This is a genomic window from Flavobacterium sp. LHD-85 (assembly GCF_030929595.1).
Lineage (GTDB): Bacteria > Bacteroidota > Bacteroidia > Flavobacteriales > Flavobacteriaceae > Flavobacterium.
On record NZ_JAVFVR010000023.1, the window covers coordinates 1 to 41,121 of the forward strand.

At 33.5% G+C, this 41,121-nt stretch carries 40 protein-coding genes, 1 tRNA gene and 1 rRNA gene; 23 read left to right on the forward strand and 19 right to left on the reverse strand.

The features are described from left to right. Positions 1-101 (forward strand): 5S ribosomal RNA (rrf, locus tag RB618_RS22810); the annotation flags it as partial. 349 nt (positions 102-450) lie between these two features. Further along, entirely contained in the window at positions 451-2,070 is a 1,620-nt protein-coding gene (gene pafA / locus RB618_RS22815) for an alkaline phosphatase PafA (protein ID WP_308070935.1), read from the forward strand. 127 nt (positions 2,071-2,197) lie between these two features. Here the strand turns inward: pafA and ald are convergent, their stop codons facing one another. After that, positions 2,198-3,316 carry an alanine dehydrogenase gene (ald, locus tag RB618_RS22820; protein WP_306156242.1) on the reverse strand — a complete coding sequence of 373 codons (1,119 nt, stop codon included), beginning with the start codon at positions 3,314-3,316 and terminating at the stop codon, positions 2,198-2,200. Positions 3,317-3,517: 201 nt separating this feature from the next. Here ald and RB618_RS22825 point away from each other — a divergent pair, with 201 nt between their 5' ends. Continuing rightward, on the forward strand, positions 3,518-3,976 hold the full coding sequence (locus tag RB618_RS22825) for an Lrp/AsnC family transcriptional regulator (protein WP_008467950.1): 459 nt from the start codon (positions 3,518-3,520) through the stop codon (positions 3,974-3,976). A gap of 64 nt (positions 3,977-4,040) precedes the next feature. Here RB618_RS22825 and RB618_RS22830 read toward each other — a convergent pair whose 3' ends face one another. Both RB618_RS22830 and RB618_RS22835 read right to left on the reverse strand, forming a co-directional pair. Next, positions 4,041-5,489 carry a glyceraldehyde-3-phosphate dehydrogenase gene (locus RB618_RS22830; RefSeq protein ID WP_308070937.1) on the reverse strand — a complete coding sequence of 483 codons (1,449 nt, stop codon included), beginning with the start codon at positions 5,487-5,489 and terminating at the stop codon, positions 4,041-4,043. A gap of 201 nt (positions 5,490-5,690) precedes the next feature. Next, complete coding sequence (locus RB618_RS22835) at positions 5,691-7,091, reverse strand: trypsin-like peptidase domain-containing protein (RefSeq protein WP_111426735.1); 1,401 nt, start codon at positions 7,089-7,091, stop codon at positions 5,691-5,693. A 160-nt stretch (positions 7,092-7,251) separates the two neighbouring features. Between RB618_RS22835 and dapF the strand changes: the two genes are divergently transcribed. From dapF to RB618_RS22855, 4 genes are all read left to right on the forward strand, one after another. Then, entirely contained in the window at positions 7,252-8,034 is a 783-nt protein-coding gene (gene dapF, locus RB618_RS22840; RefSeq protein WP_111378442.1) for a diaminopimelate epimerase, read from the forward strand. A gap of 62 nt (positions 8,035-8,096) precedes the next feature. Then, the gene (locus tag RB618_RS22845) at positions 8,097-8,630 is read left to right on the forward strand and encodes a GNAT family N-acetyltransferase (protein ID WP_111426733.1); all 534 of its coding nucleotides are present in this window, start codon (positions 8,097-8,099) and stop codon (positions 8,628-8,630) included. A 10-nt stretch (positions 8,631-8,640) separates the two neighbouring features. Further along, positions 8,641-9,681 (forward strand): endolytic transglycosylase MltG, encoded by a 1,041-nt coding sequence (gene mltG / locus RB618_RS22850; protein ID WP_308070938.1) that lies wholly within the window; start codon positions 8,641-8,643, stop codon positions 9,679-9,681. Between the two features lie 483 nt (positions 9,682-10,164). Continuing rightward, positions 10,165-10,806: a peptidoglycan-binding protein LysM gene (locus RB618_RS22855; RefSeq protein WP_274254124.1), complete on the forward strand. Its 642-nt coding sequence runs from the start codon at positions 10,165-10,167 to the stop codon at positions 10,804-10,806. A 123-nt stretch (positions 10,807-10,929) separates the two neighbouring features. Here the strand turns inward: RB618_RS22855 and scpA are convergent, their stop codons facing one another. From scpA to dnaA, 11 genes are all read right to left on the reverse strand, one after another. Further along, positions 10,930-13,053, reverse strand: coding sequence for a methylmalonyl-CoA mutase (scpA, locus tag RB618_RS22860; RefSeq protein WP_308070939.1), 2,124 nt, complete (start codon positions 13,051-13,053; stop codon positions 10,930-10,932). Positions 13,054-13,064: 11 nt separating this feature from the next. After that, positions 13,065-13,253, reverse strand: coding sequence for a hypothetical protein (locus tag RB618_RS22865; protein ID WP_308070940.1), 189 nt, complete (start codon positions 13,251-13,253; stop codon positions 13,065-13,067). A gap of 38 nt (positions 13,254-13,291) precedes the next feature. Next, entirely contained in the window at positions 13,292-14,656 is a 1,365-nt protein-coding gene (locus RB618_RS22870) for a methylmalonyl-CoA mutase subunit beta (RefSeq protein ID WP_308070941.1), read from the reverse strand. 14 nt (positions 14,657-14,670) lie between these two features. After that, complete coding sequence (locus RB618_RS22875) at positions 14,671-15,003, reverse strand: septum formation initiator family protein (protein ID WP_202006373.1); 333 nt, start codon at positions 15,001-15,003, stop codon at positions 14,671-14,673. A 194-nt stretch (positions 15,004-15,197) separates the two neighbouring features. Continuing rightward, positions 15,198-15,806: a uridine kinase gene (gene udk / locus RB618_RS22880; RefSeq protein WP_008467967.1), complete on the reverse strand. Its 609-nt coding sequence runs from the start codon at positions 15,804-15,806 to the stop codon at positions 15,198-15,200. A gap of 378 nt (positions 15,807-16,184) precedes the next feature. Continuing rightward, the gene (locus tag RB618_RS22885; RefSeq protein ID WP_172426967.1) at positions 16,185-17,066 is read right to left on the reverse strand and encodes an SDR family oxidoreductase; all 882 of its coding nucleotides are present in this window, start codon (positions 17,064-17,066) and stop codon (positions 16,185-16,187) included. Positions 17,067-17,143: 77 nt separating this feature from the next. Beyond that, positions 17,144-18,271 carry a methionine aminotransferase gene (locus RB618_RS22890; RefSeq protein WP_308070945.1) on the reverse strand — a complete coding sequence of 376 codons (1,128 nt, stop codon included), beginning with the start codon at positions 18,269-18,271 and terminating at the stop codon, positions 17,144-17,146. A 33-nt stretch (positions 18,272-18,304) separates the two neighbouring features. After that, positions 18,305-18,739, reverse strand: coding sequence for an energy transducer TonB (locus RB618_RS22895; RefSeq protein WP_308070946.1), 435 nt, complete (start codon positions 18,737-18,739; stop codon positions 18,305-18,307). Between the two features lie 23 nt (positions 18,740-18,762). After that, complete coding sequence (locus RB618_RS22900; protein WP_308070947.1) at positions 18,763-19,476, reverse strand: SAM-dependent methyltransferase; 714 nt, start codon at positions 19,474-19,476, stop codon at positions 18,763-18,765. A 60-nt stretch (positions 19,477-19,536) separates the two neighbouring features. Continuing rightward, positions 19,537-20,004, reverse strand: a complete 468-nt coding sequence (locus RB618_RS22905) for a low molecular weight protein-tyrosine-phosphatase (RefSeq protein WP_308070948.1) — start codon at positions 20,002-20,004, stop codon at positions 19,537-19,539. Positions 20,005-20,012: 8 nt separating this feature from the next. Further along, the gene (gene dnaA, locus RB618_RS22910; protein ID WP_095931847.1) at positions 20,013-21,440 is read right to left on the reverse strand and encodes a chromosomal replication initiator protein DnaA; all 1,428 of its coding nucleotides are present in this window, start codon (positions 21,438-21,440) and stop codon (positions 20,013-20,015) included. Positions 21,441-21,627: 187 nt separating this feature from the next. Here dnaA and RB618_RS22915 point away from each other — a divergent pair, with 187 nt between their 5' ends. Next, positions 21,628-22,041 (forward strand): thioesterase family protein, encoded by a 414-nt coding sequence (locus tag RB618_RS22915; RefSeq protein ID WP_308070949.1) that lies wholly within the window; start codon positions 21,628-21,630, stop codon positions 22,039-22,041. 24 nt (positions 22,042-22,065) lie between these two features. Here RB618_RS22915 and RB618_RS22920 read toward each other — a convergent pair whose 3' ends face one another. The 3 genes from RB618_RS22920 to ribD all read right to left on the reverse strand — a co-directional run bounded on the left by RB618_RS22920 (position 22,066) and on the right by ribD (position 24,470). Next, positions 22,066-22,698, reverse strand: a complete 633-nt coding sequence (locus RB618_RS22920; RefSeq protein WP_308070950.1) for a YigZ family protein — start codon at positions 22,696-22,698, stop codon at positions 22,066-22,068. Positions 22,699-22,828: 130 nt separating this feature from the next. Then, positions 22,829-23,431 carry an HAD family phosphatase gene (locus RB618_RS22925; RefSeq protein WP_308070951.1) on the reverse strand — a complete coding sequence of 201 codons (603 nt, stop codon included), beginning with the start codon at positions 23,429-23,431 and terminating at the stop codon, positions 22,829-22,831. Continuing rightward, on the reverse strand, positions 23,424-24,470 hold the full coding sequence (gene ribD, locus RB618_RS22930; RefSeq protein WP_308070952.1) for a bifunctional diaminohydroxyphosphoribosylaminopyrimidine deaminase/5-amino-6-(5-phosphoribosylamino)uracil reductase RibD: 1,047 nt from the start codon (positions 24,468-24,470) through the stop codon (positions 23,424-23,426). Before ribD ends, RB618_RS22925 begins: the two co-directional genes overlap by 8 nt. Before the next feature lie 130 nt (positions 24,471-24,600). Between ribD and RB618_RS22935 the strand changes: the two genes are divergently transcribed. Together RB618_RS22935 and prmC are read left to right on the forward strand one after the other, a co-directional pair. Further along, positions 24,601-25,086 carry a GNAT family N-acetyltransferase gene (locus tag RB618_RS22935; RefSeq protein ID WP_308070953.1) on the forward strand — a complete coding sequence of 162 codons (486 nt, stop codon included), beginning with the start codon at positions 24,601-24,603 and terminating at the stop codon, positions 25,084-25,086. 87 nt (positions 25,087-25,173) lie between these two features. Further along, complete coding sequence (gene prmC, locus RB618_RS22940) at positions 25,174-26,040, forward strand: peptide chain release factor N(5)-glutamine methyltransferase (RefSeq protein WP_308070954.1); 867 nt, start codon at positions 25,174-25,176, stop codon at positions 26,038-26,040. Positions 26,041-26,112: 72 nt separating this feature from the next. On the opposite strand, the gene RB618_RS22945 is transcribed toward prmC, so the two are convergent. Further along, entirely contained in the window at positions 26,113-27,357 is a 1,245-nt protein-coding gene (locus RB618_RS22945; protein WP_308070957.1) for an ABC transporter permease, read from the reverse strand. A gap of 223 nt (positions 27,358-27,580) precedes the next feature. Here RB618_RS22945 and hisS point away from each other — a divergent pair, with 223 nt between their 5' ends. The 12 genes from hisS to RB618_RS23005 all read left to right on the forward strand — a co-directional run bounded on the left by hisS (position 27,581) and on the right by RB618_RS23005 (position 38,559). Beyond that, positions 27,581-29,008 (forward strand): histidine--tRNA ligase, encoded by a 1,428-nt coding sequence (hisS, locus tag RB618_RS22950; RefSeq protein ID WP_308070958.1) that lies wholly within the window; start codon positions 27,581-27,583, stop codon positions 29,006-29,008. Between the two features lie 253 nt (positions 29,009-29,261). Continuing rightward, a tRNA-Trp gene (locus RB618_RS22955) sits at positions 29,262-29,332 on the forward strand. Between the two features lie 328 nt (positions 29,333-29,660). Then, positions 29,661-30,239 (forward strand): nucleotide exchange factor GrpE, encoded by a 579-nt coding sequence (locus RB618_RS22960; RefSeq protein WP_308070959.1) that lies wholly within the window; start codon positions 29,661-29,663, stop codon positions 30,237-30,239. Positions 30,240-30,307: 68 nt separating this feature from the next. Continuing rightward, the gene (gene dnaJ / locus RB618_RS22965) at positions 30,308-31,417 is read left to right on the forward strand and encodes a molecular chaperone DnaJ (RefSeq protein WP_308070960.1); all 1,110 of its coding nucleotides are present in this window, start codon (positions 30,308-30,310) and stop codon (positions 31,415-31,417) included. Between the two features lie 160 nt (positions 31,418-31,577). After that, on the forward strand, positions 31,578-32,507 hold the full coding sequence (locus RB618_RS22970; RefSeq protein WP_308070961.1) for an ATP-binding cassette domain-containing protein: 930 nt from the start codon (positions 31,578-31,580) through the stop codon (positions 32,505-32,507). Between the two features lie 77 nt (positions 32,508-32,584). Next, positions 32,585-33,901: an ABC transporter permease gene (locus tag RB618_RS22975; protein WP_308070962.1), complete on the forward strand. Its 1,317-nt coding sequence runs from the start codon at positions 32,585-32,587 to the stop codon at positions 33,899-33,901. Between the two features lie 194 nt (positions 33,902-34,095). Beyond that, positions 34,096-35,259, forward strand: a complete 1,164-nt coding sequence (locus RB618_RS22980) for a sigma-54 dependent transcriptional regulator (RefSeq protein ID WP_308070963.1) — start codon at positions 34,096-34,098, stop codon at positions 35,257-35,259. A gap of 88 nt (positions 35,260-35,347) precedes the next feature. Next, positions 35,348-36,007 carry a DEAD/DEAH box helicase gene (locus RB618_RS22985; RefSeq protein ID WP_308070964.1) on the forward strand — a complete coding sequence of 220 codons (660 nt, stop codon included), beginning with the start codon at positions 35,348-35,350 and terminating at the stop codon, positions 36,005-36,007. An 86-nt stretch (positions 36,008-36,093) separates the two neighbouring features. Further along, entirely contained in the window at positions 36,094-36,909 is an 816-nt protein-coding gene (locus RB618_RS22990; RefSeq protein ID WP_308070965.1) for an alpha/beta fold hydrolase, read from the forward strand. A 14-nt stretch (positions 36,910-36,923) separates the two neighbouring features. Continuing rightward, the gene (locus RB618_RS22995; protein WP_111363916.1) at positions 36,924-37,142 is read left to right on the forward strand and encodes a putative signal transducing protein; all 219 of its coding nucleotides are present in this window, start codon (positions 36,924-36,926) and stop codon (positions 37,140-37,142) included. A gap of 76 nt (positions 37,143-37,218) precedes the next feature. Beyond that, on the forward strand, positions 37,219-38,022 hold the full coding sequence (locus tag RB618_RS23000; protein WP_308070967.1) for a Cof-type HAD-IIB family hydrolase: 804 nt from the start codon (positions 37,219-37,221) through the stop codon (positions 38,020-38,022). A 6-nt stretch (positions 38,023-38,028) separates the two neighbouring features. Then, positions 38,029-38,559 (forward strand): GNAT family N-acetyltransferase, encoded by a 531-nt coding sequence (locus tag RB618_RS23005; RefSeq protein ID WP_308070968.1) that lies wholly within the window; start codon positions 38,029-38,031, stop codon positions 38,557-38,559. 77 nt (positions 38,560-38,636) lie between these two features. On the opposite strand, the gene RB618_RS23010 is transcribed toward RB618_RS23005, so the two are convergent. Further along, positions 38,637-39,161, reverse strand: coding sequence for a hypothetical protein (locus RB618_RS23010; protein ID WP_281633656.1), 525 nt, complete (start codon positions 39,159-39,161; stop codon positions 38,637-38,639). A 488-nt stretch (positions 39,162-39,649) separates the two neighbouring features. Between RB618_RS23010 and mtaB the strand changes: the two genes are divergently transcribed. After that, the gene (gene mtaB, locus RB618_RS23015; RefSeq protein WP_308070969.1) at positions 39,650-40,984 is read left to right on the forward strand and encodes a tRNA (N(6)-L-threonylcarbamoyladenosine(37)-C(2))-methylthiotransferase MtaB; all 1,335 of its coding nucleotides are present in this window, start codon (positions 39,650-39,652) and stop codon (positions 40,982-40,984) included. The last annotated feature ends 137 nt before the right edge of the window (positions 40,985-41,121 follow it).

The window sequence follows — 41,121 nt, forward strand, 5'->3', positions numbered from 1 at the left end:
TATTGCGGCGGGGCTCACCTCTTCCCATCCCGAACAGAGAAGTTAAGCCCGCCTGCGCAGATGGTACTGCATTATTGTGGGAGAGTATGTCGTCGCCTTTCTTTTGAAAACCCCGTTTCGTTAGAAACGGGGTTTTTTGTTTTTGGGAATTTTGAATATCCGGATGGCTTTTGCGATGCTATAGCCCTGATGCCTTCATATTGGCTGATGCGTTAGTGATGGGAGCGGCATCCTTTTGCGGGATATGCAGAACTTCTTTTTTTTCCTATCGCCCCGCCCGCAAAAGATACAGCGGACAGCACGGCCCGCCGTGGCGGGAAACGTCATAATTGTCATCATCTTAGTTTAATAAGTGTTAAATTATAGTCAATTGTTGGCGGTTAAATATTGATACTTTAGACTTTTTGGATTTGAATGAGTATTTTTGTGTTTCAATTATTTTATTTAAACATGAAGAAAAATATTTTATTGTTAGCACTTATTGCTGTAACAGGTTTAAGTGCGCAACAACGTCCAAAGTTAGTTGTGGGTATAGTTGTCGATCAAATGAAAATGGAATATTTATATCGTTTTTCAGATGATTTTTCTCCAAATGGCTTTAAAAGACTAATGAATGATGGATTTACTTTCCAGAATATGCATTACAATTATATGCCAACTTATACTGCTCCTGGACACGCTTCAATCTACACAGGTACAACTCCAGCAACTCACGGAATTGTAGGTAACGAATGGTTTAGCAGAACGCTTGGTAAAGAAATGTATTGTACTGATGACGCTGGTGTTAAAACAGTAGGTGACGGTACAGCAGAAGAAGGTGCTATGTCTCCAAAAAACCTTCAAAGTACTACAATTACTGACGAAGTTAGAATGGCTACCAATTTTACTGGAAAAGTTATTGGAATGAGTTTAAAGGATCGTGGTGCTATATTGCCAGCAGGACATTTTGCAAACTGGGCATTTTGGTACAGTAAAACGGGTTCTTTTATTTCTAGTACTTTTTATGGTGAGAAATTACCTGACTGGGTTACTGAATTCAATAATGAAAAAAACTACTTAAAATATATTAATAAAGGTTGGGATTTATACAAACCAGCTTCGGTTTACAATGAAAGTCTTCCAGATAACAATCCATACGAAGGAAAATTATATGGAAGTGCCGCACCTGTTTTTCCATATGATTTGAAATCAATGTATGAGAAAAATGATGCAGGAGTTATCAGGGCAACTCCTTTTGGGAATGACTTGTTAGCTGAATTTGCTAAAAAAGCTATTGAGAAAGAAGGATTAGGTAAAGATAATAGTACTGACTTCTTAACCGTTAGTTTTTCTTCTACAGACTATGTAGGTCACTTACTAGGTCCTAGATCTATGGAACTTCAAGATACTTACTTGAGGTTAGATGAAACAATTGCTGATTTTTTAGCTTATCTTGATAAAACAGTTGGTAAAGGAAATTATTTGCTTTTCTTAACGGCTGACCATGCTGGCGCTGAGAATGTAATTTACCTGAAAGACCGTAAGTATAATGTAGATAATTATCCTTCAAAAGAGGTTAAGAAAAGCCTACAAGATTTTTCAGTTAAAACCTTTGGTGTAGATTTAGTTCAAAATTATTCAAACTTTAATGTTTTCTTTAATAAGCAAATTATTAAGGATAAGAAATTGGATCTTGATAAAGTTAAAGATACTTTTAAGAAGTTTTTAATCACTCAGCCACAGGTTAAAAAAGTTTATACTGAGGAAGAAGTTTTAGCTAATGCCGGAAATGATTACGCTCTTAATTTTGTAGCAAAAGGCTATGATGTTACACAAAATGGCGATTTAGTCATTGTAGATAAACCTGGAATGATTGAATATACACCAACAGGAACATCACATGGTACAATTTATAGCTACGATACGCACGTTCCTGCTATTTTTTATGGCTGGCATATCAAAAAAGGAGAATCTTACGATAAGAAAGCTATTACAGAGATTGCTCCAACAATAGCGCAGAAAATTAAAGTTACGTTTCCGAATGGAACCGAAGCGAAGGTCATGACTGAAGTTCTAGATAGTAAGAAATAACAAAAAAGATAATATTTTGAAAACCTGTCTTCATGACAGGTTTTTTTTATGGCATAAAAAAAGGCTTTTCAATTAAGAAAAGCCTTTTGTAATAGTGATTTAGTAAGCACTTGTATAAGTATTAGCACTATGCGTTTGCTAATACTATTTCTTCGTTAAAAGGAAGATTCCAAGCTTCTGCAACTCCTTTGTAAAGGATTTTTCCATTAGCTACATTCAATCCTTTTTTCAATTCTTCATTTTCTGCGCAAGCTTTTTCCCATCCTTTGTTAGCTAATTGTACAGCATATGGTAAAGTTGCGTTTGTTAAAGCTAAAGTAGAAGTGTAAGGAACAGCTCCTGGCATATTAGCTACACAGTAGTGAACGATATCGTCAATAATGAATGTTGGATTTTCGTGAGTTGTAGGAGTACAAGTTTCAATACATCCTCCTTGGTCTACAGCTACGTCAACAACAACAGTTCCTGGGCGCATTAATTTAAGCATATCACGAGTAATCAAGTGAGGCGCTTTTGCTCCTGGAATTAAAACTGCACCAACAATTAAGTCAGCATCTTTAATTGCTCTTGTAATATTGTAGTGGTTAGACATTTCTGTATTTACGTTTGCTGGCATGATATCATCCAATTGACGTAAACGTGGTAAGCTTAAGTCCATGATAGTAACTTGAGCACCTAATCCAGCAGCCATTTTAGCAGCTTGAGTTCCTACGATTCCTCCACCTAAAACTAATACTTTTGCTGGTGGAACACCTGGAACACCACCTAAAAGGATTCCTCTTCCTTTTAATGGTTTTTCAAGATATTTTGCTCCTTGTTGAATTGCCATACGACCAGCAACTTCTGACATTGGAACTAATAACGGTAAGCTTCTGTCTGTTTTTTCAACAGTTTCGTAAGCTAAACAAACAGCTCCTTTTTCTAACATTGCATGCGTTAATTCTTCTGAAGAAGCAAAGTGGAAGTAAGTAAATAATAATTGATCTTTTTTGATCAATGGATATTCGGAAGCAATTGGCTCTTTTACTTTAATGATCATTTCTGCAATAGCATAAACTTCTTCAATAGTTGGTAAAACAACTGCACCAGCTTCTGCATATTCTGCGTCAGCGAAACCACTTCCTAAACCAGCAGTAGCTTGAACATAAACTGTATGTCCATGTTTTTTCATTTCCGAAACACCTGCAGGAGTTAAAGCAACTCTGTTTTCGTTATTTTTTATTTCTTTAGGAACACCTATTATCATTTTGTTATATTTTTTTGTTTTTATTGAATTTGCTTTACAAATCTACAGATAGAGAATAAATTATGGTTTAATGCTTAATAAATAAGAAAATATTATTTTATTTTTTATTTTTACAGAAAAATATTCTGTTTTGAGGCGAAATTTATTCTTCAAAAAGAAAAAATGACTAATTCGGACTAATTTTAATAAAACGTTTTCGTTATGGCTTTAGATGAAATTGACAAAAAAATCCTACGCCTTTTACAGGAAGATGCGCATTACACTTTAAAAGACATCGCAAACAAAATAAATTTGTCTTTGACACCTGTTCATGATCGTGTGAAACGCCTTGAAAAAGATGGTATTATCGAAAAATATGTGACACTTCTTGACAAGAAAAAACTTGGGAATAATTTGACTGTTTACTGTCAAGTTACGCTGACAAAACAGACTTATGATACTTCGGAAGGATTTAATCAGTCGATTTTGAATTTGCCTGAGGTTGTAGAATGTAATTACGTTTCTGGAAACTTCGATTATATGCTGAAAATTATTATTCCAGACATGGAAAGTTATCATCATTTTCATCAGAAAAAATTATCGGTTCTACCTGAAGTTTCTCTAATAAATACCGTTTTTGTGATTTCGGAGGTAAAGAGTACTACCGTTCTTCCTATTTAAACTAAAACAAAAAACCATCAAGAAAGCCCTGATGGTTTTAAGAAAAAAAGTTAGTTTGGTTGAATTAATAATATGTATAACGTCTTACTTTGGCAATATATTTTGCTAAACGAATAACTTGATGGCTGTAACCATATTCGTTATCGTACCAAATGTATAATACTATATTTTTTCCGTCTTTAGAAACGATTGTAGCATTGCTGTCATAAATAGATGGGGCCGAAGTTCCAACTATGTCAGACGAAACCAATTCGTTATTCAAAGAATATTTTATTTGCTCTACCAGTTCTCCTTCAAGAGCATATTTCTTCATAATTTTATTGATAGCTGTAATGGATGTTGCTTTTTTAACTTCTAAATTTAAAACAACAAGAGATCCATTAGGAACAGGAACACGAATTGCATTTGAAGTTAATTTGCCTTCTAATGTTGGCAAAGCTTTCGCTACAGCACTTCCTGCGCCAGTTTCGGTGATAACCATATTCAAAGCTGCGGCTCTACCGCGGCGGTATTTTCTATGCATATTATCAACCAGATTTTGGTCGTTGGTGTAGGCATGAATTGTTTCTAAATGTCCTTTTACAACACCAAGCGTTTCTTCAATTACTTTTAAAATTGGAGTAATTGCATTTGTTGTGCAAGATGCGGCAGAGAAAATATTTACTTCTTCAGGATTAAATTCATTGTGATTCACACCATGCACAATATTTGGAACACCTTTGCCAGGAGCGGTTAACAAAACTTTACTCACTCCATTTGATGTTAAATGTCTTTTTAATGCTTCTTCAGTTGTAAACGCTCCAGTGTTGTCAATTACTAAAGCATCATTTATTCCATAAGCAGTATAGTCAATTTCTTCTGGTGAATTTGCTGTAATGATATGAACGGTTGTTCCGTTTATAATTAAGGCGTTGTTTTTAGCATCGGCAATTACAGAGCCTTGAAAATCTCCGTGAATTGAGTCATATCGCAATAGAGAAGCTCGTTTCTCTAAACTTGTTGCATCATTTTTATCACGGGTTACAATTGCTCTCAGACGCAATTGATCTCCTTTTCCAGTTTTAGACATTAGCTCTCTCGCCAATAAACGTCCAATTCTTCCGAAGCCATACAAAACAATATCTTTTGGTTTGATTTCTTTTGAAGATTTTGCTTTTTTCAATTTTTCGATAACAAAATATCTTGCATCAGGATATTTTTCATCTTCTAAACGATATTCATAAGTTAGTTTTCCGAGATCTATTTTTGCTGGCGGAAGATCTAAAGATAAAACTACTTTTGCGATTTCAACCGAATCAAAAATACTTATCGGTTTGCCCACGAATTCACCGGCATATTGATGAAGATTTATAATATCACTAACGTTTTTATCCAATAACTGATTTTTGAATAAAACCATTTCGATAGACTTGTCATACCATAAATCGCTTATGATTTTAATTAATTCTACACCGGCTTTTCTTCGGTCGACTTGTAAGGATACCTCTTTTTGGTACAATGATTTGTTACTCATAATTGAAAAAATAAAATGCTCACTATTTTAAAATTTTGCGCAAAAGTATCTATTTCAATCGATTTCGTAAACTATTTTAGCATTTATTTTTGAAAATAAAAAAGCCACCTTAATTTTCTTAAGATGGCTTTTTTGAAGTTTTCAGTCGCAGTCACAGTTTTCAGTTTTTAGTAACTGAAAACTGTGACTGAAAACGGCGACTTAAATAATTATTCTGAAAATCTCTCCATTTCTGTTGATCATTTCAATTCTTACGCTTTGTCCTTCGTCTTTTTTACTTAAAAGTTTAGAAACTGTTTCAACGTTTGTTGCTTTTACATTATCAATGCTTAGGATAATATTTCCTAGTAGTTCGTTTTGATATTGCATTAAATTCTCGTTTGTGATGTTTTTAATTTTAACCCCGTAATCAATTCTGAATTTTTTCTTGTCTGCAGCATCAATGTTTTCTAATTCAATTCCTTTAAATTCGGCGCTGTAAAACTCATTTTTACTTAAAGTTACAGGAACGGTTTTCGTTTTTCCTTCTTTAATATAAGTTACTTTTACAACATCGTTCGGGCGTTTTGTATTGATGTAACCTGATAAATCTGCATAGGTTGCAATATTCTGATCATCCAATTTTACGATGATATCACCTTTCGTTAAACCAGCTTTTTCTGCACCAGAATTTTTAGAAACTCTATTAATATAGAATCCTTGTGTTTCTGTTACTCCTAATTCTTTAGAAGCCGTTGCATTCAATTCGCCTCCTTCAACACCAAGAATACCTCTTTGAACATTTCCATACTCCATAATATCCTCGATAATTTTGCGAGCAATATTAGAAGGAACGGCAAAAGAATATCCAACATAAGAACCTGTCATTGAAGAAATCATGGTATTAATTCCAATCAATTCGCCTCTCGCATTCACTAACGCTCCACCGCTATTACCTGGGTTTACGGCAGCGTCAGTTTGGATAAAAGATTGGATTCCGCTTTGATCCAAATTTCTAGCTTTCGCAGAAACTATTCCAGCAGTTACAGTAGAAGTTAAGTTGTAAGGATTTCCAACTGCCAATACCCATTCTCCAACTTTTACATTGTCAGAATTGGCAAAAGCAGTGTAAGGAAGTTTCTCATCGGCATTGATTTTTAAAAGAGCAATGTCCATTTTAGAATCGGTACCAATTAACTTCGCTTTGTATGATTTTTTATTGTTTAAAGTAATTTCGATTTCTGTAGCGTCTTTAATTACGTGATTATTAGTAACAATATATCCGTCTTCAGAAATAATTACGCCAGAACCAGTTCCTACTTGTTCTTGCTGTTGCTGTCCGCCGTACCCGTAGAAAAACTCAAGCATTGGATTGCTTACAGTTCTTCTCGAAACATTTTTTACGTGAACAACAGTGTGAACGGTTTTGTCTGCGGCTTCGGTAAAATCTAGTATTTCGGCACCTAAACCAACATTTTTTCCATAAGAGTTAGGGGCAAGAGTTACAACAGAATTTCCTTTTCCAAAAAAAGAATTGTTGCTTTCAAATAATAACTTGTAAGCACCAAGAGTTATAGCACCACTTAGCAATGACACTAAAAATAAGGCTGAAAATCTTTTCATGTTAGAATTTATAATTTAAGTTATTAGAAATTTATGTTTTTAATATTTAACGTAAAAATACTTCAAAAAATTATTTGTAAAAATGGTTTAACTCTCTTTAACAATGATTAACATTTCATTAATTAATAGTTCGTACTTTTGTATTTCTAACAACTAAAAAATGCAAATAGAATTTTATAAATATCAAGGTACAGGAAATGATTTTGTAATGATTGATAACCGTTCCAATTTCTTTCCAAAAGATGATGTAAAACTTATTGAACGTTTGTGCGACAGACGTTTCGGAATTGGAGCAGACGGATTAATTCTTTTAGAAAATGATTCTGAAACCGATTTCAGAATGGTGTATTATAACTCTGATGGAAATCAAAGTTCGATGTGCGGAAACGGCGGTCGTTGTCTTGTTGCTTTTGCTAATCAATTGGGTGTAATTGATGACAAAACGACTTTTATCGCAACAGATGGTTTGCATCATGCTTCGGTTAATGCCGATTCAATTGTTTCTTTGCAGATGATTGATGTTAATGAAATCCAGAAAAAAGATTCTTATACTTTCCTAAATACAGGTTCACCGCATCATGTACAAATTGTAGATGATTTGGAGCATTATAATGTAAAAGAAAACGGAGCTGCAATTCGTTATGGAGAATTGTACGGGGAAAAAGGAAGCAATGTCAATTTTGTAAAAAAAGTAGATAATGATACTTTTTCTTTAAGAACCTACGAAAGAGGTGTTGAAGACGAAACTCTTGCCTGTGGAACTGGCGCAACAGCAGTTGCAATTGCAATGAACGCAATTGGCGAAACAGATAAAACCTCGATAAACTTAAATGTTGAAGGCGGAAAACTTGTCGTTTCTTTTGATAAAGATAATGATGGCTATACCAATGTTTTCTTGACAGGTCCTGCGAAATTCGTTTTTAAAGGAACAATTGAGATTTAATGTTAAATCCCAAAAAATTAAAATCCAAATACCAATCGAGATCTAAAATCTGAAATATCGAGATGATAACATTAAAAGGAGATTCAATTTATTTGCGGGCACTCGAACCTCAAGATTTAGAGTTTATTTATTCTATAGAAAATGATGAGAATATCTGGGAAGTTAGCAATACGCAAACTCCTTATAGCCGTTTTTTGATTAAACAATATTTAGAGAATGCCCATCAGGATATTTATGAGGCAAAACAGCTTCGTTTGGCGATCTGTCAGGATGAAGATTTTCCTGCTATCGGATTGATTGATTTGTTTGAATTTGATCCTAGAAATAATAGGGCAGGGATTGGTATTGTCATTCAGAAAGAAGAAAATCAAGGGAAAAATATTGGTTCTGAGGCTTTAGAACTTTTAATAAAATATTCTTTTACTAATTTAAATCTCCATCAATTGTATGCAAATATTGGAGTACAAAATGTAGCGAGTATTGCACTTTTTACTAAATTTGGTTTCAAGAAAATCGGAATAAAAAAAGACTGGATTTTGTATCATAACCACTATCACGATGAAGCAATTTTTCAGCTAATTAATAAACAAATTTAAATTTTAAGCTTTGAGTCTAAAAAAAATAATCACAATAAGTGCCGTAGCCATTATTTCAGTTTTATTGATTTATGGTTTTATATTAATCAGTAAAATATTTAGTTCTAATACTAAATTTGAGGAAAAAGAAGTGTACGTTTATGTGCCCACAGATGCAAATTATGCTGATGTAAAAAAGATTTTGGCACCCTATATAAAGAATTTTGACAACTTTGAAATGGTTGCCGAAAAAAGAGATTATCCAGAAAATGTAAAATCGGGTCGTTTTCTTTTAAAGAAAGACATGAACAATATCGACTTAGTTCGTGCAATGCGTTCTAATATTCCAGTTAAATTGGTTTTTAATAACCAAGAACGTTTAGAGAATTTTGCAGGAAGAATCGGAAAAGAAATCGAAGCTGACAGTTTATCATTATTGAAAGCTATAAAAGATTCAACATTTTTAGCAGCAAACGGATTTAACGAAGAAAACGTTTTTGCAATGTTTATTCCAAATACTTATGAGATTTATTGGAATACATCGGCAGAGAAGTTCCGTGATAAAATGATTAAAGAATATCATAATTTTTGGACAGCTGATAGAATCGCCAAAGCAAAAGCACAAGGATTAACACCTGTACAGGCAACAATTTTAGCATCAATTGTTCATAAAGAATCGGTTAAAAAAGACGAAAGACCTCGTATTGCAGGAGTTTATTTAAACCGTTTGCGTTTAGAAATGCCATTGCAAGCAGATCCAACGGTTATTTATGCTTTAAAATTGAGAGATAACGATTTTGATCAAGTTATAAAAAGAGTTTTTTATAATGATTTAGTTATGAGATCTCCGTATAATACTTACATAAACAAAGGGCTTCCTCCTGGACCAATTGCAATGCCTGATATTACGGCTCTTGAAGCGGTTTTAAATCCAGAGAAGAACGATTATATTTATTTCTGTGCAAGTGTTGATCGTTTCGGATATCATGAGTTTGCAGCAACATTGGCAGAACATAATGTAAATGCAAAAAAATATTCTGATTGGATCGCAAGTCAGGGTGTAACAAGATAAATTTAAATCTGAAAAGATTAGAAACCGAAGTAAAATTTACTTCGGTTTTTTTTTTGTTTTTTTCGAATGTAAAAGTAGGATCGAAATCGAAAATTTATGAAATTATTATTATGACTATTTTTTATGATGAAGTAATAAAAAAATAAACATTTTTTAATGTTGAATTTTATAAAATTCTAAAAGTGACTTTCAAGATTTGTATAAAAATCCATGATTTTATTATAAGAAAAAACTTTCTTTTCAATGAAATTTGCTTAAAATTTATATAAAATGCGATTTTTTTTGACCCTAATTTTCAATTTTTGCGGGTGAAACGAGAGAGTGAAAATCTCGTGGAATCCATTATGATAACTGGGATGATAGCGATTTACGTTTTTACGTAAAAAACGCTAAACTATTGATTTTAAGCATATTTTTGAAATAGCTTATCTTTGCAGCGTAGAAATTTCAAGAGGGTGACAGCGTCTTGAAGAAAAACAATTTATGATAAAGAAATGGTATTTTTATGCGAGTTTAGTCGTTATTATTACATTTTTAAGTTTGGGATTTATTCCCTCTAACCATGAAACCAAACCTTGGTTTTTAATTGAAAAAACAGATGGATCAGAATACATTTTTCCATCAAAAGAAAAAGATGATTATCCTAAAATCGCAAATGTCCCATTTACAGGAAATCGTCTTATAGGATTTAAAGAAGCAGTCGCTTTTAAAGAATCACAAGGGCAATACAGATTAGTAAACACTCTTGGTTATATGGGTAAATATCAATTTGGTTCTAAAGCTTTGAGAGCAATTGGAATTAATGATAATAAAGCCTTTTTAAAAGACCCTGCTCTACAAGAAAAAGCTTTTATGGCTTTACTAGCCAAAAACAAATGGATTTTACGTTATGAAATCGAAAAGTATCAAGGTAAAATCATCAGTGGTATCGAAATTACCGAATCTGGAATTTTAGCTGCAGCACATTTAGGTGGTGCAGGTTCTGTAAAGAATTTTTTCAAAAACAAAGGAAGCAGACATTTTAGAGACGCTTTCGGAACTTCTTTGAAAAGCTACATGAGAGATTTTGCAGGTTACGATCTTTCTTTTATAGAAGCAGATAGTAACGCAACAGTAAACGACTAAATTAAAAGAGGTTGTTTCGCAACAGTGAAACAACCTCTTTTTTATCCTCTTTCATGAGTAATCTCAATCTACAACTTTTTTCTCATCATTGATAACTGAAAACCGAGACTGAGACTGTAAACTCTAATCTATTAGAGCTTCTAAGATTTTTATAGCCGCTTCGCTTATTTTTGTTCCAGGGCCAAAAACGGCTGATGCACCCGCATCAAACAAGAATTGATAGTCCTGAGACGGAATAACACCACCTACAATTACCATTATATCTTCTCGTCCGTGTTTTTTAAGTTCTTCGATTACTTGCGGAACCAAAGTTTTATGTCCAGCAGCAAGTGATGAAACTCCCAAGATATGAACATCATTTTCCACAGCTTGTTTTGCAGCTTCTGCAGGAGTTTGAAATAACGGACCTATATCAACATCAAAACCAACATCGGCATAACCTGTAGCGACTACTTTTGCGCCTCTGTCGTGACCGTCTTGTCCCATTTTTGCAATCATAATTCTAGGACGTCTTCCTTCTTGTTTGGCAAAAACATCTGCTAGTTGTTTTGCTCGCTCAAAATTTTCGTCATTTTTTATTGCTGCACTATACACTCCGCTAAAAGATTTGATTTGTGCTTTAAAACGGCCAAAAACAGTTTCCAATGCATTACTGATTTCGCCTAATGTTGCTCTGTTTCTAGCGGCTTCAACTGCATTTTCTAATAAGTTTCCTTGTCCTGTCTGCGCACAATGGATTAATTTTTCTAGTGACTTATTTACTTTTTCAGAATCTCTGGTTCGTTTTATTTCTTCAAGGCGTTCGACTTGCTGTTTACGAACCAATTGATTGTCTACATCTAGAATATCCAACGGATCTTCTTTTTCTAAACGATATTTATTTACGCCAACAATAATATCTTGCCCGCTGTCTATTCTTGCTTGTTTTCTTGCGGCAGCCTCTTCAATTCGAAGTTTCGGAATTCCAGCTTCAATTGCTTTGGTCATTCCGCCAAGTTCTTCTACTTCTTCAATTAATTTCCAAGTTTTCTCAACAATGTCATTGGTCAAACTTTCAATATAATAACTTCCAGCCCAAGGATCTACCGTTTTAGTAATTTTGGTTTCCTCTTGAAGAAATATTTGAGTATTTCTAGCAATTCTTGCAGAGAAATCTGTTGGAAGCGCGATTGCTTCGTCTAGAGCATTGGTGTGCAAAGATTGTGTTCCGCCAAAAACCGCTGCAGAAGCTTCTATACAAGTTCTCGCTACATTATTAAAAGGGTCTTGTTCTGTCAAACTCCATCCGCTAGTTTGGCAATGTGTTCTTAAAGCCAGAGATTTATCACTTTTTGGATTAAACTGTTGTAATAGTTTTGCCCAAATCATACGGCCAGCTCTCATTTTAGCAATTTCCATAAAATGATTCATCCCGATTGCCCAAAAGAAAGATAATCTTGGAGCAAACTCATCAATGGTCATTCCTGTAGATAATCCAGTTCTAATGTATTCTAAACCGTCGGCCAAAGTATAAGCTAATTCAATATCGGCCGTTGCTCCAGCTTCCTGCATGTGATAACCAGAAATAGAGATAGAATTGAATTTTGGCATTTTCTTGCTAGTAAACTCAAAAATATCGGCAATGATTTTCATTGAAGGAGTTGGAGGATAGATATAAGTATTTCGCACCATAAACTCCTTTAAAATATCGTTTTGGATTGTTCCTGCTAATTTTTCTGGACTAACGCCTTGTTCTTCTGCAGCAACAATGTAAAAAGCCATAATAGGTAAAACGGCTCCATTCATGGTCATAGAGACAGACATTTCGTCTAACGGAATCTGATCGAAGAGTACTTTCATATCTTCAACAGAATCAATTGCAACTCCTGCTTTTCCAACATCACCAACAACTCTTTCGTGGTCTGAATCGTAACCGCGATGCGTTGGTAAATCAAAAGCGATTGAAAGTCCCTTTTGGCCCGCAGCTAAATTTTTTCTGTAAAAAGCATTGCTTTCTTCTGCAGTAGAAAATCCTGCATACTGGCGAATCGTCCACGGACGGCGTACATACATCGTTGCATACGGTCCACGTAAATTTGGTGCAAAGCCGGCTCCGAAATCAAGAAATTCTAAATCTTCGATATCTTTCTCCGAATAGTTTTTTTTGATTTCAATTCCTTCGGCAGTAGTAAAGTTGTCAGAACTAGAATTAATTTCTGGTTCCTGATTTTTAACTTCTAGCTTTATATTTTTAAGGTCTTTTCTCAATTTAAATATGGTTATTTAAGTGCGATTAAATCTCTTTTGATTTCTTCTAAAAAGTCATCGATGTTAGAGACATCATTTGGATTTTTTAAATAATCTTTTGTTCTTTTTCTAACTTGATCAATTTGCCACTCAGGAATTTTGTATTGAAATTCAGTTATTGAATCGTTTTCAACTGATATTATTTCATTAGGTCTTTTCATAATACTTTAGTTTAAATTCAAAAACTTATCTCTTAATTTTATTCAAGCTCCAATCGTTCCTGCTCCATTTTCTCAGCCAATCTTTTTTCAATAATTGGCGTAATTAATGTTTTTCTTGGTTTGATTTTTACAAAAGGAAACAATTCTAAATCCTGTTTCATTCGGTCTTCTTTGTTTGGATATTTGTTCGTTCCTAAAAGAATTTCTTTTTTAGAATCGAATAATTCCTGTTCTTTATTGGCGCTTTCTTGAATTTTCTTTTTGATTGTACCATCGTTTAAAAGTTTCAAGAAACCACCGCTAGCTTCAATTTCTTTAAATAAATTCAAACTTTTTTCTGCCAATTGCATCGTTAAACTTTCAATATAATAACTTCCATCAGCAGGGTTGTTCACTTTGTCAAAATAGCTTTCGTGTTTTAAAATCAAAAGCTGATTTCTTGAAATACGATCGCCAAATTCATTGTCTTTATGATATAGTGCGTCGTAAGGCAAATTAGCAATTGCATCTGCGCCACCCAAAATAGCCGACATACATTCGGTTGTCGTGCGAAGCATATTCACGTTGTAATCGTAAATGGTTTTATTTCGCTTTGTTGGCGTTGCCAATATATGACATTCGATTTTGGAATCGTACTCTTTGACAATCAAATCAAAAAGCATTCGAAGCGCACGAAGTTTAGCTATTTCGAAAAAATAATTAGTTCCAACAGAAACTTGAAAAACGATAGATTTTGCTGTACCAGAGAAACGATTTAAATATTCATTCGCATGTGCTAAACTGTAGGCAATCTGTTGCGTAATATTGGCGCCTGAATTTTGATACAAACCCAAATCTACACTCAACAGATTTAAATTGGTTGTATTCTTAAAAAGTATATCTAAGGTTTCAAAATTATTTTTCTCCGAAGTTGTAAACCAATTTCCTTCTCTTGCCAATTGTCCAATCGGATCAAAGTTGCAATAGAAATTGGCTTTTTTCTGGATTGAAAGAGTATCTAATTTTTTAACGAAATCGATTGAGATAAAATTGAAATTAAAGTAAACGGTTTTGTTTTCTAAAGGAAGATTTTCCAATAGTTTTTGAACATCAATTTTATCATTTTCTATTGTAAAACGAAGGCTTTCTGCACCTCTTTCTAAAGTGTTTAAAGCGCGTTCGATTGATTTCTCTACATCGAAAACAAAGATATTTTGGCAGATTTTAAAATCTGAGGCTTGAGTATTTACATTTGCTGCTTTTGTAAACTCATCACTGTGATAAAAAGGTTTTACCTGAATATCTTCTGGCGAATTCCAAATAACAGTTTGATTGTAATCGGCTCCATCTAATTCAAACTGAATTTTTTGTTTCCATTGTTTGGATGAAATCGGATTAAAATCGTCGAATAGGTTAGTGGCCATTGTAGTTTTTTTGATTATTCTTTTTCTTGAATCGTGTCTCCTTCAAATTGTATGATGTAAATATCCTCGCTGTCTTTTTTCATAAAATATTTTTCGCGGGCGTATTTCTCAATTTGCTCTGGATTTTTGAGAAGCTTAATCTGCTCCTGATCTTTTTTGATCTCGTCCTGATAATATTTTTTATTATCCTCAAGTTCATGTATTTGCTCATCTAAAAAGCGATGATCAAAATACGAGTAATTGTCTAAAAACAGCATCCAAACTATAAAAAACAGCAAAACCCAAACGTATTTGTTTCCTAGGTATTTAAACCATTTTTTGTCTTTGTATGGATTTTTAAATTTCATTTTTAAACGAATATTTCTTTTGAATTTGAGTGTTGTCTTTAGCCCCGATAGTAGTGAAAATCCTTTTGTGCCGGGGTTCGGCACAAAAGATTACTTCACTTAATTTTTATTTTCATTGGAGTTCAGTGAACTCCGTTTGTAACGAATAGCGGGAATCAGCTCCTAATTATTATGGTTTAAATTTACGATAAAAATTATGAAATTCTCTGATTAATTACAGCGCGAACTACATCTATTGCTACCGTATTGTATTTGTCATTCGGGATAATAATGTCTGCAAAAGCTTTAGAAGGTTCTATAAATTGCTCATGCATAGGTTTTAAAGTTGTTTGGTAACGGTTTAAAACTTCATCAATATCGCGGCCTCGTTCTGAAATATCTCTTTTTAAACGACGAATTAATCTTTCGTCAGAATCTGCATGAACAAAGATTTTAATGTCAAACATATCGCGTAATTCAGGATTTGTAAGAATTAAGATTCCTTCAACAATCATTACTTTTCTAGGATGTGTCGATACAGTATCGTCTGTTCTGTTATGTTGAATAAAAGAATAAACTGGCTGATCAATTGTTTCACCAGCTTTAAGAGCTTTTAAATGTTTTACCAACAACTCAAAATCAATCGCTCTAGGGTGATCGAAATTGATTAAAGCTCTTTCATCAAACGATAAATTATCGGTTTGTTTGTAGTATGAATCCTGAGAAATTACGCCAACTTCTGTGTCTGGTAATTCATTCATAATTTGGTGTACTACTGTAGTTTTTCCACTTCCTGTTCCTCCTGCAAGTCCGATAATGAGCATAAAATTTTTGTTTGATATTTGTTTAGCAAAAATAATAATTTAACTGAATTGCTAAACATTTAAAATAATTTAACCATATAAGTAATGTAAGTAAATTTAAGCTAGAAAATATTTAAGCAAAATGTTACTTAACTGAAATTACTACCGTTATATTGATAAAAGACCGAATTATTTGTTTTAAATCATTTAAGCAACATAAGTAAATATAAATAGTTCTTTTTTTTTGACTTAAAGAACTTTAAAAATTCCCGCTAAACTTATAATCTCTTATATGAACTTATATGGTGAAAAATAAAAAAATCCCGAAAGTAAACCTTCGGGATTTCGTGCAATCAGTATAGTTTAAAAAAATATTCTGAATTTAGTAAGCACTTGTAATTATTTATTCTTTTTTGCTTTAATCATCATTTCAAGCTGATCCCATAGTTCTTCTGGAATTGCTTCTAATAAATTAAATTGTCCAGCGCCTTTTAACCATTCTCCTCCGTCAATTGTGATTACATCTCCATTAATGTATGAAGAGAAATCAGAAACCAGATAAGCTGCTAGATTGGCTAACTCTTGGTGATCTCCAACTCTTTTTAATGGGACTTTTTTAGCCATATCAAATTTCTCTGAAAGATCACCTGGCAATAATCTGTCCCAAGCTCCTTTTGTAGGGAATGGTCCCGGAGCAATTGCATTTGAGCGAATTCCGTATTTTGCCCATTCTACAGCAAGGCTTCTTGTCATTGCCAAAACTCCCGCTTTTGCCGTAGCACTAGGAACCACATAAGCAGATCCTGTCCAAGCGTAAGTAGTAACTATATTTAAGATCGTAGCAGAAGTTTGTTTCGTGTCGATCCAGTGTTTTCCAAAAGCAAGCGTACAGTTTTTAGAACCTTTAAGTACAATATCTATAACAGTATCAAATGCATTTGCCGATAATCTTTCTGTAGGAGATATAAAATTTCCTGCCGCATTATTTAAAAGAACATCTACTTTTCCGAAAGCTTTTAAAGTCTCTTGAAGCATGTTTTCTACTTCTTCGTAATGGCGAACGTCACATTGAAGAGGAAGACATTTGCCTCCAGTTTGGCTTTCCAGTTCGGCAGCTGTAGTTTTTAACTTTTCTAAATCTCTAGAAGTTATGGCTACTTGAGCTCCTAATTCGAGAAAATATTTGGTCATAGCTTTGCCTAAACCGCTTCCGCCGCCTGTAACGACAATGACTTTGCCTTGTAAAGCATCATCACGTAACATTTTGTCTGTGTAGCTCATATTTTTTCTTTTTTTTACAATATTAGTTAAATAAAATAGGATGCACGCATAATAATGTTATGAAATTTCAATAAATTTTATATTTCACATAATTTTTTTGCTGCGGACTCAAGTGTGAAATTGTCTTTGGCGAAACAAAAACGAATTAATTTCTGGTCTTTATGATCTGAGTAGAAGGTTGAAATTGGAATTGCAGCCACGCCATGATCTATAATCAGATTTTTGCAGAAAGTAACATCATCTTCATCTGAAATATTAGCGTAAGAAGCAACTTGAAAATAAGTTCCTTCGCAAGGTTTTAATTCGAAACGGCTGTTTTGAAGCAGTTTCTGAAAGTAATCTCTTTTTTCTTGATAGAATTTTCCAAGAAGATTAACGTCAACAACATCAAGATATTCGCTGATGGCAAACTGAGAAATGCTGTTTACACTGAAGACCAAAAACTGATGCACTTTTTTGATTTCTTTCATTAAATATTCTGGTGCAATGGTATAACCAATTTTCCATCCTGTAATGTGAAAAGATTTTCCAAAAGAAGAAACCATCACACAGCGGTCTAAAAGAAAATCTTTTGTATGTGCCGAAATATGTTTTTCTTCGAAAGTAATGTATTCGTAAACTTCATCGGATAAAATAATAATATCTGGATATTTTTCGAGAAGATTTTTTAACTGTACAAAATCATTTTCGGTTAAAATTTTTCCCGTCGGATTATGAGGATTATTGATAATCATCATTCTGGTTTTAGCAGAACATGCTTTTTCAATTCGTTCCCAGTTTGGTGTATAATCGTCATTCAATGCTACTCGAACAGGTTTTGCTTTGCATAATAAAACTGGAGATTCATAAGAATCGTAACTCGGATCCAGAATAATTACTTCGTCATTTTCTTTTACTAAAGCTAAAATTGTGGTAAAAATTCCCTGAGTTGCTCCAGCGGTAACCAAAAGTTCTGTATCTGGATTTATTATTCTGTTATAAGAATCCTGTGTTAGTTTTGCAATTTTGTTCATCAACGGAGGATAACCTGCCATTGGTGTATATTGGTGAACGTTTTCTTTTGCTAATCGGGAAACAATATCAGTTAATCTTTCATCAACCGGAAAATTTGGAAATCCCTGAGAAAGATTGATAGCATTATATTCGGCTGCCATTTTTGACATTACCGTGAATATGCTTGTGGTTACGTTTGGAAGTTTGCTCATAATTAGATAAGTAAGAAAAGCTGTAATTGTATTTTATAATTGTACTGGAAATACAAGCGAATATAAAGTTCTAACTTCTTTGTTGTTCAGTTTTCCGGGTTTCCATCTAGGAGACAATTTTAAAACTCTTATTAGTTCTTCTCCTGTCCCATGTCCAATATCACGTAAAACATTTATATTACTTAATGAACCATCTCTCTCAATAATAAAAGTAGCAAATAACTTGCCTTGAATGGTTGGTCTTTTATTTGACTTTTTATAGTTGTCATCTAAAAAATGATTAAACTTAACTCTGCCACCTGGGAATTCGGGTTTAATTTCTATATCTATAGGAATATAAATTGCATTTTCATCTTGAAGAATTACCTTTCCGTTTTTATCTTTTTGAAGATCAGTAATTCTTGTGATTTTTTGAGAAAATATGGTTTGAGTTAAACTAATTAAAATCAAAATTAAAACCTTTTTCATAGGTAATGGATTTTTAATATTAATTACATTTTATGAATAATAAAAATTGCAGGACGTTTGTCTAAATCAACTTTTAACTTTTTCCAATCAGAAATTTTCATTGTTTTTATGAATTCTGTTGGAAGCGTAATATCTGCAGCAATACAAAGATGAGTTGCAGGACTTAAAATCTGTAGAAGATCTTCAATCAGTTTATTATTTCTGTATGGAGTTTCAATGAATAATTGCGATTGATTTTTGTCATAAGATAATCTCTCAAAATGTCTCAAAGCAGATTTTTTCTCGTCTTTATCAATTGGCAAGTATCCGTTGAAAGTAAAGCTCTGACCATTCATTCCAGAAGCCATCATCGCCAGTAGGATTGAAGAAGGGCCAACTAAAGGCACAACTTGAATTCCTTTTTCGTGAGCCAATTTTACAATTGCTGCGCCTGGATCCGCAACTCCTGGACAGCCAGCTTCGCTCATTAATCCCATGTTTTTTCCTTCTAATAAAGGTTTAATGAAATCATTATGCTCGCTGGTTTCTGTTCTTTTGTTTAAAGTAAAAAGAACCAATTCAGATTGTTTTTTTTCTGGATAGACCGCTTTTATAGATTTTCTCGCAGTTTTATCATTTTCAACAATATAATGGTCGATAACTTCTATCGTTCTTCTAACAGTTTGAGGTAAAACATCCATCGGATCGCTTTCGCCCATTGTGGTTGGAATAAGATATAATTTTCCGAAAGATTTCATGTGCTTTTGTTTAAAATTAAAAAATTCAATTATCTCTTTTTTAGAAACAATTGAATCGAATTAGGAGTGTTTTTTAAGTAATTGATCTGCAATAAGATCTGTTACTTCGTCCAGCATTTGGTAAACGTTATCAAAACCGTTTGCTGAGCCATAATATGGGTCTGGAACGTCTACATTTTCGTTTGGAAATAAATCGTTTAAAATCAAACGGACTTTATTTTTATGTTCAGGAGTTTTAGCTAAATGAAGTACATCGCGAAAATTAGAATTATCCATAACATAGATATAATCAAATTCATCAAAATCAGAGACTTTTATCTGTCGCCCTTTTTGCGCGCCAATGTTGATTCCGTTTTTTCTTGCAACCTCAATAGAACGTTTATCTGGGCAATGGCCAACATGCCAAGAACCTGTGCCAGCAGAATCAACAAAGAATTTATCTTCGGGTAGTTTAGAAGCTAGGATTCCTTCGGCCAAAGGAGATCTGCAAATATTCCCTAAACATACCATTAAGATTTTTACAGGCATGATGCGTCTTAAAGCGTTAGTTTTTTATTAATGTCTTCAACAAATTTTTTAAATTGTTTGTCTGTAGAAACTAAGTTGTCGACGGTTTTACAAGCATGAAGAACAGTTGCGTGATCGCGATCTCCAATTTGTGAACCAATATTTGCCAAAGAAGCTTTTGTGAATTTTTTAGCAAAGAACATCGCTAGTTGTCTTGCTTGCACAACGTGCCTCTTTCTTGTTTTAGATTGAAGTGTCTCAATATCCAATTGGAAATAGTCTGAAACAATTTTTTGGATATAATCGATAGAGATTTCTCTCTTTACGTTTTTAACAAATTTCTCTACAACGCTTTTAGCCAATTCGATCGTAACTTCTTTTTTGTTGAAAGAAGATTGAGCAATTAACGAAATAATAGCGCCTTCAAGTTCTCTAACATTAGATTTGATGTTTCGAGCAACATATTCTAAAATATCTTCTGGCATTTCTACACCATCACGGTATAAAATGTTTTTTAAGATTGAGATACGAGTTTCGTAATCAGGCTGGTGTAACTCAGCAGATAATCCCCATTTGAAACGAGACAATAATCTTTGCTCGATATCCTGCATATCAACAGGAGCTTTATCAGAAGTTAAGATTACTTGTTTTCCGTTTTGGTGCAAATAGTTGAAAATATGGAAGAATACGTCTTGCGTTCCTGATTTTCCAGATAAGAATTGAACGTCATCAATAATCAAAACATCGATTAATTGATAAAAGTGAATAAAATCATTACGATTATTCTTTTTAACAGAATCAATGTATTGCTGTGTAAAAATCTCAGCAGAAATATATAAAACGGTCTTTTCTGGATATTTGTCTTTTACTTCTACACCTATAGCATGCGCTAAGTGCGTTTTTCCTAAACCAACTCCTCCAAAAATCAACAACGGATTAAATGAAGTTCCCCCTGGTTTGTTAGCAACTGCCATACCAGCAGAACGAGCCAATCTATTTGAATCTCCTTCTAAGAAATTATCAAAACTGTAGTTTGGGTTTAACTGAGACTCAATTTTTAAATTTCTAATTCCAGGAATTACAAACGGATTTTTTAGTTCAGGATTTAAGTTTTTAAACGGAGCGTCAACCTCTTGCGGTTTCATTGGCACTCTGTTGGCACTTGGCAGCTGCTCGGTAAACGGCTGTTTATTGCCATAAGTGTTCTCCATTTTAATTTTATAGAGTAACTTTGCGTTTTTTCCCAGTTCTTTGGTAAGCGCAACTTTCAATAATTTTACGTAATGCTCTTCGAGCCATTCGTAGAAAAATTTACTCGGAACCTGAATGTATAATGCGTTATCGGTTAGCTCAACTGATTTGATTGGTTCGAACCAAGTTTTATATGCTTGGTCTTGAATATTATCCTTTATAAAGGACAAACAGTTTTCCCATACCGATTGAGCAGTTTTAGTCATAGATTCAGATAAATTTTTATTATTGTTATAAAGATTCTCCTAATAAAAGTGGAGCAATTTTATTCCGTATTTCGGGATAACAAATATGTGAACAAATTTCTGTAAAAAAAAATATTTCGGCATCTAATTTTATAAAAAAAAGTTGTAATGAGGCTTTTTAAATTCGAATTTTTTTAATATTTTATAAATGAAAAATCACCAGACTCAAGTGCGAGTTCGTTACTCAGAAACTGACCAAATGGGAGTTGTTTATCACGGAAATTATGTGCCTTATTTTGAGATTGGACGCGTGGAATGGCTTAGAAATAAAGGGGTTTCGTATAAAAGCATGGAAGAAAGCGGAATTGGTCTTCCAATTGTCAACATGAATATCAGCTACAAAAAATCGGCACGATACGATGAACTTTTGACAATTCATACCACATTCAAAAGTCACTCATCTGTTAAGATCGAATTTGACTGCGCAATTTACAATGAGACAAATGAGTTATTAACAACTGCGACGTTTATTTTAGTATTTGTTGCGTTAAAAACGGGTCGTCCAACAGCTCCTCCAGAATACATTTTAGAGATATTCAAAGCACTTGATGAAAAGTGTTAAAACAACCTGCTTTTTGATGTTAAATTATATAATTTTAATATCAATTTCAAACATTAAATCAAAAATGCTGAATACCGTTTCGGCATTTTTTTTTCGCGTTTTTGTCACAATTTTGCCAATTGGCAATCCAGAAACTTCATCCATTTCCATTTCTTGAGACACGATTTCTAACTTTTTTTCTTTGATCACACGCATTACTTTGTTCATGTTTTTGTAATCAAAAGAAATTAAAAATTCGACATCAATTGTTTTTTCAACAATCTCACAAACTTCTAAAGTTTGTTGAGCAGTGGTTCTGTAAGCTGCAATTAAACCGCCAACGCCTAATTTTACCCCTCCAAAAATACGAACCACTACAACTAGAACGTTCGTTACGCCAAAAGATTGTATCTGTCCGTAGATTGGTGCGCCGGCCGTATTGCTAGGTTCGCCATCATCATTGGCGCGGTACGAAATTTTATTTCCCACGCCCAATTGGTAAGCATAACAATAATGCACCGCATGAGGATGCTGTTTTTTGAGTTCCTCGATAATGGGTTTTACTTCATCTTCATGATCTATCGGAAAAGCATAGCCAAAGAATTTACTGCCTTTTTCTTTAAACAGTATTTCTTCAGATGCAGATGCAATAGTTTGATAAGTATCGTTAATTTCCAAAAGTTAAGCTTTAATTTTTTTTTTTAGCCACAGATTAAAAGGATTAAAAGGATTTTTCTTTTGCTTGCATAAAAAATCTGTGAAAATCCTTTTAATCTGTGGCAAAATATTTTCGACGAGAATTATTTTTTTATAATAATCCTTTGCTAAATAAATCTACCACATCTTCTTTTCCAACTTGAAGATTCCAAACTTTAATTCCTAAAGTTGCGGCACTGTCTGTGTTTTCTGTTTTATCATCCACAAACAAAGTATTTTCTGCAACGAGATTATTCTGGTCCAATACAAATTGATAAATTTTCGGATCTGGTTTTCTCATTCCGATATCAAATGAAAAATAAACTTTTTCAAAACAATCATAAAAATCTTTGTAAAAAGAAATACCACTTTTTTCTTCAAATGTATTAATGTGAATAGAATCGGTATTGCTCAATAAAAACAAGCGGTATTTTTTTGATAATTCCTGAAGAAACTCCAAACGATAAAAAGGAAAGTCTGCCAAAACAGCATTCCAGGCTCTCAAAATATCTTCTTTAGAAGCATTTGGAAGTTGTTTTTGGAAGCCTCCGATAAAATCTTCCGGAGAAATAGACCCCGTTTCAAAAGAAAGATTTAATTGATTCAATTCATTATTCCACTCTTTCATTCCAAGTTTTTGCAAACCAGAAATCGTGGCAGGTTTATCTAAATTGATGAAAATATCTCCAAAGTCAAAAATTATCGCATTAATCATAATTTCTAATCTGTATTAATTCGTCGCTTAAAATGTTGGTTTTAATAGTGTTTTTTCTTGAAATTTCTGGCACTTTCGTGCCTTTTTCAAAACTTGTTTTTCCAATAAAAATTCGTGCTTCGTCCCAAAGATTTTCATCGATAAAAGATTGAAGCGTTTGTCTTCCACCTTCAATAATTGCCGATTGAATTTGATTTTGATATAAAACATCCAATATCTGAGAAATAATATTTTTGCTAAAATCAATTACTTCAAATTGAGTGTTTTCTTTTGATGGTTTTGAATCTTTAGAAAAAATAAAGGTTTTCACAGAATCATCAAAAACAAAACTGTTTTCATCAATTCTATTATTTTGATCGATAACAACTCGAACAGGATTGTTACCATTCCAATCTCGGGCATTTAATTTTGGATTATCATCAACAACAGTCTGTGTTCCGACCAAAATAGCTTGCTCTTCAGTTCTCCATTTATGGACTAATTGTCTCGAATATTGATTGGTAATCCAAATTGGCTTGCGTTCTTGATCAATTTCTTTTTCAGGAGCTAAAAATCCATCTTGGCTTTCGGCCCATTTTAAAATTATATAAGGTCTTTTTTTCTGATGAAAAGTAAAAAAGCGTTTGTTTAACTCATTGCATTCGTCTTCTAAAACTCCAACTGTAACATTTGCTCCAGCTTCGATTAACTTCAAAATTCCTTTTCCAGCTACTTTTTCGTTAGGATCAACCGTGCCGACGACTACATTCGGAATTTCATTTGCAATTATCAAATCACAGCAAGGTGGAGTTTTGCCAAAATGGCTGCAAGGCTCTAGGCTTACATAAATTGTAGCCTTTTTCAACAGCGATTTATCTTTTACAGAATTTACCGCATTTACCTCTGCGTGCGGTTCGCCTGCCTTCTTATGCCAGCCTTCACCGATAATTTGGCCTTCGTAAACAATTACACTGCCAACCATCGGATTTGGATATGTTGTTCCAAGTCCATTTTGTGCTAGTTCGATGCAGCGTTTTATATATTTTTCATGTATATTCACAGTGCAAAAGTAATTAATTTTAAGATTATCATTAACTGAAAAAGGTTAAGTTGTGAAACAATCGAGATAGTGATAAGAGTATTCAAAACTATCTTTACTTTTGTAGTTATAATGAACTAGAATAGAAAAAATGGTAAATTGGCTTATACGAGCAATTGAAAAAGAAGATAATCAGGAAGTTGCAAGTTTGATACGTTCTGTTTTTGATGAAATGGAAATTCCAAAAGTCGGAACTGCATACGAAGATCCTTATTTAGATTTGATGTTTGAGGAATATAGTAAAGCAAATTCGGCTTATTTTGTGGTTGAAAGTGAAGGTGAAATTGTAGGCTGTGCAGGAATTGAGCCTTTGGAAAATGGAGACCCGGAAATTTGTGAATTGCAGAAAATGTATTTCCTTCCGAAAACTAGAGGTTTAGGAATTGGAATGCAAATGATGGAAAAGTGTTTAGAGCAAGCTAGAGCTTTTGGTTTCAAAAAATGTTACATCGAAACCATGCCATTTATGCATGCGGCACAAAAACTATATAAAAAATCTGGTTTTGAATATTTAGATGCTCCGTTGGGATGTACCGGACACAATTCTTGCCCTGTTTGGATGCTGAAGGTTTTATGATTTTGGATGTAACAAATTTAAGCCAGTAAGACTTATTTAAAGTTAAAATATCAGTTTTTGACTGATGAAAATGCTCAAAAATTAAAAATGAAAATTAAACAATATCGTACTCAGTTTATTAAAGAATTATCTCCTTTTTACGATGCGTACGAAGCGGAGAGCTTTTTTTATTTGATTCTTGAAGATAAACATCAGCTTCGTCAGATTGATTTAGCCTTAAATCATGAATTGGTTTTTGATGAGAGTGACTTTATAATATGGGACGAATTGCTGAAACATCTTAAAAAAGAAGTTCCGATTCAGTATTTACTTGGAAAAACAAACTTTTACGGTTTGGATTTTGAAGTAAATGAAGATGTTTTAATTCCGAGACCAGAAACTGAGGAGTTGGTTGAGTGGATTATTAATGAAAATGCAAGTCCAGAGAAATCAAAAAAAATAAGAATTCTTGATGTCGGGACTGGAAGTGGCTGTATTGCAATTTCGTTGGCAAAAAACCTTCCAAATGCAGAAGTTGTTGCTATTGACGTTTCTAAAAAAGCAATTGAAACGGCTAAAAGAAATGCTGTAAGAAATAATGTCGAAGTGACTTTTGTTTTATTGGATATTTTAAAAGAAGAAGAACTAAGATGTCAGTTTGATATTATTGTTTCTAATCCGCCTTATGTGCGAAATCTGGAAAAAGTAGAAATCAAGAAAAATGTTTTGGATTACGAACCGCATTTAGCTCTTTTTGTTGAAGATCATGATGCTTTGATTTTTTATAGAAAAATTGCCTCACTAGCAAAAAATGCACTTCTAGGAAAAGGGAAATTATATTTTGAAATCAATCAGTATCTCGGAAAAGAAATGATTGATTTGCTTGAGAGTATGAGTTTTCAAAACATTGAGCTTCGAAAAGATATTTACGACAATGATCGTATGATTTCGGGCAAGGTTTCAAAAACCTTGTAGGTCTTTTTTTTAGAATATTTATAGTTTAAACCTACAAGGTTTTTGAAACCTTGCAGGGAAGTGGGGATGAAGTTATTCGTAACGCAATGCCTCAATAGGATCAAGTTTTGATGCTTTAATAGCTGGATATAAACCAGAAACCAATGCAACACAAAAACTAGTTGCAAAAGCGGCGAAAATCGCCATCCACGGAATTACGAAAGCAAAACTCATTGCGGTTGCTATAGCAAAGCCAAGCAGAATTCCTAAAACAATTCCAACCAAACCTCCAATTTGACCAATCAATAAAGTTTCTATAAAAAACTGAAAAGCAACCGTTGATCTTTTGGCGCCTAAAGCTTTGCGAACACCAATTTCGCGCGTGCGTTCTGTAACAGAAACAATCATAATATTCATTAAAGCGATCGAAGACCCTAAAATAGTGATAACAGAAATAGTCCACGCTGCTATTCCTAGATATTGCGTTATGCTTAGAATACGGTTAATTAAATCATCGCTTCGAACTACGCCAAAATTATTGTCGCGAACAGGACTTAACTTGCGAACTCTTCGCATGGTGCTTGTAGCATTATCTATGGCTTCATCTAAAACTTCTTTTTTTGAAACCATCACACTAATGGTGTAATTGATGTTTGGAGCTGTAAATAAAGATCTTGCAACTTGAATGGGAATTAAAACTCGTAAATCCTGACTGTTTCCAAACGTAGAACCTTTTTCTTTTAGAACGCCAATGACTTTAAATCGAGCGCCTCTAATAGAAATCACTTTGTCAATAGGGTTTACATCTTTCAAAAGTCCTTTTTCAAAATCAGAACCCACGATGCAAGAATAGGTATTGTTGTCAATATCAAACTGATTAAAACTTCTTCCTAAACTGGTTTCGAGTCCAGAATTGGTAATAAAATGTTCATCAACTCCAACAATTGTAATTTCTGGATCAGTTTTTTCACTTAAATATTTTACTTCAGCCGTTGTTGTTGCGGTAAAAGATAAAGAGGTTTCTGTAAATGGGTATTTGTATTTGTTCTTGAAAGCTACGGCTTCTGGATATGAAATAATTGGGTTGATTACTTCGCGTTCTCTCCCGCCGCGGTTTCGAACTTTATTTTCGTATTGATTGATGTTAAAAGTATTGGCTCCCATAGAAGCAAAATCATTGGAAATGGTGTTCTCTAAAGCAGAAACTACAGTCAAGATTCCTACTAAAGCGGTAATTCCGATAGCAATAATTAAAACAGTAAGAATGGTTCGCAGAATTTGAGTTTTGATAGAACCAAAAGCAATTCGGATATTTTCTTTAAGTAATTTTAGCATCATGACCAATTTGTCACGAAAATACGGTTTTTGTTACAAGTTTGTTTTCGAAGTGTTATTATTTATTTTAAAAAGTAAGATATTTGCAGACTTAAATTAAGTCGAAAGTTGGAAAGTCAAAAGAACCAGCAATCAAGAAAATAGAAATAAATTAATTTTAAAGATTTTTGAATTTAAGTTTCAAAAGAAATCTAAAATCTAAAATCGACAATCTAAAATAAAAAAGATGGCTTCAAAACCAAGTATACCAAAAGGAACAAGAGATTTTTCACCAGCAGAGGTGTCAAAACGTCAATATATTATTCAGACTATAAAAGCTAATTTCGAGAAATTTGGTTTTCAGCCAATCGAAACGCCTTCGTTTGAAAATTCAGATACCTTAATGGGGAAATATGGAGAAGAAGGAGATCGTCTGATTTTTAAAATTTTAAATTCAGGTAATTTTTTCTACAATAAAAGTAAAATTGAATTGCCAGAATCAATCGAAGAATTACAGCTGAATTCTGCTGAAAAAATAACTTTAGAACAAAGAATCGAATTAAATAAATTCACAGGAAAAATTTCTGAGAAAGCTTTGCGTTATGATTTGACTGTTCCATTTGCAAGATACGTGGTGCAACACCAAAGCGAAATTGAATTCCCTTTTAAAAGATACCAAATTCAACCAGTTTGGAGAGCAGATAATCCGCAAAAAGGTCGTTTTAGAGAATTCTTTCAGTGTGATGCCGATGTTGTTGGTTCGAAATCTCTTTGGCAGGAAGTAGAATTGGTTCAATTATACGATACTGTTTTTACTTCTTTAGGTTTAGAAGGTGTTACAATTAAAATCAACAATAGAAAAATTTTATCTGGAATTGCTGAGGTTATCGGTGCTTCTGATAAATTAATCGACTTTACAGTTGCACTTGATAAATTAGACAAAATTGGAGAAGACGGCGTGAAGAAAGAAATGATCGAAAAAGGAATTTCTGAAGAAGCGCTGGTAAAAGTACAGCCGCTTTTTAGTTTCTCCGGAACTTTTGCAGATAAAATTGCACAGCTTTCGGACTTATTGTCTTCTTCTGAAGAAGGAATGAAGGGAGTTGAAGAATTAAAATTTATTTGTGACAATGTTGCAGATTTAGGATTGTCAACTGCAATTTTAGATCTTGATGTGACTTTGGCACGTGGTTTAAATTATTACACGGGAGCTATTTTTGAAGTTGCAGCGCCAAAAACGGTTGCAATGGGTTCTATTGGCGGTGGCGGAAGATACGACGATTTGACTGGTATTTTCGGATTAAAAAATATGAGCGGTGTTGGAATCTCTTTTGGGTTAGATAGAATATATCTTGTTTTAGAAGAATTGCAATTATTCCCTGAAACCGTTGCAGCGACTTCTAAAGCATTATTCTTGAATTTTGGAGATAAAGAAGCGCTTTATGCTTCAAAAGCGATTCAGAAATTGAGACAAGAAAATATAAAAGTAGAATTATATCCTGATAGTGTAAAAGTTGGAAAACAATTTCAATATGCAGACAAACGTTTGATTCCGTTTGCGGTATTGGTTGGTGATCAGGAAATTAATTCAAATTCATATACGCTTAAAAATTTAGTGACAGGAGAGCAGGTTCCTGTAGATTTTGACGGATTAAAGAAAGCTTTACAGGCGTAATTAAGTTTTTGTTTCACGCTCCCGGGATTGCAGATTAGAGCAGATTTAATTTGATTTAAAAAGTAAATTTATTTTAATCTGCATAAATCTTTTTAAATCTGCGTGAAATATTAAAAAATACTTTGAGATGCTAACTGTCTGGAACAAAAGTTTTTGCTTTGCATTCCGCAGATTTAAAGGGTTTTCTTTTAAAATCTCTTCGTGAAATAGTTGCCAGAGAAGAAAAAAAACTTTTAATTTGCGACCTCAAGTTACGGGCGTAGTTCAAGGGTAGAATAGCGGTCTCCAAAACCGTTGATGGGGGTTCGAATCCCTCCGCCCGTGCAAAAATAGAAAATGACAACTTTGTCATGTTAAGCTCAAACATAAAAAAAAGCTTCGTCTCTATAGGCGAAGCTTTTTTTAATATAAGGTAAATTTGAATTAATAATTATTTAGAGGCCGAAGCCAACCCTTAAATTCAATTTTTGGTGGTAATAATTTATGTTTATTGGTCTCAAAGATAGCATAAACTAAAACGTAATAGTCTTAAAATTATAATAAATTTTTTCTGGGCAAATGCGTTTTTTAAATGTCTCATAATTAATAAAGTGACAATTTGACATTTTATAAGATTTGGCAGTACTTTTGCAATCCAACAGAAAGAAATAAAATGAAGTTTAAGAATATTTTTAAAAATAAAAGTAATATGACTACGGAAAATACAGAATTCGATCAGGAATTAGACGATGTAACGTTAGAGAACAATGCCAACGGAGAGCAGTTAATTGTTGAAGAATTAAGTGTTGAGGAGCAATTAGCTAAAGACTTGGCTCACGAAAAGGATAAGTTTTTGAGATTATTTGCTGAATTTGAAAATTACAAAAAAAGAACTTCAAAAGAGCGTCTTGAATTGTTTAAAACAGCAAACCAAGAAGTTTTATTGGCAATGCTTCCAGTTTTAGATGATTTTGACAGAGCGACAGTAGAGATCAACAAATCAGAGGATGAGAATTTGAAAAAAGGTGTTGAGTTGATTCACGAAAAATTGAAAAGCACTTTAGTTTCTAAAGGCTTAGAGCAAGTTGAAATTCAGGCAGGAGATGCTTTCAACGCTGATATTGCAGAAGCAATTACCCAAATTCCAGCACCATCTGATAAATTAAAAGGGAAAGTTGTAGATGTTATTGAAAAAGGATACAAATTAGGAGAGAAAATTATTCGTTATCCTAAAGTTGTAGTTGGAAACTAAAAAGCAAATAAAAATTCCAGCTCCATTTTGGATTTTGGAATTTTAGAATTTGGAATTTAAACCTAATTATGAAAAAAGATTTTTACGAAATACTAGGCATTTCAAAAAATGCTGATGCTGCCGAAATTAAAAAAGCTTACAGAAAAAGTGCGCTTAAATATCACCCTGATAAAAACCCAGGCGACAAAGAGGCAGAAGAAAACTTCAAATTAGCGGCAGAAGCTTATGAAGTTTTGAGTGATCCGCAGAAAAAAGCGAAATACGATCAATACGGTCATCAAGCATTTGATGGTTCTGGCGGATTTGGCGGTGGTCACGGCGGTATGAACATGGATGACATTTTCAGCCAGTTTGGTGATATTTTTGGTGGTGGATTTGGCGGTTTCGGAGGCGGAGGCGGAGGCCCACGCCGTGCAAAAGGAAGCAATCTTCGAATTAAAGTAAAATTGACTTTAGAAGAAATTGCAAATGGAGTTGAGAAAAAAGTAAAAGTAAAACGTAAAGTTCAGGCAAAAGGTGTAACGTATAAAACTTGTACAACTTGTAATGGTCAAGGACAAGTAATGCGTGTAACCAATACCATTTTAGGAAGAATGCAATCTGCTTCTACATGTCCTACTTGTGGAGGTTCTGGTCAGATCTTAGATAAAAAACCATCTGAGGCAGATGCTCAAGGAATGGTTCAAGAGGACGAAACAGTATCAATCAAAATTCCTGCGGGAGTTGTTGACGGAATGCAGTTGAAAGTTGCTAATAAGGGTAACGATGCTCCAGGAAACAGTATTCCAGGTGATTTAATTGTTGCAATTGAAGAAGTTGAGCACGAATTCTTGAAGCGTGAAGGTGAAAACATTCATTTTGATTTATATATCAGTTTCCCTGAAGCAGTTTTGGGAGCTTCTAAAGATATTGAAGCAATCAACGGAAAAGTACGCATTAAACTGGAAGAAGGAATCCAATCTGGAAAAATCTTAAGATTAAAAGGAAAAGGTATTCCAAGTTTAAATGGTTACGGAAGCGGAGATTTATTAGTTCACGTAAATGTTTGGACTCCAAAAACATTAAATAAAGAACAAAAACAATTCTTTGAAAATGCTTTAACAGACGAGCACTTTGCTCCAAGTCCAGAGAAATCAGAGAAGTCATTTTTTGAAAAAGTAAAAGATATGTTCTCATAATTTGCAGTTTTTTTAAAGACTATAAAATTTAAAAACCCATTCTAGTATAAATTAGAATGGGTTTTTTGCGTATTATGGCACAGATTCGCTAGTAATTATTTACTTTTACAGTCGCTGAACCGCAATAGGAGAGGCAACGCAGTAAATCCTTAAAAATAGCATGAGTAACTTACTTGAAGTACATAAAGTCATAAAAAAATATGGCGACTATGTAGCACTTAACGAAGTTTCATTAAATGTGCCAAAAGGCAGTATATATGGGCTTTTAGGTCCCAATGGAGCAGGAAAAACTTCCCTTATCAGAATCATAAACCAGATTACAATGCCTGACAGTGGTCAAGTAATTTTGGACGGAGAAAAGTTACAGCCAAAACATGTGCAAACTATTGGTTACCTTCCAGAAGAACGTGGTTTGTACAGTTCAATGAAAGTAGGTGAGCAATGTTTGTATTTGGCACAAATGAAAGGTCTTTCTAAAGCCGAAGCAAAAAAACAATTGGATTATTGGTTTGACCGATTAGGAATTCAAGGCTGGTGGAATAAAAAGATTCAGGAACTTTCTAAAGGAATGGCACAAAAAATTCAGTTTGTGGTTTGTGTGTTGCATAAACCAAAATTGCTGATTTTAGACGAACCTTTTTCAGGATTTGACCCTGTAAATGCAAATATCATCAAAGATGAAATTTTGGCTTTAAAAGAACAAGGCTCAACAATTATTTTTTCGACTCATAGAATGGAAAGTGTTGAGGAGCTTTGTGAAAATATTGCTTTAATTCATAAATCGAATAAACTGATAGAAGGAAAAGTGGTCGATGTAAAACGCCAGTTTAGAACAAATAGTTTTGAAGTTGGAATTTTGACCAATAATGTTGAAGGATTAATGTATGATATCACTCAGAAGTTTACCGTGTCTCCTGCGAGTTTTAAATCTTTAAATGATGATTTAAAATTAAATATCCAGATTGGAAACGCGAATCCAAACGAATTATTGAATGTTTTGACACAACGCGGACAAGTAACACATTTCGTTGAAAAAATTCCGAGCATAAACGATATTTTTATCCAAACGGTTACTGAAAACAAAATTTAAAAATTCCAATATAGAAATTCCAAATTCCAAGTTTATAAATTGGAATTTGGGATTTAAAATTTGAAAATTAGTTATTTATGAGTATTATCTCGTTGATTATAAAAAGAGAATTTATTGCCAAAGTCCGCAATAAATCTTTTGTTGTCATGACTTTCTTGAGTCCGCTTTTGTTTGTGGCTATTGCTGTTTTTATTGGGTATTTGAGTACCATGAAAGCAGAAACGAAAAGAATTGCGATTCATGACGAAACTGGACTTTTTGCTTCAGATTTTTTAAAGGAAAATAAAAAAGGGAGTGAATTTAAATATTTAAATCTTTCGGAAATTGATGTAAATGCTTTAAAAGACAGTATAACAAAAGAAAATTTCAGCGGATTAATCGTTATTCCGAAAACAAAAAGCATTAAGGAATTAGAAAGTAAAATTGAATTTATTTCTAATAACAGTCCAAGTATTTCTTTTATTGAAAACACTCAGGATATCATCGGAAATAAAATTACAAAACTAAATCTGGAAGAGGCAAAACTAGACACTTTGGCTATTCAGAAAGCGCAGTCAGATGTAAATATTCATTTGGTTAAAGCTTCTGGAGAAGAGAGTTTAAAAGGTTTAAACGAAATTAAAATTGCAATTGGTGGTGCATTCGGTTACTTAATTATGATGTTTATTATCATTTACGGAAATATGGTAATGCGAAGCGTAATCGAAGAAAAAACAAACCGTATTATCGAAATCATTATTTCATCTGTAAAACCATTTCAATTAATGATTGGAAAAATTGTGGGAACTTCTTTAGCAGGAATTCTACAATTTATAATCTGGGCAATTATTGGTTTAGGATTAATGTTTGCCGCTTCGGCATTCTTTGGCGTAAATGTTGGTCCGACAGCCAGAATTTCTCCAGAAATGATGCAAACGGCTCAGCACGAATTTTCAGGTTCAGCGCAAATGTATATTGCCGAATTATGGAATTTGCCAATTGCCAGTATTTTAATCGGGTTTGTAATTTATTTTATTGGAGGATATTTTTTATATAGCTCATTTTATGCCGCAATTGGTGCCGCAGTTGACAATCAAACTGATTCTCAGCAGTTTTTGCTTCCAATTTTGATGCCTCTGATTTTGAGTGTTTATATCGGATTTTTTACTGTAGTAAACGATCCTCACGGAAGTGTTGCGGTTATCTTTTCTATGATTCCGCTAACTTCGCCAATTGTAATGTTAATGCGTATTCCGTTTGGCGTTCCGTGGTGGCAAGTCGCAATTTCGGTATCATTATTGTTTGCAACATTTTTCCTTGTTGTCTGGTTCGCTGCAAAAATCTACCGAATTGGTATTTTGATGTACGGCAAAAAGCCGACTTGGAAGGAATTGTATAAGTGGCTGAAGTATTAGTTTTTTGAGGTTGCAAAGGTTCAGAGGGACAAAGGTTCAAAGGTTTTTTGAATTTTTGTAACTTAGAAAAGCGACTTTAAGAAATGTACTAGAGCCAGAAGAAATATTATATAACAGGTTAAAAGGTATAATTGTAGACAAAGATTTTAAACTTTGCACCTATGAACCTTTGCAACTTTGAACCTTAGAAAAAAATGAGTAAAATACTAATTGTAGAAGACGAAGCAGCAATCAGAAGAGTTTTGGTGAAAATTTTATCAGAAGAAAATGATTCGTATCAGGTTGATGAAGCAGAAGATGGCGTTGCTGGACTTGAGAAAATAAAAAACAACGATTACGATTTGGTTTTGTGCGATATCAAAATGCCAAAAATGGATGGTGTTGAGGTTTTGGAAGAAGTAAAAAAGATAAAACCAGAAATTCCGATGGTGATGATTTCGGGTCATGGCGACATGGAAACGGCTATTCAGACCATGCGTTTAGGTGCTTTTGATTATATCTCGAAACCGCCAGATTTGAATCGTTTGCTGAATACAGTTCGTAATGCTTTAGACAAAAAACAATTAGTAGTTGAGAATAAAATTCTAAAGAAAAAAGTCAGTAAAAACTACGAAATGATTGGTGACAGCGAATCGATTAATCATATTAAAGTGATGATTGATAAAGTGGCTCCAACCGAAGCTAGAGTTTTGATTACGGGACCAAACGGAACTGGAAAAGAATTGGTAGCGCATCAATTGCATGAAAAAAGTGAGCGTTCTAGTTTTCCGTTAATCGAAGTAAACTGTGCTGCGATTCCAAGTGAATTAATCGAAAGTGAATTGTTTGGGCATGTAAAAGGTGCTTTTACATCGGCTGTGAAAGATCGTGCAGGAAAATTTGAAGCGGCCGACAAAGGAACTATTTTTCTAGATGAAATTGGAGATATGAGTCTTTCGGCTCAAGCCAAAGTTTTAAGAGCACTTCAAGAAAGTATGATTACGAGAGTCGGTGCTGATAAAGATATTAAAGTTGATGTTCGTGTTGTTGCTGCAACCAATAAAGATTTAAAAACGGAAATTGCAGAAGGTCGTTTCCGCGAAGATTTATACCATCGTCTGGCTGTAATTTTAATTAAAGTGCCGCCGTTGAACGAAAGACGCGATGATATTCCAGCATTGATTTCTCATTTTGCCGAAAAAATTGCTTCAGAACAAGGAAATGCGGTAAAATCATTTTCGGTGCAAGCAATAAATTTATTGCAGGAATATGATTGGACAGGAAATATTCGTGAACTGCGAAATGTGGTGGAGAGATTAATCATTTTAGGAGGAAGCGAAATCTCCGAAACAGATGTAAAAATGTTCGCAAGCAAATAAGTGCTTTGTGCAATAAGCTATAAGCTAAAAAATACACAATAATTTTGGCCTAAAGCTTATTGCCTAAAGCCTAAAGCTCAAAAAAAAAATGAAACTAAAAAAGATAAACGAAAAATTGCAAGACGGTCTAATTGAGAATGGTCTGACAGAAGCGAATGCTTTGCAGATGGAAACATTTTCAACTATAAAAAGTGGGGCTGACTGTGTTATTATTTCTCCAAAAGGAAGCGGAAAAACGACTACAATTGTATTGAATGTAATTCAGCAATTGGCAGGAAAGAATGAAGAATCACCACGAGCTTTGATTGTTGTGGAAGACAAAGAAAAGGTTTTGGCAATGGAAGAGCTTTTTGAGAAATACGGAAGGTATACAAATCTAGAAGTTTATGGAGTTCATGACAAAGGTGATATGGATTACGATAAAAACTATGTTTCTACTGGAATTGACGTTTTAATTGGTACGCCAACCAAACTAAACGACATGTTTAGTACGGCGGGTTACAATGTTAATCGTCTAAAAATGTTTATTATAGATGATGCAGAGCCGATTTTGAAATTACGTCATGATGCTAAAATCACTCGTATTTCAAATAGTATAGCCAAAGTGCAACGAATCATTTTTGCTGAAACTTTGACAGAACGCATCGAAATTTTGGCAGACAAAATCATGATCGAACCTTATTTGTTTGATATGGACGAAGATGGAGAAGAGCTTGATGAAGAGGAAGACGATATTGAAGAAGAATAATATTTAGTAACAGTTTGCAGTGGCAGTTTACAGTAAAAGTATTGTGAACTGCCACTTTTACTTAAAATTTAATCGCAAATTAATCAATGGAAATTTTTAAAACACTTAAATTCTTGTCAATTGTACTTTTGTGCTTTTTTCTTGTTCTTTATGTTTTAATACTTTCCTATGTTTATTTTAATCAGGTAGGATTGGTTTTTCATGCTTCTCAACTGCCTAAAGATTATAAATTTGATTATCAGCAGAAGTTTGAAGAAATAAATATAAAATCTTTTGACGGAGCAATTTTGAACGGATTATTATTCAAAGCAGAGCAATCAAAAGGTCTTGTTTTTTATCTTCACGGAAACGCTGGAACACTTGAAACTTGGGGTAAAATTGCAAAAATATATACCTCATTAGGGTATGATATTTTTATTTTGGATTATAGAAGTTTCGGAAAAAGTGAAGGTGAGATTGAAAACGAGGAGCAATTAACTGAAGATATATCAATTGTTTATAAAAATATTTCAAAAAGATATTCCGAAGGTAAAATTATAATTGCGGGATATTCTATTGGTTCTGGTTTTGCGGCAAAATTGGCTTTAGAAAATAAAGTGAAAGCATTGATTCTTCAAGCACCGTATTATAACTTTTTAGAGTTATCAAGTTCCAGAGTTCCTTTTTTTCCTGATTTTATGAAGAAGTTTAGTTTGGAAACAAATGTTTATCTTCCAAAAATAAAAAGTCCAATTTATATTTTTCATGGAACTAAGGATCAGTTGATTCCAGTTGATAATTCGATTCGATTAAAGAAGTTATTAAAATCAAATGTCTACTTTTATCCGCTGAAAAATCAAGAACATATTGGAGTAAATGAAAATGGAGATTTTCAAAAACAATTAAAAAGAATATTAGAATAGATAAATAAAACGTTATGGGATTAATGAAAGTATTTTCTGGAAGTGAAGTATTAGCAATTGCTTTGCAGGAAAGATTAGAAGAAGCTGGAGTAGAAACAGTAAAAAAAGATAATATTCAATCGGCTCGTTTAGGAGGTTTTGGACAGACAGATTTGGCAGTTGAGGTTTTTATTCAAGAAACCGATTTTGCAAAGGCAAATCCCGTTATTGAAAATTTCAGAATGAGTCTTTAAAAAAGTCGCAGTTTGCAGTCGCAGTTTTCAGTATTCAAACTGTAAACTGCGACTGCGACTGAAAATTAAAAAAAATATGCAATACAAAATGTTAGTGCTCGACATGGATGATACCTTGTTGACAGACGATCATAGAATTTCGGATTTAAATAAAAAAGTAATTTTAGAAGCTCAGGCAAAAGGCGTTTACGTGGTTTTAGCTTCAGGAAGGCCAACTACAGCAATGACAGCTTATGCAAAGGAGTTGGAATTGGATAAAAACGATTCTTATATCATTTCGTTTAATGGAGCAATAATTAGCCGTGTTAAAGATGATTTGGTTTTGTTTGAACAGAAATTGACTGTGGAGCAAATTCATTCGCTGTATGATTATAGCATAAAGAAAAATGCACATATTATCACGTATTTGGATGACGAAATTATCAGCGAAACAGATTCTGAATTTATTGAGGTCGAAAAAGAAATCACTGGAATGGCACATCATAAAGTTTCAAGCTTTAAAGATTATGTAGACAGACCAGCGGTTAAATGTATCTTGCTTCAAGATCCAACGTATTTGAAAACGTTAGAAAATGATTTGAAAGAAGCTATGCCACATTTAAGCGTTTCGATGTCAAAGCCATTTTTCTTAGAAGCTGCCCAACAAGGCATTGATAAAGCGGCAAGCCTGAAGTTTTTGGCTGATAAATTAGGAATTCACCAAAGTGAAATTATCGCTGTTGGAAATGCAGGGAATGATTTAACGATGATTGAATATGCTGGTTTAGGTGTTTGGGTTGATAATGTAACGCCAGAATTGCGTGACAAAGCCGATTTAATCGTAGCTTCAAATAATGATGATGGTGTTGCTGAAGTAGTAACACGTTATATTTTAAACTAAACTAAAATGAAAAATCCAATTGAAACAGAGCGTTTGCTTTTACGAGAATTAGAACTTTCTGATGCAGAAGGAATGTTTGAATTGGAATCAAACCCTAATGTGCATTTATTCGTCGGGAATAGACCCATAAAGCATATTGAGGAAAGTACTGAGCGTATTAAATTCATTCAAAAACAATACAAAGATCTTGGAACTGGCCGTTGGGCTGTTGTTTTAAAAGAAACAAATGAATTTATTGGCTGGTCTGGAATAAAATATATTACAGACGAGATAAATAATCACAAAAACTTTTACGAGTTAGGATATCGCTTTATCGAAAAACACTGGGGAAAAGGGTATGCAACCGAAGCAGGAAAAGCATTTATTGATTATGCTTTTAACGAAATGAAAGTAGAAAAACTTTACGCTTATGCAGATGCAGGAAACGAAAATTCTAGAAAAATTTTAGAAAAATTAGGTTTTCATTTTGTGAATTCTTTCGAATATCAAGAAGAATTAGAAGTTTGGTACGAACTTAAAAATCCGAACTCAATATAAAAACGAATTCCAAATCTTTACATACTTAAAAGTCAGTAAAGATTTGGAATTAATTAAAGAAGTAATATTTGAAAATATTATTTTTTAGCTACAGAAACAAAATATTTATTTCCGTCACCCATAGTTAATTTTACACGCTCGTCGCAAAGATCGATTGCAAAATTTGCACTTTCGTAACAGCTGCAAGTTGTGTTTTTGTCTTTAGACATTTCTGTTTTACAGTTGTTGTTTTTAAAGCTTGCCAATTGTGGAGTGTATAAACTAACCAAATCAGTCGAAGCAGTTACTAAAGAAATGATACTTGCAGAATTGTTATTTGTAATTCTATATACAATTCTATCTGTATAATTTACTTCGTTTACAGTTACTTTACGAATGTAGGTATAAGCTGTAGATCCTTCACCTGGTTCTTTTACTTCAAATTTAAAACCAACAGCACGAATAGCAACGTCAAATTGCTGCTGAGAGTTTAAACTTGCCCAAGATGTTAATGTGCTAATAGAAGGAAATGGATTTGCATTTGCAGCTGGAGCATTAGTTTGCGCTTGCGAACTAAAAATGGTTAAGAACATCAAGCAGATTGTGGGTAAAAATGCTTTCATAAAGCGTGGTATTTGTATTTTAATTTTGCCTACTCTCTTTGGTTTTCGGCTTTCCCATTTCATTTTGTAACACAAAACAACAACATAACGAGTAAAATTCAAAATTGTTATGCCCGAATTATTATTAAATTAATTAAAGCTTACTAAAATTCTTTAATATGAATTTATTGGCAGGTAGATTCATATCATTTGTAAATGTAAGAAATTTTGAATTTAAAATCGATAAAAATGTATTTAATCGATAAAAATTGCATTTAGTCGATTATTTTGTCATTTTATTCTTATCGGAATGTTAAAGGACAAAAAAATGTGGTTGCATAGATTCTTTTAAAATAAAAAGTAAAAGTTTAGCTTTTGAATGTTTCTAAATTACCGTTAGTGCAAAATATTGATTCGAAGTGCATTAATCGCTTTCTTTTGATGAATATTGTTTGTAAATTTGCAGCCTTAAATTTTTTGACAACGATTTCATTAATTTAAGATAGATTATGGAAAATAGAAAGAAAGTTGCCTTTTATACGCTGGGTTGTAAACTGAATTTTTCAGAAACTTCTACAATTGCCAGAAATTTTAACGACGAAGGTTTTGACCGCGTCGATTTTGAAGAAATAGCAGATATTTATGTCATCAATACTTGCTCTGTAACAGAAAATGCCGATAAGCAGTTTAAGCAAGTAGTGAAAAAAGCAATGAAGCTGAACGAAAAAGCTTTTGTTGCTGCTGTAGGTTGTTACGCGCAATTGAAACCAGAAGAATTAGCTTCAGTTGATGGGGTTGATTTGGTTTTGGGGGCGACAGAAAAATTCAAAATAACGGACTATATCCATGATTTGAGCAAAAATGATATGGGTGAAGTTCACTCATGCGAAATTGCCGAAGCTGATTTCTATGTAGGAAGCTATTCTATCGGAGATCGTACTAGAGCTTTCTTAAAAGTTCAGGATGGTTGCGATTATAAATGTACGTATTGTACAATTCCGTTGGCACGTGGAATTTCTAGAAGTGATGCTTTAGAAAATGTACTAAAAAATGCCAAAGAAATTTCGGCTCAAAATATCCGTGAAATTGTTTTAACAGGAGTTAATATCGGTGATTACGGAAAAGGGGAGTTCGGAAATAAAAAACACGAGCATACTTTTCTGGATCTAGTTCAGGCTTTGGATAAAGTAGAAGGAATCGAACGTTTGAGGATTTCGTCTATCGAACCAAATCTTTTGAAAAATGAAACAATCGAATTTGTGTCTAAAAGCCGCACTTTTGTTCCGCACTTTCATATTCCGCTGCAATCAGGAAGCAATGATATTTTAAAATTAATGAAACGCCGTTATTTACGTGAAGTGTATATTGATCGTGTTGCTAAAATTCGAGAAGTAATGCCTCATGCTTGTATTGGTGTTGACGTTATTGTTGGTTTTCCTGGAGAAACAGACGAACACTTTTTGGAAACCTATCATTTCCTAAACGAATTGGATATTTCGTATTTACACGTATTTACTTATTCAGAAAGAGATAATACAGAAGCTGCCGATATGGAAGGCGTTGTTGCTTCAAATGTTCGTGCAAAACGCAGTAAAATGCTTCGCGGGTTATCAGTTAAAAAACGCCGTGCTTTTTACGAAAGCCAATTAGGAACAAACAGAACAGTTCTTTTTGAAAGTGAAAATAAAGAAGGATACATTCACGGGTTTACTGAAAACTATGTAAAAGTAAAAACACCTTGGAATCCAGAATTGGTAAATACTTTGCAAGAAATCAATTTGACAAAAATAGACGAAGACGGAAGCGTGCGTTTGGAGTTTTTGAATAAATTGGCGGAAGCTTAAAGATGAAGTTTGTCATTCCTGTAAATGTTAGATAATTCGGTAACAAAATTTAACTTTAATAAATTTTGTTGCGATGAGAAATAACAGTCAGGATTCAACATTAGAGAGAAACTATTTAGAGAAGTATCGCTTTTTGA

Coding starts and splice junctions, on each gene's coding strand:
- pafA (WP_308070935.1), top strand. CDS start 451: ATGAAGAAAAATATTTTATTGTTAGCACTTATTGCTGTAACAGGTTTA.
- ald (WP_306156242.1), bottom strand. CDS start 3,316: ATGATAATAGGTGTTCCTAAAGAAATAAAAAATAACGAAAACAGAGTT.
- RB618_RS22825 (WP_008467950.1), top strand. CDS start 3,518: ATGGCTTTAGATGAAATTGACAAAAAAATCCTACGCCTTTTACAGGAA.
- RB618_RS22830 (WP_308070937.1), bottom strand. CDS start 5,489: ATGAGTAACAAATCATTGTACCAAAAAGAGGTATCCTTACAAGTCGAC.
- RB618_RS22835 (WP_111426735.1), bottom strand. CDS start 7,091: ATGAAAAGATTTTCAGCCTTATTTTTAGTGTCATTGCTAAGTGGTGCT.
- dapF (WP_111378442.1), top strand. CDS start 7,252: ATGCAAATAGAATTTTATAAATATCAAGGTACAGGAAATGATTTTGTA.
- RB618_RS22845 (WP_111426733.1), top strand. CDS start 8,097: ATGATAACATTAAAAGGAGATTCAATTTATTTGCGGGCACTCGAACCT.
- RB618_RS22855 (WP_274254124.1), top strand. CDS start 10,165: ATGATAAAGAAATGGTATTTTTATGCGAGTTTAGTCGTTATTATTACA.
- RB618_RS22865 (WP_308070940.1), bottom strand. CDS start 13,253: ATGAAAAGACCTAATGAAATAATATCAGTTGAAAACGATTCAATAACT.
- RB618_RS22870 (WP_308070941.1), bottom strand. CDS start 14,656: ATGGCCACTAACCTATTCGACGATTTTAATCCGATTTCATCCAAACAA.
- RB618_RS22875 (WP_202006373.1), bottom strand. CDS start 15,003: ATGAAATTTAAAAATCCATACAAAGACAAAAAATGGTTTAAATACCTA.
- udk (WP_008467967.1), bottom strand. CDS start 15,806: ATGCTCATTATCGGACTTGCAGGAGGAACAGGAAGTGGAAAAACTACA.
- RB618_RS22885 (WP_172426967.1), bottom strand. CDS start 17,066: ATGAGCTACACAGACAAAATGTTACGTGATGATGCTTTACAAGGCAAA.
- RB618_RS22890 (WP_308070945.1), bottom strand. CDS start 18,271: ATGAGCAAACTTCCAAACGTAACCACAAGCATATTCACGGTAATGTCA.
- RB618_RS22895 (WP_308070946.1), bottom strand. CDS start 18,739: ATGAAAAAGGTTTTAATTTTGATTTTAATTAGTTTAACTCAAACCATA.
- RB618_RS22900 (WP_308070947.1), bottom strand. CDS start 19,476: ATGAAATCTTTCGGAAAATTATATCTTATTCCAACCACAATGGGCGAA.
- RB618_RS22905 (WP_308070948.1), bottom strand. CDS start 20,004: ATGCCTGTAAAAATCTTAATGGTATGTTTAGGGAATATTTGCAGATCT.
- dnaA (WP_095931847.1), bottom strand. CDS start 21,440: ATGACTAAAACTGCTCAATCGGTATGGGAAAACTGTTTGTCCTTTATA.
- RB618_RS22915 (WP_308070949.1), top strand. CDS start 21,628: ATGAAAAATCACCAGACTCAAGTGCGAGTTCGTTACTCAGAAACTGAC.
- RB618_RS22925 (WP_308070951.1), bottom strand. CDS start 23,431: ATGATTAATGCGATAATTTTTGACTTTGGAGATATTTTCATCAATTTA.
- RB618_RS22935 (WP_308070953.1), top strand. CDS start 24,601: ATGGTAAATTGGCTTATACGAGCAATTGAAAAAGAAGATAATCAGGAA.
- prmC (WP_308070954.1), top strand. CDS start 25,174: ATGAAAATTAAACAATATCGTACTCAGTTTATTAAAGAATTATCTCCT.
- RB618_RS22945 (WP_308070957.1), bottom strand. CDS start 27,357: ATGATGCTAAAATTACTTAAAGAAAATATCCGAATTGCTTTTGGTTCT.
- hisS (WP_308070958.1), top strand. CDS start 27,581: ATGGCTTCAAAACCAAGTATACCAAAAGGAACAAGAGATTTTTCACCA.
- RB618_RS22960 (WP_308070959.1), top strand. CDS start 29,661: ATGAAGTTTAAGAATATTTTTAAAAATAAAAGTAATATGACTACGGAA.
- dnaJ (WP_308070960.1), top strand. CDS start 30,308: ATGAAAAAAGATTTTTACGAAATACTAGGCATTTCAAAAAATGCTGAT.
- RB618_RS22970 (WP_308070961.1), top strand. CDS start 31,578: ATGAGTAACTTACTTGAAGTACATAAAGTCATAAAAAAATATGGCGAC.
- RB618_RS22975 (WP_308070962.1), top strand. CDS start 32,585: ATGAGTATTATCTCGTTGATTATAAAAAGAGAATTTATTGCCAAAGTC.
- RB618_RS22980 (WP_308070963.1), top strand. CDS start 34,096: ATGAGTAAAATACTAATTGTAGAAGACGAAGCAGCAATCAGAAGAGTT.
- RB618_RS22985 (WP_308070964.1), top strand. CDS start 35,348: ATGAAACTAAAAAAGATAAACGAAAAATTGCAAGACGGTCTAATTGAG.
- RB618_RS22990 (WP_308070965.1), top strand. CDS start 36,094: ATGGAAATTTTTAAAACACTTAAATTCTTGTCAATTGTACTTTTGTGC.
- RB618_RS22995 (WP_111363916.1), top strand. CDS start 36,924: ATGGGATTAATGAAAGTATTTTCTGGAAGTGAAGTATTAGCAATTGCT.
- RB618_RS23000 (WP_308070967.1), top strand. CDS start 37,219: ATGCAATACAAAATGTTAGTGCTCGACATGGATGATACCTTGTTGACA.
- RB618_RS23005 (WP_308070968.1), top strand. CDS start 38,029: ATGAAAAATCCAATTGAAACAGAGCGTTTGCTTTTACGAGAATTAGAA.
- RB618_RS23010 (WP_281633656.1), bottom strand. CDS start 39,161: ATGAAAGCATTTTTACCCACAATCTGCTTGATGTTCTTAACCATTTTT.
- mtaB (WP_308070969.1), top strand. CDS start 39,650: ATGGAAAATAGAAAGAAAGTTGCCTTTTATACGCTGGGTTGTAAACTG.